This window comes from Pseudomonas sp. S3E12, from assembly GCF_001702295.1.
Lineage (GTDB): Bacteria > Pseudomonadota > Gammaproteobacteria > Pseudomonadales > Pseudomonadaceae > Aquipseudomonas > Aquipseudomonas marginalis.
In genome coordinates this window covers 111,380-168,889 of sequence record NZ_MBDT01000021.1, presented here as the reverse complement: position 1 = coordinate 168,889, position 57,510 = coordinate 111,380, and the positions used below count along the sequence as shown (strand labels likewise).

The following is a 57,510-nucleotide window of genomic DNA, read 5'->3' as shown; positions in this document are numbered from 1 at the left end:
CACGGCCACGCCGAAGTGCTGTTCGACAATGTCCGCGTGCCGTACGAAAACGTACTGCTGGGTGAAGGCCGAGGCTTCGAGATTGCCCAAGGCCGCCTTGGCCCAGGCCGTATCCACCACTGCATGCGCTCCATCGGCATGGCCGAGCGCGCGCTGGAACTGATGTGCAAACGTTCCGTCAGCCGCACCGCGTTCGGCAAGCCTTTGGCGCGCCTGGGCGGCAATATCGACAAGATCGCCGACTCACGCATGGAAATCGACATGGCGCGCCTGCTGACCTTGAAAGCGGCGTACATGATGGACACCGTGGGCAATAAAGTGGCGAAAAGTGAAATCGCCCAGATCAAGGTGGTGGCGCCGAACGTGGCGTTGAAGGTGATCGACCGCGCGATCCAGATCCACGGCGGCGCCGGCGTTTCCAACGACTTCCCGCTGGCCTACATGTACGCCATGCAACGTACCCTGCGCCTGGCCGACGGCCCGGACGAAGTGCACCGCGCGGCCATCGGCAAGTTCGAGATCGGCAAGTATGTGCCTAAAGAGTTGATGCGCGTCGGTCAATAAAAGTGCGGTGGTTGTTGCGCTAAAGACAAAGCCTACAGTTGCTGGCGGCAGCATTGGATTAGTTTTCGAAGGAGACCATTCTTTAAAGGAAGACTCAATGCTGAGCATATCCCCGACATCCCATGCTGTTGCCCGACCATCGATTGCAGATGCACGCGATGTGAGTGGGCGGACTGCGGATGTCGGGGCCGGCTCAGATGCACTGCAAGGCAGTCGCCAGCAAAAAACAACCGTGGGCAGACAGCTTCATGACCATCTTCTGGAATGCAGGAAAGGTCGTCACGGTCATGTAACCTATCGCGGGCTTGCTAGCATAGAAAAATCCGAACCCTTGATGGCTGACAATCTGCGCCAAGCGTTTCATCGAGCAAGTGAAATCCTTCGCAACGCTCTGCAAGCTCTGGGCGAGCCCTCCTCATATCATGGAACCGTCGCGGGTTACCTGGGATGTAACACCGAGCCCACCCTCAACACGTTGCGCCAGAAATTTCTGCAAATGGAGCGGGGAGTTGAGTTCTACGCCAATAATCCTCAGAAGATAGTAGCTGTTGGTGGCGCGGATAAACCCGATATTTCCTATAACGGATGCGTACTGGAACATAAAGAAAAAACCAACTTATACCTGAATATTCGCTCTGTACTCGATCGGGACATTGAAACAACTGCAAGTTTGATTCTCCATGAAGTTTCCCATGCCTATGCCAAGACTTCAGACCATTACTACATAAAATCCGAAGCTGACTACATGTGGGCATCCATGTCCAAGAATAAACAATTGAATCCAGAGTTGCTGCGCCAGGCCCAAGCCACGGCGGCGACTGAGATTGACAACAAGGCCAGGGCGATTGTCGAGGGCAAGGCGACAGGCAAGGTGTCAACACCTGCAGCCTACTATGGAATGAGTTCGACAGACCTTAATGCCTATGTGCGAATGCGCAGGTTTCAACAAGATCCGACTCGAAGAATAGACGCAGCAATAAATAACGCTGATACGCTGGCTTACTTGGCATGTGCATTGAGCCGCGCTCATTTGAGCCGGAATGTTGCACCAGGTCTCAGTACACCCAAACCTCCACCCGCCGATTCTTGATCCGCCCCTCATCCGCCGTATTCGCCGCCACCGGCATCTGTGCGCCAAACCCACGAATATCGCGCAATACCACGCCGTTCTTGACCAACTCCCGGCGCACCGCCATCGCCCGCAGTTTGGACAGTAGCGCGGCCCGTTGCGGGTCATTCTTGGCATCGCCGAATCCCACCAGCGTTACCTGCTTGTCGAGTTGGTTGTGGCGCTTTATATAGGCCACGACGCGCTGCACGTCCTGGCGCGCCTTGTTGTCCAGGCTGGCGCTGCCTTCCTCGAAGCGAAAATTCACGCTCAAACGCTGGGCGTCGCGGGCAATCGCCTGGTAATCGTCGGGCATCGAAGGGCGTGGCTCCACCTTCATCGCCTGCACCTGCTGCGCAATAAATCCATTGGCCGCCACAATCGCCTGGCCTTTGCTGCTCTGGGCAAAATCCACCAGCGCCTTGGCCCACGGGTTGCTGGAGGAGGGCGGCAGGTAGAAGAACAGCCGGCGTGACAGCGGGTAATCCTCGGTGGCAATCAGGCTGTTCAACGGCAACATCGGTTGCGAGTCGCCATCGACAATCGCCACCGCCTTGGCCTGGCGCACGTAAGGCAAGCCGATAAAACCGATGCCCTGGGGATCCCGGCTCACCGCATCGGACAACGCTTCGCTGGACTCGAAGCGCTTGGCGGACGCGGCCAGGGGCTTGCCGCGCAGGCGCAGCACCAGGTCCTTGAAGGTGTCATAGGTGCCGGATTGATCATCCCGCGCATACAGGTGAATGGTGCCGCCGATCCCGCCCAATGCTTCCCAGGTGTTGATTTCGCCGTTGAAAATCTGCGCCAGTTGCTCGGTGTTCAACGTATTCAACGGGTTGCGCGGGTTGAGGATAATGGCCAGGCCGTCGATGGCGATCACCTGTTCGGCCTCGGGGCTTTTCAGGTCGCCGAGCGGTTCGAGGTCCACCAGTTCGCTGTCTTTTATCGGCCGGGACGAGGCGGCCAGGTCGGCGCTGGCGTTTTTCAGCGCGGCAAACCCCGTGCTGGAACCATGGGCCGCCACCTCGACGGTCACCGTCCTGCCCTGGCGCGTCTTGCCGATCACGCGCTGTTCATTGGCGCCCTCGGCCGGTTCGCTGTGCACCACCCGCAGGCCCTGATGCTCCATCAACCCCTTGACCAACGCCGGCCCCAGCGCCGCGCCAATGGTGTTGGAACCCTGGATGCGCAAAGCCGGGCCTTGATCGGGAACGGGCAGGGGCGCAGCCACGACGCAGAGGGACAACGCGCTACACAACAGGAACAGAACGCGCAGCATCATGCCGGCACCTTCTCAAGCCAAAGGGAGTGCGGCGAGATTAAGTCAGTTGGATTTCAATAATGTGACTGATAGTCAGCTTATCTGTTACTGATACACCGCGATCGGGGGCAAGCCCCCTCCCACATTTGGCCCGAGTACAGTCAGCGTGATCAGCTCAGTTCAAGCCAGATCGGCGCATGGTCAGACGGTTTCTCCAAGCCCCGCAGGTCGTAATCCACCCCGGCATCCTTGACCCGTGGCAACAAGCCATTGGAGGCCATGATCACGTCAATGCGCAGCCCACGCTTGGGCTCATCCTCGAACCCACGGCTGCGGTAGTCGAACCAACTGAAACGGTCGGCCACCTCGGGGTTGAGGTGGCGGAAACTGTCCACCAGGCCCCAGTTCTTCAGGCGTGCCATCCACTCGCGCTCTTCGGGCAGGAAGCTGCACTTGCCGGTTTTCAGCCAGCGCTTGGCGTTGTCGGCGCCGATGCCAATGTCGCAGTCCTCCGGGGAAATGTTCACATCGCCCATCACCACCAGGGCCTGGTCGTTGCTGAACTGGCTTTCCAGCAGGTGCTGCAAGTCTGCGTAGAAACGCTGCTTGGCCGGGAACTTCGTCGGATGGTCGCGGCTTTCACCTTGTGGGAAATAGCCGTTCATGATGGTCACCGGCTGGCCGTTTTCATCGGCGAAGGTGCCCCAGATAAAGCGGCGCTGGGCGTCTTCTTCATCGCTGGCAAAGCCCTTGTGCACGCTCAATGCTTCTTTGCGCGAGAGCAGCGCCACACCGTAGTGGCCTTTTTGGCCGTGGTAGTACACGTGATAGCCCAGGGCCTGCACTTCGGCCAGGGGGAACTGGTCGTCGTGGACCTTGGTTTCCTGCAGGCCGATGACGTCGGGTTGGTGTTTTTCAATCAGTGCCGCCAGCTGATGAGGGCGGGCGCGCAGCCCGTTGATATTGAAGGAGACGATTTTCATGGTCGGCGGTCCAGTCTGGCAAAAGGGCGATGCTAGCGGACAAGTCGGACGGGGGCCAGCGTGGCGGTAGGACAGATGCACTGCTAATGTCTGGGAACGACTGGTGCTGCGTAGGTTCGTACCCATAGAACGCCATCTATTGAGTGGCGCCCAGGGAGATTGACTGTATGACTGACACTGCCATTGGCGAAGTTCGCCTGCTCAACAGCGGCTATTCCCGCGAAGCGCGCTCGCTGCTGTACCAGGCCTATCGGCATGAGCCGACGTTTGCCTACATCTTTGAAGCTGAACGCGCAGGCTATGAACAACGAGTACGTGCCACGGTGCGCGAACTGGTCAAGCAGCATTTCTTCCAGAAACTTCCCTCCATCGGCCTGTTCGTCAACGACCGCCTGATCGGTATCGCGCTGATCGCGCCACCGCAGCGGCGCCTGGGGATTACCGAAAGCTGGGCCTGGCAATTGCGCATGTGGCTGAGCACCGGCGTGCGCGGCACCCGGCGCTACCTGGACTACCACTATGCGGTGATGGCCTGCCTGCCCAACGAGTCGGTGCATGTGTTGCCGCTGCTGGGTATTCATCCGCAATTCCAGGGCAAGCACTACGGTGAACAGCTGCTGGAGGCGGTACACAATTGGTGCGCGGAAGACCCGCACTCGTCCGGTGTGGTGTTGGACACGGGGAATTCGCGCTATCTGGAGTTCTACAAACGCCAGGGCTATGAGGAGATCGGCGAAGTGGCGGTAGGACCGATTCTGGAACACGTATTTTTCCACCCCAATCCGCAGGTGTTACATGCTGCAACGGCTTAGCGCAGAATTTTTCAGAATCCTCTGAGTTCTAAGTTTCTCCCCAGCTCGTGTAGCATCCGCGCCTATGAAGTTTCCAGGAAGATTTACCAGCGGCTTGGTTCTGCTGTTCACAAGCTGCGGCGCATTCGCGCAAAGCGAATTGGACGTGCGGATCAAGCCAAAAAACGACGCGTTGAAAGCCAACATCGAAGGCTATATCGGCGGGGTGGGCGAGCGTGACGAAGACGCCTTGCTGCGGTTCAGCCGTGGGGCCGAAGAGCAGGCGCGCAAAGCCGCCCAGGCTTTAGGTTTCTATCAGCCCCGGATCGAAAGCGATGTGAAGGGCGGCAAGAATCCGCGCCTGATCCTCACCATCGACCCCGGCGAACCGGTGCATCTGCGCAACGTGACCATTCGGGTCGACGGCCCGGCCGCGGACCTCAAGGCCTTTCGCGTGCCCGCCAGCGACGACCTGAAATCCGGCGCCGTGCTCAACCACGGCCACTACGAAGACGCCAAGCGTCTGATCCAGAACCAGGCCTCGCGCTACGGCTTTTTCAGCGGGCGCTTCACTCACCAGAAACTCTCGGTAGACCCCCAGGCCGGTGTCGCCGATATCGAACTTATCTATGACAGCGGCCCGCGCTACACCTTGGGCAAGGTCAGCTTTGCCGGCGATACGCCGTTTGACGAAGAGCTGCTGCAACGCATGGTGCCGTTTAAAAGTGGCGCCCCCTACGATTCCGAACTGATCGCCGAACTCAACCAGAACCTGCAAGCCAGCGGCTTTTTCGAAGGCGTGCGCGTCGACGCGGCACCGGCGGCTTCGGCCAATGACGTGATCCCGGTGGCCGTCAACCTGGAGACCCGCAAGCCACGCACCATGGGCCTGGGCCTGGGTTTCTCCACCGACGTCGGCCCGCGCGGCAAGGCCAACTGGACGCGCCACTGGGTCAATCCCCAGGGCCACAGCTATGGCTGGGAAGCTGAACTGTCGGCGCCTCGGCAGAACGTCGGGCTGTGGTACGACATCCCGCTGGACCCGCCGCTCACCGACAAACTGCGTTTCGCCGGCGGTTACCAGAATGAAGAAATCGCCAACACCGACACCTTGAGTAAATTGCTCACCCTCGGGCCCGAATGGCACAGCAAGTTGCCCAGTGGCTGGACCCGGGTGATCTCGCTCAAATACCAGCGCGAAGAATATCGCCTGGGCAATGACTCGGGCCTCAGTAACCTGGTGATGCCGGGTGTGAGTTATTCCTACCTGCGCAGTGATAACCGCATCGACCCCCACAACGGCTACCGCCTGCAATTCGACAGCAAGGTGGCCAAGGAAGGGTTGGGCTCCGACACCAACCTGCTGTACGGCACGGCCATGGTCAAGGGCCTGACCACCCTGTGGGACAACCACCGCTTCCTGGCGCGGGCCCAGGTCGGCGGCAGTGCCACCAACGGCTACAAGTCGGTGCCACCATCGCTGCGGTTCTTCGCCGGTGGTGATCAGAGTGTGCGCGGCTACGAGTACCAGACCCTGTCGCCGGAGAATGACCGGGGCGACCGTATTGGCGGCCGCTACATGGTGGCCCTGAGTGCCGAGTATCAATATTCCATCGCCGAAAAATGGCGGATTGCGACCTTTATCGACCAGGGCAACTCGTTCAACTCCCTGGAGTTGCCCAGCTTGAAGACCGGTGTGGGTGTCGGCATCCGCTGGGTCTCGCCGGTCGGCCCGATCCGCCTGGACCTGGCCCATGCCCTGGACGACCCGGGCGGCGTTCGATTGCACTTTTCCATGGGGCCTGAGCTGTGATGCGTGGTGTGAAAATAGCGGGGCTGGCCGTGCTGGCCATCCTTGCCGTGTTGTTGCTGGCCCTGTGGGCGGTCCTCGGCACCCAGGCGGGCAGTCGCTGGGCGCTGGGGCGTGTACCGGGTTTGAGCGTAGAGAATTTCCACGGCCGTCTGGGCGGCCAGTGGCGCGCCGATCATCTGCTGTGGGCGCAGGACGGCAGTCGCGTCGAACTCGATGCGCCGACGTTTGACTGGTCGCCGGCGTGCCTGTTGCGCATGACCCTGTGCATCAATCGCCTGGACGTGGAGCAAGTCCGCCTGGACGTTGCGCCGAGCACCGAAGAAAGCAGCGGGCCGCTTCAATTGCCCGACCTGAAGCTGCCCGTTTCCATTCAGTTGGGCGACGTTCGTGTCGGCAGCCTGCTGCTTAACGGCAGCGAGCAACTCAAGGGCCTGCAACTGGCCGCGCACTGGACCGCCGCCGGCATGCAGATTGACGCGGTGCACCTGCAACGGGACGGCCTGGTGCTGGACCTGAACGGCCTGTTGCAACCCAGCGGCGACTGGCCGCTGACCGCCAGCGGCAACCTGAGCCTGCCCTACGCCCCCGGCGGCGCGCCGTGGACGGTGGCGCTCAAGGTCGAGGGCGACCTGCTCAAGACCCTCAGGCTCGACGCCGACAGCAGCGGCTACCTGCCGGCCAAACTCAAGGGCGAGCTGCAACCCCTGGCGGACAACCTCCCGGCCCAGGTGCATATCACCGCCGATGGCTTCAAACCCAGCGCCGATCTGCCCGACACCCTGCAACTCAATCAACTGGACCTCACCGCCAAGGGCGACCTGGGCAGCGGCTATCAACTGCTGGGCAAGGCCGTACTGCCGGCGGAAAAAGGCCCGGTGGACCTGCTGCTGCAAGGCAAGGTCGACGCCAACGGCGCGCAGATCGCCGGCCTGGACCTGAATGCCGGCGACAAACAAAGCCTCAAGCTCACGGCGCAGTTGGACTGGCAACAAGGCTTCAGCGCCGAGGCCAAGATCGACTGGCTGGACTTTCCCTGGCATCGCCTCTACCCGCTGATCGACGAGCCACAGGTGGTGTTGCGCACCTTCAACGGTGAGGTTTCCTACAAAGACGGCAACTACCTCGGCAACCTCAAGGCCGACCTCGACGGCCCGGCCGGCAAATTCAATCTGGTCACGCCGTTCAGTGGCGACCTTACGCAAGTCTTCCTGCCGGAGCTGAAACTGACCGCCGGCCAAGGCAAGGCCGAAGGGCACCTGAACCTGCAATTTGCCGATGGGATTGCCTGGGACACCGCGTTGGACCTGTCGGCGCTGAACCCGGCGTACTGGGTGGCGGAATTGCCGGGCACGCTGGCTGGCCCCTTGCGCAGCCAAGGTGAATTCAGAAACGAGCAGCTCAAGCTCAACGCCGACCTCGACCTCAAGGGCCGCCTGCGTGGGCAAACCGCCGTGCTGGCGGCCCAGGCCGAAGGCGCGGGCGAGCAATGGACCCTGGCCAACCTGGATATCCGCCTGGGCGACAACCGCATCAACGGCAGCGGCAGCCTGCAGCAACGCCTGGCCGGGCAGATCGACATCAAGCTGGCGCGTCTGGCCCAGCTGTGGCCGCAGTTGCGTGGGCAGGTCAATGGCCGACTCGACGTGGCTGGCAGCCTCAAGGCGCCCCAAGGCCAACTCGACCTCAAGGGCCAGCAACTGGCGTTCGCCGATAATCGCCTGCAAAGCCTGAGCCTGGGCGCGACCCTGGACAGTGCCCAGCGCGCAAAAATCGACCTCAAGGGCAGCGGCATTCAAAGCGGTGACACCCAGGTGGGCACGCTCACCGCCAGCGCCCAGGGCGATATCAGGAACCAGAAGGTCCAACTCGACCTGGCCGGCCCCTTGGTCAAGCTGGCTCTGGCCCTGGATGGCAACCTCGACCAAGGCAACTGGCGCGGTCGCCTGGCCAGTGGCGATGTGCAGGCGGGAGGCCAGGACTGGAAGCTGCAAGCGCCGGCAACAATCGAGCGCATGGCCGACGGCAAGTTGACCTTCGCGGCCCACTGCTGGGTCTCCGGTGCGGCCAGCCTGTGCGGTGAAGACCAGCGCCTGATGCCCGAACCCAAATTGCGCTACCACCTCAAGCAATTCCCCATCGACAGCCTGGCGGCGTTTTTGCCCAAGGACTTTGCCTGGCAGGGCAGGCTTAACGCCGATATCCAACTCGACTTGCCCGACAGCGGCCCCAAAGGCGTGGTCGCGGTGGATGCCAGCGGCGGCACCCTGCGGGTCAAGGACAAGGACCATTGGCTGGATTTCCCCTACGACACCCTCAAGCTGGAAACCACCCTTAACCCCAAGCGTATCGACACCCAGCTGAACTTCCGAGGCGGCAAGCTCGGCGAGTTGCTGTTGCAGGCGCAGATCAACCCATTGCCGAAAAACAAGCCGATCAGCGGCAATTTCAGCCTGACCGGTCTGGATCTCGCCGTGGCGCGGCCGTTTGTGCCGATGGTCGAGAAACTCAGCGGCAAGCTCAACGGCAGCGGTCGGATCGCCGGTGGCCTGCTGGCGCCGCAGGTCAACGGCAACGTCAACCTGGTGGGCGGTGAAGTCTCCGGGCCAGAGCTGCCCATCAGCCTTGAAGGCCTGAACGTGCAGGCGCTGATCGCCGGTGAAAGCGTGCAATTGAATGGCGCATGGCGCAGTGGCAAGGCCGGGCAAGGCACTCTCAAGGGCCAGGTCGACTGGGGCCAGGCCCTGGTGGTGGACCTCAGCCTGCAAGGCTCGCAACTGCCGGTCACGGTGGAGCCCTATGCGGTGCTGGAAGTGGCCCCGGACCTGAAGATCAGCCTGAAGAACGACAAACTGGCGATTGCCGGCAAGGTGCGGATCCCCCGCGGCGACATCACCGTGCGCGAGCTGCCGCCGTCCACCGTCAAGGTCTCTGATGACACCGTGATCGTCGGCAGCCAGACCGAAGAGGGCAAGCCGCCGATGGCCATGGCCATGGATATCGACGTGGCGGTGGGCGAAGACCAGCTCAACTTCTCGGGCTTCGGCCTCACCGCCAAGGTGCAGGGCCATGTGCACATCGGCGACAACATGGATACCCGTGGCGAGTTGTGGCTCAACGATGGTCGCTACCGCGCCTATGGCCAGCGCCTGGATGTGCGCCGCGCACGCCTGCTGTTCGCCGGGCCGCTTGACCAGCCGTACCTGGATATCGAAGCGATCCGCAAGACCGACGATGTAGTCGCCGGTATCCGCCTCAGCGGCAGCGCCGAGCAGCCCACCACGCAGATCTTCTCGGAACCGGCCATGAGCCAGGAACAGGCGCTGTCCTACCTGGTGCTGGGCCGTCCGCTGAGCTCCACCGGCGAAGACAACAACATGCTCGCCCAGGCCGCCCTCGGCCTGGGCCTGATGGGCAGCGCCGGGGTCACCTCGGATCTTGCCAACAAACTGGGGATTCGCGACTTCGACCTCGACACCCAGGGCAGCGGCAACAATACGGCCGTGGTGGCCAGCGGCAAGATCACCGAGAAACTCAGCCTGCGTTACGGGGTAGGGGTGTTCGAACCGGCCAGCACCATTGCCTTGCGCTACCTGCTGAGCAAGAAGGTATACCTGGAAGTGGCGAGTGGCGTGGCCAGTTCCCTCGACATCTTCTACAAGCGCGATTTCTAGATCCTTTCGCGGTACAAAATGTGGGAGGGGGCTTGCCCCCGATAGCAGTCGTTCAGTCAACACATCAGTGACTGACCCAACGCTATCGGGGGCAAGCCCCCTCCCACATTAGCAAGCAAGCTAATTATTCCATTTGACTTTCGCTGCCTAGGCAGTAACATCTCGTCATACATTCACTGCCTAGGCAGTAATAAGGTGACTTCCGATGCCCCACTTCACCCCTGAAAACTTCCACAACTGCCACCTCGGGCTGTTGCTGGGCCGTGCGGCGCTCCTCAAGGACCGCATCATCGACACCCACATGGAACCCCACGGCATCACGGCCGCGCAGTTCAAGGTGCTGATCATCATGGCCCAGTTCGGCGTCGACACCCCGGCCGAGCTGTGCCGCAACCTGTCCCTGGACAGCGGTTCGATGACCCGCATGCTCGACCGCCTCGAGCAGAAAGGCCTGCTGGACCGCAAACGCTCCGAGCAGGACCGCCGCCAGGTGCAGTTGGTGCTGACTGCCGACGGTCAGCGCCTGGCAGACATGCTGCCGCACATAGGCGCCCAGGCGTTGAACCAGTTGGCGGGCGTGCTTGAACCCGGCGAGCTGGAAACCCTGGAACGGATCCTCAAGAAAATTCTGATAGCTGCCGGTGATCCCATCACCCTGCAGCGGGTAGGTAAAGCATGAACACACGTGCCCTATGCCTGGTGCTCGTGGCCATGAGCATGGCCGGTTGCGCCAACTACAGCGGCCTCGACACCCAGGGCCGGCGGCTCGACGCCAACACCTTGCAGACCGGTAAATCCCTGAGCGGGGTGACCCTGTCGAGTGCCGCCTGGCCCAGCGCCGACTGGTGGAAAAACCTCGGCGACCCGCAGCTCGACGGCCTGATCCAGGAAGCCCTGCAACACAGCCCCGACATGCAAGTCGCCAGCGCCCGCGCCCATCAGGCCGAAGCCGCCGCTTATGCCGCGAATGCCGCACGCATGCCGACCCTGGATGCCAGCGCCGGTGTGAGCCGTTCACGCCTGGCCAAGGACCAGGACCCGCGCGGCGAAGGCGATGCCTACTCGACCGTGCGTAATATCGGCGCCAGCTTCAATTACAACTTCGACCTCTGGGGGGGCCAACGCGCCGCCTGGGAAGCCGCGCTGGGCCAGGCCCGTGCCGCCGAAGTCGACCAACAGGCCGCGCGCCTGACCCTCGCTGCCGATGTGGCCAAGGCCTACAGCGACCTGGGCCAGGCGCACATCGTGCGCGACCTGGCCGGCGATGACCTCAAGCGCACCCGGCAAATGCTCGACCTGAGCAAGCGCCGCCTGGCTGCGGGCATCGACAGCCAGTACCAGTACCAGCAGACCGAAAGCCTGGAAGCCAGCTCCCAGTCGCAATTGATCGATGCCGACAAACAACTGCAGAGCGCCAAAATTGCACTCGCCGTATTGCTCGGCAAAGGCCCGGACCGAGGCGGCGAACTGGCCCGTCCGAATGTGCTCAAGCCCGCCGCTGTCGCCGTGCCTTCGGTGTTGCCCGCCGAGCTGCTGGGCCGCCGCCCGGACCTGATCGCCGCGCGCTGGCGAGTCGAGGCCGCGAGCAAGGACATCGCCGCCAGCAAGACGCGCTTCTACCCCAACCTCAACCTCAGCGCGAGCGCCGGGGCCGAGTCGTTGCTGGGGGATGCGATGTTCGGCTCGGCCAGCCGCTTCTTCAACATTGCGCCGACGATCTCGTTGCCGATCTTCGATGGCGGCCGCCTGCGCGCCGACCTCGATGCGCGCGATGCCGACTACGACCTGGCCGTGGCCCAGTACAACAAGACCCTGGTGCAGGCCTTGGGCGATATCGGCAACACCCTTTCGCAACTGCGCGAAACCGGTCGGCAGATCCAGGCCCAGCAACACGCCACGGACATTGCCCAGCAGTCCTACGACACCGTGGTCCAGCGCTACGGCTCAGGGGTCGGTAACTACCTGGACGTGCTCAGCATCGAGCAGCAATTGCTGCAAGCCCAGCGTCAGCTGGCGACCCTGAATGCCGGGCAAATCGATCTGTCGATTCAATTGATGCAGGCCCTGGGTGGCGGATACAGCGCCGACAACGTGGCGTCGACCACCCCAGCCACCCGCACGGAATAATTTGAGGTATTTGTCATGGCCACTGCCGAAAACACCAACGCTACAGAACAACCCAAAGACAACAACCCACGCAAACGCAAGGTCATGCTGATCGGCCTCGCGCTGATCGTCATCCTCGGCGTCGTGGGCGTATGGGGCTGGTATGAATTCTACGGGCGCTTCAACGAGAGCACCGATGACGCCTATGTGAACGGCAACGTGGTGGAAATCACCCCGCTGGTCACCGGCACCGTGGTCAGCATCGGCGCCGACGATGGCGACCTGGTCCACGAAGGCCAGGTGCTGATCAACTTCGACCCCAACGACGCCGCTGTCGGCCTGCAAAGTGCCCAGGCCAACCTGGCCCGCACCGTGCGCCAGGTGCGGGGCTTGTACAGCAACGTCGATGGCATGAAAGCCCAGGTCAACGCACAGAAAGCCGATGTGCAAACTGCCCAGGACAACTTCAACCGTCGCAAGACCCTGGCCCAGGGCGGCGCGATTTCCCAGGAAGAACTGTCCCACGCCCGTGACAGCCTGACCGCCGCGAAAAACGCGCTGACCAACCTTGAGCAGCAACTCAAGACCAGCAACGCGCTGGTGGATGACACCGTGATCTCGTCCCACCCGGACGTGCAGGCCGCCGCCGCGCAACTGCGCCAGGCCTACCTGGCCAATGCGCGCAGCACCTTGATCGCGCCGGTCACCGGCTACGTGGCCAAGCGCACCGTGCAACTGGGCCAGCGCGTGCAGCCGGGTACGGCGTTGATGGCGGTGATCCCGCTGAACCAGCTGTGGATCGACGCCAACTTCAAGGAAACCCAATTGCGCGACATGCGCATTGGCCAGCCGGTGGACATCGAGTCGGACATCTACGGCAGCGACGTGAAATTCAGCGGCACCGTGGATAGCCTTGGCGCCGGCACCGGCAGTGCGTTTGCCCTGCTGCCGGCGCAGAACGCCACCGGTAACTGGATCAAGATCGTGCAACGGGTGCCGGTACGCATCCACATCAATGCCGAAGAACTGGCCAAGCACCCGCTGCGGGTCGGCCTGAGCACCGTCGTCAATGTCGACCTGCATGACCAGAGCGGCCCGGTGCTGGCGCAACAGGCGCCGCAGAAGGCGACCTTCACCACCAACGTGTACGACCGCCAATTGGCCGAGGCTGACGCGATGATCACCGAGTTGATCCATGCCAACAGCATCGCCGCGCCCAAGGCTGTGCAACGCTGATGAGCAATAACGCCTCCTTCACGCCGCCCAGCCTGTTGATGGCCACCATTGGCCTGTCGCTGGCGACCTTTATGCAGGTGCTCGACACCACCATCGCCAACGTGGCCTTGCCGACCATTTCCGGCAACCTCGGCGTGAGTTCGGAGCAGGGCACCTGGGTGATCACCTCGTTTGCGGTGAGCAACGCCATCGCCTTGCCGCTCACCGGTTGGTTGAGCCGGCGGTTTGGCGAAGTGAAGCTGTTCCTGTGGGCGACCATGCTGTTTGTGCTGGCCTCGTTCCTCTGTGGTATTTCCACTTCGATGCCCGAATTGATCGGCTTCCGGGTGCTGCAAGGCCTGGTGGCCGGGCCGTTGTACCCGATGACCCAGACGCTGCTGATCGCGGTCTACCCGCCGGCGAGGCGTGGCATGGCCCTGGCGTTGCTGGCGATGGTCACGGTGGTGGCGCCGATTGCGGGGCCGATCCTCGGTGGCTGGATCACTGACAGCTACAGCTGGCCGTGGATCTTCTTTATCAACGTCCCCATCGGCATCTTTGCGGTGATGGTGGTGCGTGCGCAATTGAAGAAGCGCCCGGTGACCACCAGCTACCAGCCGATGGATTATGTCGGGCTGTTGAGCCTGATCGTGGGCGTCGGCGCGCTGCAGATCATCCTCGACAAGGGCAACGACCTGGACTGGTTCGAATCCAACTTCATCATTGTGGGCGCGGCGATTTCGGTGATTGCCCTGGCGGTGTTCATCATCTGGGAAATGACCGACAAGCACCCGGTGGTCAACCTGCGGCTGTTTGCCTACCGTAACTTTCGCATCGGCACGATTGTGTTGATCCTCGGCTACGCGGGCTTCTTCGGCATCAACCTGATCCTGCCGCAGTGGCTGCAAACCCAGATGGGCTACACCGCCACCTGGGCCGGCCTGGCGGTGGCGCCGATCGGTATCCTGCCGGTGCTGATGTCACCGTTCGTGGGCAAGTACGCGCACAAGTTCGACCTGCGCCTGCTGGCAGGCCTGGCGTTCCTGGCGATCGGCCTGAGCTGCTTTATGCGCGCGGGTTTCACCAATGAGGTGGACTTCACCCACATTGCCCTGGTGCAGTTGTTCATGGGCATCGGCGTGGCGCTGTTCTTCATGCCGACCTTGAGCATCCTGATGTCCGACCTGCCACCGCACCAGATCGCCGACGGCGCCGGTCTTGCGACCTTTCTGCGGACCCTGGGCGGCAGCTTTGCGGCCTCGCTGACCACCTGGATCTGGATCCGCCGGGCGGACCAGCACCATGCGTACATGAGCGAGAACATGACCACCTATGACTCGGCCACCCGCGACGCGCTGCAGGCGCTCGGTGGGGCAGGGCACAAGGCCTACGCGCAACTGGACCAGATCCTCACCAGCCAGGCGTACATGATGTCCACCGTGGATTACTTTACGTTGCTGGGGTGGATGTTCATGGGGTTGATGCTGCTGGTGTGGCTGGCGAAGCCGCCGTTTGGTGCCAAGGCAGGGCCGGAAGCGTCCGGCCACTGATTGGCAAAGACTGAAATGCAATCAATTGTGGGAGGGGGCTTGCCCTAATGCCGTTCAGTTAAGCGAAAGTGATTCACTGTAGGAGCGAGCTTGCTCGCGAAGAACTCAGGGCCACCGCGCTTATCGAGAATGAACGCGTTGCCTGGGCGTTTTTCGCGAGCAAGCTCGCTCCTGCAAAAAGCCTTAACTGACTGGCATTAGGGCAAGCCCCCTTCCACACTTTGATCTCTGTTCACATTGGATCAGTGGTGTTTGAGGATCAGGCGCCAGGCAACGCCAGTTGCGGATTGACGAAGTCAAACGCCGCCAACTGAAAGCCTTGCTCATCCGCCTGCAACGCCCAGCCCTGCTTGTCCCAATCCCCCAGCACAATGCGCTTGGCCGCCTGGTCGCCAATCTGCAGCTTATGGATCGCCGGGCGGTGCGTGTGGCCGTGGACCAGGGTGCGCACGCCGAACTGCTGCATCACCCGCGGTACTTCCTCGGGCGTCACATCGACAATGTTATTGGCCTTCATGCGCGTTTGCGCGCGGCTTTCACTGCGCAGCTTGCGCGCCAGCCGATGGCGGGTGCGCAATGGCAGGTGACGCAGGATAAACAGCACGATGGGATTACGCAGGATGCGCCGCAGCTTCATGTAGCCAAGGTCGCGGGTGCAGAGGCTGTCGCCGTGCATCAACAGCACGGGTTCGCCTGCGAGCTGCACGACACTCGGGTCCTTGAGCAAGGTGGCGCCTGCCGCTTTGCAGAACGCCTTGCCGATCAGGAAGTCGCGGTTGCCATGCATGATAAAAATCGGGGTGCCGCTGTCGCTCAGCTCGCGCAGAGCCTCGCAGATCGAACGCTGGAAGGGCGTCATCCCATCGTCGCCAATCCAGGCTTCAAAGAAGTCCCCCAGAATGTACAACGCCTGGGCGCCACGGGCGCGGTTGTGAAGCAGATCCAGAAACGCCCGGGTAATGTCCGGGCGCTCCTCTTCCAGATGCAAGTCTGAAATCAGCAATATCACTCAACGATCTCGGCTTTCTCGACGATCACGTCTTCGACCGGTACGTCCTGGTGACCGGCCTTGGAGGTGGTCGACACGCCTTTGATCTTGTCGACAACGTCCTGGCCTTCGGTGACTTTACCGAACACGGCGTAGCCCCAGCCCTGTACGTTCTTGCCGCTGTGGTTCAGGAAGGCGTTGTCGGCCACGTTGATGAAGAACTGCGCGGAGGCCGAATGCGGCTCCATGGTACGGGCCATGGCGACGGTGTACTTGTCGTTGGAAAGGCCGTTGTCCGCTTCGTTCTGGATGCTTGGGCGCTTGTCTTTCTTTTCTTTCATGCCAGGCTCGAAACCGCCGCCCTGGACCATGAAGTTACCGATGACACGGTGGAAAACCGTGTTTTCGTAGTGGCCGGCCTTAACGTACTCGATGAAGTTGGCGACGGTGATCGGCGCTTTCTCGGCGTTCAGCTCGATGACGATGTCACCGTGGTTGGTGGTCAGTTTGACTTGAGTCATGTTCACTACTCTTTTCAGGGAATTCGTGGGTTTGGACGCCTGGGGCGCCTTACCTGTCTGGCTAAACGGCGGCCAAGGCGCGCAGTTTAGCGTGCCCGGCAGGAATTTCGAGGTGGTTTTTTACCGCCCGGTTAATTAAAGCAGCAGTTTTTGGTCGTGACCTGTCAGTGTCTTGACAGCATCAGCTATGATATCGCCTTTGTTTTATCTGGCCCCAACCGGCCACGAACCTGTCTGTTCAAGGATCCTATGAGCAAGCCCACTGTCGACCCTACCTCGAATTCCAAGGCCGGACCTGCCGTCCCGGTCAATTTCCTGCGCCCGATCATCCAGGCGGACCTGGATTCGGGCAAGCACACGCAGATCGTCACCCGCTTCCCGCCAGAGCCCAACGGCTACCTGCACATCGGTCACGCCAAGTCGATCTGTGTGAACTTCGGCCTGGCCCAGGAGTTCGGTGGCGTCACGCACCTGCGTTTCGACGACACCAACCCGGCCAAGGAAGACCAGGAATACATCGACGCCATCGAAAGCGACATCAAGTGGCTGGGCTTCGAATGGTCCGGTGAAGTGCGCTATGCCTCCAAATACTTCGACCAGCTGTTCGACTGGGCCGTCGAGCTGATCAAGGCCGGCAAGGCCTACGTCGACGACCTGACCCCCGAGCAGGCCAAGGAATACCGTGGCACCCTGACCGAACCGGGCAAGAACAGCCCGTTCCGCGACCGCTCCGTAGAAGAGAACCTCGACTGGTTCGCCCGCATGCGCGCCGGTGAGTTCCCGGACGGCGCCCGCGTACTGCGCGCCAAGATCGACATGGCCTCGCCGAACATGAACCTGCGCGACCCGATCATGTACCGCATCCGCCACGCCCATCACCACCAGACCGGCGACAAGTGGTGCATCTACCCGAACTACGACTTCACCCACGGCCAGTCGGACGCCATCGAAGGCATCACCCACTCCATCTGCACCCTGGAGTTCGAGAGCCATCGCCCGCTGTACGAATGGTTCCTCGACAGCCTGCCGGTCCCGGCGCACCCGCGTCAGTACGAATTCAGCCGCCTGAACCTCAACTACACCATCACCAGCAAGCGCAAGCTCAAGCAACTGGTGGATGAAAAGCACGTCAATGGCTGGGACGACCCACGCATGTCGACCCTGTCGGGCTTCCGCCGCCGTGGCTACACCCCGGCGTCGATCCGCAACTTCTGCGAGATGGTCGGCACCAACCGCTCCGACGGTGTGGTCGACTACGGCATGCTCGAGTTCAGCATCCGCCAGGACCTCGACGCGAACGCGCCACGGGCCATGTGCGTGCTGCGTCCGTTGAAAGTCGTGATCACCAACTACCCGGAAGACAAGGTCGACCATCTCGAACTGCCGCGTCATCCGCAGAACGAAGCACTCGGCGTGCGCAAGCTGCCGTTCGCCCGTGAAATCTACATCGACCGCGATGACTTCATGGAAGAGCCGCCAAAAGGCTACAAGCGCCTGGAGCCCAACGGCGAAGTGCGCCTGCGCGGCAGCTACGTGATCCGCGCCGACGAAGCGATCAAGGACGCCGAGGGCAACATCGTCGAACTGCGTTGCTCCTACGACCCGGAAACCCTGGGCAAGAACCCTGAAGGCCGCAAGGTCAAGGGCGTGATCCACTGGGTGCCGGCCGCTGCCAGCATCGAGTGCGAAGTGCGCCTGTACGATCGCCTGTTCCGTTCGCCGAATCCTGAAAAGGCCGAAGACAGCGCCAGTTTCCTCGACAACATCAACCCTGACTCCCTGCAAGTGCTCACCGGTTGTCGTGCCGAACCCTCTTTGGGCGACGCACAGCCGGAAGACCGTTTCCAGTTCGAGCGCGAAGGCTACTTCTGCGCGGATATCAAGGACTCGAAACCTGGTCAGCCGGTGTTCAACCGTACCGTGACCTTGCGTGATTCGTGGGGCCAGTGATTCTGTTTAAGGAACTGTCGTGCTAACGATCTACAACACACTCAGCAAGACCAAAGAAGTCTTCAAGCCGCTGGATGGCAACAAGGTGCGCATGTACGTGTGCGGCATGACCGTGTACGACTACTGCCACATCGGCCACGGCCGCAGCATGGTTGCCTTCGACCTGGTGACCCGCTGGTTGCGTTTCAGCGGCTATGACTTGACCTATGTGCGCAACATCACCGACATCGACGACAAGATCATCAACCGCGCCAACGAGAACGGCGAGTCGTTCGATGCGCTGACCGAGCGCATGATCGCCGCCATGCACGAGGACGAGGCGCGCCTCAATATCCTCAAGCCGGACATGGAACCGCGTGCCACGGACCACATCCCTGGCATGCACGCCATGATCCAGACCCTGATCGACAAGGGTTACGCCTACGCTCCTGGCAACGGTGACGTGTACTACCGCGTCGCCAAGTTCATGGGCTACGGCAAGCTGTCGCGCAAGAAAATCGAAGACCTGCGCATCGGCGCGCGCATTGAAGTCGACGAAGCCAAGCAGGATCCGCTCGACTTCGTGCTGTGGAAAGGCACCAAGCCCGGCGAGCCGAGCTGGGAATCGCCATGGGGCGCCGGGCGTCCGGGCTGGCACATCGAATGCTCGGTGATGTCCACCTGCTGCCTGGGTGAGACTTTCGACATTCATGGCGGCGGCAGCGACCTCGAGTTCCCGCACCACGAAAACGAAATCGCCCAGAGCGAAGCCGCCACCGGCAAGACCTACGCCAACGCCTGGATGCACTGCGGCATGATCCGCATCAATGGCGAGAAGATGTCCAAGTCCTTGAACAACTTCTTCACCATCCGCGACGTGCTGGAAAAGTACCACCCGGAAGTGGTGCGTTACCTGCTGGTGTCCAGCCACTACCGCAGCGCCATCAACTATTCGGAAGACAACCTCAAGGACGCCAAGGGCGCCCTGGAGCGGTTCTACCACGCGTTGAAAGGCCTGCCATCCGTGGCGCCGGCCGGCGGCGAAGCCTTCGTGGCACGCTTCACCGAAGTCATGAACGACGACTTCGGCACCCCCGAAGCCTGCGCCGTGCTGTTCGAAATGGTGCGCGAGATCAACCGTTTGCGTGAGAGTGATCTCGACGCAGCGGCGGGCCTGGCGGCGCGCTTGAAAGAGCTGGCCAGTGTGCTGGGCGTGCTGCAGATGGAGGCCGATGACTTCCTGCAGGCCGGCGCCGAAGGGCGTGTGGATGCGGCTGAAGTGGATGCGTTGATCCAGGCGCGCTTGACCGCCCGTACCAATAAGGACTGGTCGGAATCCGACCGTATCCGTGACCAACTGACCGCGATGGGTGTGGTATTGGAAGACGGCAAGGGCGGGACGACGTGGCGGTTGGCTGATCAGGCTTGATCGGTCAACGCTGAACAAAAAACGCCCCGACTGGTTCGGGGCGTTTTTTTGCATGCCGGTTTAACGGCTCACTCGATCCATTGTGGGAGCGAGCAAGCCCGCTCCCACATTTTTTACCGTGTCCACTTTGCGAATTCTTCGGTTTCAGATTTATCTGTGAAAAGCCAAATGGCTTGCCAGCGCTTGAGCTGACGCCAGGTCCTCCGCTGCGTTGACCAGCAGGTCTCGGTACGATAAACACACCATAGCCTTCAACGGACGGCTATGGTTTTTCAGAAGGGTTTAGTTAAGGGTTTGTTGTGCAGACACGCGGCCGATCCGCAGATGTCCCCCATCCAAATGTGGGAGCTGGCTTGCCTGCGATGGCGGTGTATCAGCCACCGAACATGCTGGCTGATACACCGCCATCGCCGGCAAGCCAGCTCCTACAGTTTTTAGCGCGGCCGTTTCATTGCGTCGTTATCTACGCCTGATGTAGTCCACCCATTCGTACTCAAGGCCCTCGTGCTGTCGGACGCCATGGCGGCAGACCTCAACGAACTCATCCTTAAAACTCGGAAACCTGGCTTCACCCTCGTGATCATCGTTGAACAGGGGGCAGGTACAGCCTGTCCACAAAGTGTATCGCTTGGTCATAAAGCTCTGGCCCGCCACCGATATGAATTTCCTCGGGGGTGTAGAGGGCTGCGCGTTCTAGTGCCGCTGCCAGGGATTGGTAGGCGATAGCGTGCTCGTGCACATAGTCAGGGTTTCTGGACAGCACGATGTTGGGCCGATCGGCCAATGGCCTACCGCTGAGTGCAATGACCGACTCGAAGGTTTTTCGGCCCATGATGACCGGTTTGCCAATCGTCTTGGCAGCGAATCTGCGCAGATCATCCGGCACCATTCGCAACAGCCCGCCGGCTTTGCCGATGGAGCGATTACGGCTGCCTATGCCTGCGACCAATGCGAGGGGGTGGGTTCATGGTCTGTTCCTTCAGAGAAATCCATTATTGCGCGGCGTGAGCGCCTGACATTACTTGATACCGACTTTGCACAAAACCATTGTCCGACACATAGGTGCCAATATGCTGCAGCTCCCGCTCACTGCCAACCTGGCTGAACAGTGGAATGCCTTGCCCCAGCAAAACCGGGATACGCGTAATGATCAGCTCATTGACCAGGCCCGCGTCAAGAAACGCCTGGATCGTCTGGCCACCGTCGATATAGAGGTGCTTCATACCGCGTTCGGCTAACGTTGCCACGAGTGAGGTGACGTCTGCTGCCATGACCTCGACCTTGCCCTCCAGATGCGCAGGGATCTGCAGAGGCTGATGGGAGAGTGCAATGACGGGAGTGCCCTCGTAGGGCCAATCCGGGAAGGACAAGACTTTCTCCAGGGTTTTGCGACCCATTACCAGTGCATCGACCGTGGCGATGAAGCGTTCATAGGTTACGCCGCTCAGCTCGGCGGTTTCGTATTCCGGTCGGTGCAACCATTCGATATCACCGTCTGGACGGGCAATAAAGCCGTCGACGCTGGTTGCGATAAAAACGGAACAGTGGATATCCATGGCGAAAACTCCTTTTAGTGCGCTTTGACGCTAATATTCATTTAATCCTCGGGTGCCACAACCGGGCGTCTGAGAAACAGTCTGATGCCCCTTTCTGCCGTGCGAGGATGTATGCGAAGTTGGTTGATCCGTTACCGTTACGCAATCATTTTCTGGATATGCTTCGGTGTTTTCCGTACCTCCCTGGCCGACTGGAATCCGATTCCCTCCGGCTCCATGCGCCCAACCCTGCTGGAAGGCGATGTGGTGCTGGTCAATCGCGTAGCGTATGACCTCAAGGTCCCGCTCACGGATATTTCCCTGGCCCACCTCGATAACCCCCAGCGCGGCGATGTGGTGACGTTTTCGTCACCCAAGGATGGCATGCGCCTGATCAAGCGGATTGTCGGCGTTCCCGGCGACACCCTGGAAATGCGCGATGAAGTGCTGTGGGTCAACGGTACGCCAGCCACCTACAGTGATGCGCAGGACATCAGCGAGCCAATTGTCCCAGGTCATACGGTACCGGGGATCAAGCTGAACGAATTGGCCGCCAACCGCCAGCGTACTGTGCAGTTCATGCCGACGGTGCGGGCGATGCGCAATTTCGCACCAGTGGTGGTGCCGGCCGACAGCTATTTCATGCTGGGGGATAACCGCGATAACAGCGATGACTCGCGATACATCGGCTTTGTGCCACGTCGGCTGTTGATCGGGCGGGCGCATCATGTGCTGGCATCGGCGCAGATCCTGGAGCATTGGATGCCACGCCTGAACAGATTTGGCGCGCCGATCCTGTAGGCGCTGGTTTGCCAGCGATTGCTGTATGTCAGTTGCATCCACAGCGACCGACACGCCGCCATTGCCGGCAAGCCGGTTCCTACCGTTCGACGTGTGACGCGGCCCCCTGAATCCAGGCACTTACTTTTTGGTGAGCCCATCACCTTTTTGTGCGTTCTTGTGGGCTGTCCATCTCGTTCTTATCCTGCGGTCTTCGTTTACCCAGGAGTAGGTTTCATGAGTTTTGATCTCGGACTAAAAGGCCTTCGTGCACTGGTCACCGGTGGCACCAAAGGTATTGGCGCGGCCGTGGTGACGGTGTTGCATGAACAAGGCGCGCAGGTGATTTCGGTCGCGCGTTCGGCGGCGGATTCGACGCTTGAAGGCGTGCATTTCATCGCTGCCGACCTGGGCACTGCCGCGGGTTGTGCGAGCGTGACCGAGGCGGTGAAGGATCGGTTTGGTGGGGTGGATATCATCGTCAATGTGCTCGGCGGTTCCAGCGCGCCGGGTGGTGGTTTTGCGGTACTGGACGATGAGCAGTGGGCGAGTGCGCTGGGCCAGAACCTGATGGCGGCGGTGCGGTTGGATCGGGCGTTATTGCCGGGGATGATCGAGCGTCGGGCAGGGGTGATTATTCATGTCACGTCGATCCAGCGAGAGTTGCCGTTGCCGGAGTCGACCACAGCGTATGCCGCTGCAAAGGCGGCGTTGGCGACGTATAGCAAGAGCCTGTCGAAAGAAGTGACGCCCAAGGGCATTCGGGTGGTACGGGTTTCTCCAGGCTGGGTGGAGACTGACGCGGCGGTGGCGCTGGCGGAGCGTCTGGCGGAGCAGGCGGGGACGGATTACGAGGGCGGCAAGCAGATCATCATGCAGGCGCTCGGCGGCATTCCGCTTGGACGGCCGGCCAAGCCCCAGGAGGTGGCTGACTTGATCGCCTTCCTGGTCTCGCCCCGCGCCGCGTCGATCAGCGGGACCGAGTACGTGATCGATGGCGGTACCGTTCCCACGGTTTAAGTCGTCGGCTTGGCAGCCTGCCATTTGAGCAGGCCATCCAGCACCGGGCACAGGCTCTGGCCCCACTCGGTCATGCGGTATTCCACTTTGGGTGGCACCACCGGATAGACCGTGCGCTGTACCAGCCCATCGGCTTCGAGCTGGCGCAATTGTTGGGCCAGCATCTTCTGCGAGATATCCGGGATCAGCCGCTCAAGGTCCGAGTAACGTTGCACCTGGCCGCCGAACAGATGGAACAGGATGATCAGCTTCCACCGCCCGCCAAGCCAGGCGAGGGTGGTTTCGACGTCGGCGGCAGCGGTGGCAGGGGTGTAGGTTTTACTCATCGCATACGTCCTTGGACATTTCGGTCATTTGCCATTTGTTTTGACGCCGCCCGAATCCTGGCTTTAGATAGTCGCCACGACCAAACCCACGATGAAACTGGCGGTGATTCAAATGGATTGTATTTTCTGCAGCATTGTTCAAAAGACCTCCCCAGCGCACATTCTGTGGGAAGACGACCAGCATATGGCGTTTCTTTCGATCTTTCCCAACACACCGGGTTTCAGCGTGGTAATCCCCAAGCAGCACTACGGCAGCTATGCGTTTGCGCAGTCGGATGAGGTGTTGGCCGGGCTCGCGGTCGCGGCGAAGAAAACCGCGCTGCAGATTGATCGGGCGTTTCCGGATGTGGCGCGCACCGGGATGATGCTGGAAGGCTACGGCGTGGATCACCTGCATGCGAAGTTGTTTCCCATGCATGGGACGGGGTCGGACAGTGCGTTCAAACCGATCAGTTCAAAGGTGGACAAGTTTTTTGAAACGTATGAGGGCTACATTTCGTCCCACGATTTTGTGCGGGCGGATGATGGGGAACTGGCGCAATTGGCCGCGCATATCCGATCGCTCGCCTGATGTCCAAACTGTAGGAGTCGGCAAGCCGGCTCCTACAAAGGGTTGCGTCCGCCTCAAGCGTCAGCGGCGGCTGCTGACTTCGGCGGGTACATCATCGCCCGCCATGCGCTTGCGAAACAGCGCGGTGCGCGCCAATAGCAGCGTGGTCACCGGCACCGTGATCGAGAGCAAGATCGGGATCAGCCAGCCGTGCAACACCGGGCCCGACTTGAGCACCGAAAAATAGATAATCGACGCGAGCGCCACACACCAGGCACCCAATGTCGAGGCCAGCGCCGGCGGGTGCATGCGCTGGAAGAAGTCTTTCATGCGCAGCAAGCCAAGCGCGCCGATCAACGCAAACACGCTGCTCAACACCAGCAGTACCGCGACGACGATTTCCATCCATAACGGCATCATTCAATCACCTCTCCACGCAGCAGGAATTTGGCCAGGGCAAACGAGCCCACGAAGCCGAACAGCGCAATCAGCAGCGCCGCTTCAAAGTAGGTGTCGCTGGCATATCGAATACCGAGCACCAGCATCATCAGCATCGCCAGGATGTACAGGTAGTCCAGCGCCAGGACCCGGTCCTGGGCCGACGGGCCTTTGAACAGGCGGATCAGGGTCAGCACCATGGCCAGGGAGAACAGGAACAGGCTGAACAGGATCGCATTGGAGAGCAGGGCGCTCATTCGAAGATCTCCATCAGGGGCCGCTCGTAGGTGGTCTTGAAGTGCTCGATAAACGGCGCTTCATCCTCCAGGTCGAATACGTGCAGCAGCAGGATGCTGCGGTCCAGCGCCAGTTCCGACCAGATGGTGCCGGGGACCACGGTGGTAATCATCGACAGGGCGGCGAGGCCGTTGGCGTCGCGCAGGTCCAGGGGAATTTTGACGAAGCGCGAACGCGGTGGGCGTGAGCCGCACACCAGCACGCCCCAGGCCACTTGCAGGTTGGAGACGATCACATCGCGGCCGACCAGGAAAAACAGGCGGATGATCACGCCAGGGCGGCGGATGCGGATCGGCAGAGGGCGCAGCGGCGCCATCAGCAGCGGTGCAAGCAGGCCCAGCAGCGCGCCCAGCAGCAGGTTGCCGGGGCTGACGGACAGGTTCAGCACCAGCCACAGCAACCACAAGGCCAGGGACAACCACGGTGCAGGCAACAGGCGCTTCATGGCTGCACCTCCAGCGCGGCGGTCTTGGCTTCGGGGCTGGGGACCGGACGCGTGGCCATCACCGCCATCACGTAGTGTTCCGGGTTGTTCAGGCTTTGGGCAGTGGCCTGGGTGTAGCGCATCAGCGGCTCGGCCTTGAAGGTCAGCAGGATGCTCAGGCCCAGCAGGAAGAAGATCGGCACGCACTCATAGCGGCGCAGCAAGGGCGACGGGCGCTCTTCCGGGGTCCAGAAGCGCTGGATACCCAGGCGGGCGAAGGCGATCAGCGAGGCCAGGCCCGAGAGGATCAACAGCGCCACCAAACCCCAGGCCGCGGGACGAATGGGTTCATCCACACTGACGCCCAGGCCCAAGGGGTTAACCAGCGCACTCAACAAGCTGAGCTTGCCGATAAACCCGGACAGCGGCGGCATGCCGATAATCAACAGGGCGCAGGCGACAAAGCTCAAGCCGAGGAAGGCCATAGTCCAGGGAATCACCTGGCCGACCACGGCTTTCTGCTCGTCATCCAGGTTCACGCCAGGACGCGGATGCAGGGATTCCATGGCCTTGGGCAGTGCGTCAATCTCTTCATCCAGCGGCAGGTCGTTGGCCGAGCGCGAACGCTCGATCAATTCGGCCAGCAGGAACAGCGCACTCAACGCCAGGGTGGAGCTGACCAGATAGAACAGCGCCCCGGCGGTCAGGCTTGGCTGGGCGAAACCAACGGCCGACAGCAGGATCCCGGCCGAGACCAGGATGCTCAAGCTGGCCATGCGCTCAAGCCGCTGCGCCGCCACCATCGCCAGCGCCGCGCAGATGATCGTGGCCATGCCGCCGTACACCAGCCAGTCGCCGCCAAACAACGCCGACGCGCCGGCCTGGCCGGAGAACAGCAGGGTCCACAGGCGCAGCACGGTGTACACGCCGACCTTGGTCATGATCGCGAACATCGCCGCCACCGGCGCACTGGCCGAGGAATAGGCGGGGGCCAGCCAGAAGTTCAGCGGCCACATGCCGGCCTTGGCCAGGAATGCGGTGGCGAGGATCGCCGCACCGGCATGCAGCAGGCCGCGATCCGCCTCGGGTACCAGCGGGATTTTCAGCGCCAGGTCGGCGAAATTCAGCGTACCGGTCACGCCGTAGATCATCGCCGCGCCAATCAGGAACAGCGACGACGCCAGCAGGTTGATCGCGATGTAATGCAGCCCCGACGACACCCGCGCCCGGCCCGAGCCGTGCAGCATCAAGCCGTAGGACGCCGCCAGCAGCACTTCGAAGAACACGAACAGGTTGAACAGGTCCGCCGTGAGGAACGCGCCGTACAGGCCCATCATCTGGATCTGGAACAGCGCATGGAAACTGGTACCGGCACGGTCCCAACGGGCCATGGCGAACAGCAGCGCGCTCACGCCGATGATCCCGGTGAGCACCAGCATCAGCGCCGAGAGCTGGTCGACCACCAGCACGATGCCGAACGGCACCTGCCAGTTGCCCGGCAGGTACACGCCAATCGAGCCGGGGCCGCCTTTTTGCGTCCAGTACAACAGCAGGATCGCGATGCCCATGCCAATGACGCTGGAGAACAGGTTGATCCTGGCCTTCAGCGGGCGGCGTTTTTCGCCGAGCATCAGCATCAGCGCGGCGGTGAGCAACGGCAGCAGGATCGGGGCGACGATCAGTTGGTTGACCCAATTCATTCCTTGGGCTCCCGGCCGTCCACATGGTCAGTGCCGGTCAGGCCCCGTGACGCCAGCAGCACCACCAGGAACAACGCGGTCATGGCGAAGCTGATCACGATCGCCGTAAGCACCAGGGCCTGGGGCAGGGGATCGGTGTAATTGAGCAGGTCCTGGGGCACGCCGTCCTTGATGATCGGCTCCTTGCCGATAAACAGGCTGCCCATGCTGAAAATGAACAGGTTGACCCCGTAGGACAACAGGCACAGGCCCATCACCACCTGGAACGTCCGTGGCCGCAGGATCAACCAGACGCCGGAGGCCGCCAGGACCCCAATGGCAATTGCGATGACTTCTTCCATCAGGCGGCTCCTTCGGTGGCGGCGACTACTTTGGCCTGGTTGCTTGGTTTATGCGCACGCACCGACTGGTGACCGAGGGCGGTGAGCATCAGCAGTGTCGAGCCGACGACCATGGCGTATACGCCGACGTCGAAGAACAACGCGCTGGCGATATGAATATCGCCCAGCAGCGGCAGGCTGAGATGCCAGGTATGAGTGGTGAGGAACGGGTAGCCGACAAACAACGCGCCGATCCCGGTCAGCGTCGCCGAGAGCAGGCCGAAGCCCATCCAGCGCATCGGCCGCAGGCTCATCTGCGCCTCGACCCACTGGGTACCGGCGACCATGTATTGCAGGATAAACGCCACCGACATCACCAGGCCGGCGACAAACCCGCCGCCCGGTTGGTTGTGGCCGCGCATGAACAGGTAGAACGACACCACCAGCGCAATCGGCAGCAGCAGGCGCACCAGCACCGCCGGCACCATCATGAAGCCGAGGGCGGTGTCGCTGGCCTGGCGCGGGTTGACCAGGTCGGTGGCCACGTCCGGCGCCAGTTGACGCTGCTGTGGCGGCAGCTCCATGCTTTCCTTGGACGGGCGGAAACGACGCAGCAGGGCGTACACCGTCAGCGCCACGGCGCCGAGCACGGTGATTTCGCCGAGGGTATCGAAGCCCCGGAAGTCCACCAGCATCACGTTCACCACATTGCTGCCACCGCCCTCGGGCAGGGCGCGGCTCAAGTAGAACGAAGAAATATCGTTGGGCGTCTGGCGCGTCAGCATCGCATACGACAGCAACGCCATACCGCCGCCTACCACGGTGGAGAGCAGGAAGTCGCGCAGACGACGGATGCGCGCCTTGCGCAGCGAACTGGGCAGCGGCGAGACCTCTTCGATCCGCCGTGGCAGCCAGCGCAGGCCGAGCAGGATCAGTACGGTGGTGACCACTTCCACCACCAACTGGGTCAGCGCCAGGTCCGGCGCCGAGAACCACACGAAGGTGACACAGGTCATCAGGCCGCACACGCTGACCATGGTCAGGGCCGCGAGCCGGTGATACTTGGCTTGCCAGGCGGCGCCCAGGGCGCAGGCAATCGCCAGCAGCCACAGGGTGACGAACACGATGGAGCCCGGGATCTTCGGGCGGTCGCCCCAGCTGAGGCCGCTGTTGAGCATCGGGATCATGGCGCCGATCACTGCGACGATCACCAACAGGAACAATTGGGTCTGCAGGCGCTTGGTGCTGATGCGTTTCTCGATCCTGCGCACGCCGCGCATCATCAGCACCAGGCTGCGCTCGAAGCCGCGCTTGCCGTTGAAGTAGCTGATGATCGGCGGGTATTTGAAGCGGCCGCGTTTCAGTTGTTTGCGTAGCAGCAGGTAGAGCACCACGCCACCGGACATGGCCACCAGGCTCATGATCATCGGTGCATTCCAGCCATGCCAGATCGCCAGGCTGTATTCCGGCAGCACGCCGCCGACCACCGGCAGCGCCGCGGCAGCGAGGATCGAACCGACCACCTGGGCCGGGAAGATGCCCACCAGCAGGCAGGTGAATACCAGCAGCTCAACCGGGGCACGCATCCAGCGCGGGGGTTCGTGAGGCGTGTGGGGCAGGTCGGTGGCGGGCGGGCCGAAGAACACATCCACGGTAAAGCGCAGGGCGTAGGCCACGCTGAACGTGCCGGCAATGGTCGCGATCAGGGGCAGGGCGATTTCCACCCATTGGGTCGATGAGATAAACACGGTTTCAGCGAAGAACATCTCTTTGGACAGGAAACCGTTGAGCAACGGTACGCCGGCCATGGATGCGCTGGCCACCATCGCCAGGGTCGCGGTAAACGGGATCAGGCGTACCAGGCCACTGAGCTTGCGGATGTCCCGCGTGCCGCTTTCGTGGTCGATGATGCCCGCCGCCATGAACAGCGAGGCCTTGAAGGTGGCGTGGTTGAGGATATGGAACACCGCAGCGACGGCGGCCAGCGGGCTGTTGAGGCCCAGCAGCAGGGTGATCAGCCCGAGGTGGCTGATGGTGGAATAGGCTAAAAGGCCTTTGAGATCATTCTGGAACATGGCGCAGTAAGCGCCGAGGAGGAGGGTCAGGGCGCCGGCACCGCCGACGATCCAGAACCACTCTTCGCTGCCGGACAGCGACGGCCACAGGCGGGCCAGCAGGAACACGCCGGCCTTCACCATCGTCGCCGAGTGCAGATAGGCAGACACCGGGGTCGGTGCAGCCATGGCGTGGGGCAGCCAGAAGTGGAACGGGAACTGCGCGCTTTTGCTCAGGGCGCCGATCAGCACCAGCGCGAGCATCACCGGGTACAGCGAATGCGCGCGGATCTGCTCGCCGGCGGCCAGCACTTGGTCCAGGTCATAGCTGCCGACGATATGCCCCAGCAGCATCACGCCCGCCAGCAGGCACAAGCCGCCCGCGCCGGTGACCATCAAGGCCATGTACGCACCACGACGCGCATCGGCGCGATGGTGCCAGTAGCCGATCAACAGGAACGAGAACAGGCTGGTCAGTTCCCAGAAGAACACGATCTGGATCAGGTTGCCGGAAATCACCAGGCCGAGCATGGCGCCCATGAAGGCCAGGAAAAACGCGAAGAAACGCGGCACCGGATCGTCCGGCGACATGTAGTAGCGCGCATACAGCGACACCAGCGCGCCGATGCCGAGCACCAGCATCGAGAACAACCAGGCGAACCCATCCATGCGCAGCACGAAGTTCAGCCCAAGGCTGGGCAACCACATGAACTCTTCGCGGATCACGCCACCGTGGGCGATCTGGGGGGAGAGCAGGGCGACTTGAACGGTTCCGACCAGGGCCACAAGGCCAGCCAGCAGGGATTCGGTGTTACGTGCATTGTGCGGCAGCAAGGCCGCCAGACAGCTGCCGATAAAAGGCAGAAGCAGTAGAACTATCAGGGACATAGGCTTCTAATCTGCGGGAGTTTGGGATGCATCATACGTGCCGCTTTGTCGATCACCAAACGGCAACATGTGGCAGGATCCTACAAAGTAGGTCGAAAACTCCCGTTTGGCATTGTTTCGGACCCTAGCCCTGTTGCTCCTGTTCCCGCTCATCCTGCAACTCGATGGCCTTTTGCCCTTTTGTCTTGATCTCACTCACAATCACCGCCACCACAATCAACGCTGCCCCCAGCATGGCAATCGGCGGGAACCGCTCGCCGGCGATCCGCCCGACAACCCCGGCCCACACCGGCTCACCGGCGTAGATCAACGTGGCCCGTGTCGGCGAAACGCTTTGCTGCGCCCAATTCATGGCGACCTGGATCACCGCACTGGTCAGGCCCAGGCCCACGGCGCTGAACAGCAGCAGCCAGGAGAACCCCGGCAGCGCCTCGCCCATCGGCACCACCATCAAAAACGACAGCAGCGACGCCGTCGCCAGTTGCACCACCGTCACCCGGCGTACGTCCACTTGCCCGGCGAACGCACTGATCAAAATGATTTCCGCCGCTATCGCCACGGCACCGATCAGGGTGGCGATTTCCCCTGGGCTGAAATTCAACGAAGCCCCGGCGGGGCCGGTCAACAACATCAACCCGGCAAACGCCAGCATGATGCCGATGCTTGGCATCAACCCCGGGCGCCGGCCCAGCACCAGCCATTGCAGCAGTGGCACGAACGGCACATACAGCGCGGTAATGAACGCCGACTGGCTGCTCAGGATCGTCTGCAGGCCAATGGTCTGCAGGCCGTAGCCGAACATGATCGCTACGCCGATGAACACGCCCGCCTTCAATTCGAACAACGTCAGGTCGCGCAAGGTACGCAAGGAAAAGAACCCGACCACAATCGCCGCCGCCGCAAAGCGCAGGCCCACGAAAAACATCGGCCCGCTGACAGTCATGGCATGCTGCACCAGCAAAAACGTGCCGCCCCAGATCATGGTGATAAACACCAGGATGCACTCGGCTTTGCTGAAACGGTGGAAACGCGAGGGGGAGTTCGGCGTGGTCATGGCGGCTCGGTCTTGCAAGGGAAAGGCACGGACCGCACAATGCGCCGCACGCTGGGCAGTATACTGCGCACACCCACCCATTGAGCAATATAGTGCACAAAGAAAATCCACAACGGGCCTCGGTCCTGCAGCACGTCAGCCAGAACGTTCGTCGCCTGCGCCACGCCGCCGACCTGAGCCAGACTGCGCTCTCGGAAAAGTCCGGGGTCAGCCGGCGCATGCTGGTGGCCATCGAGGCCGGGGAAAAGAACGTCAGCCTGTCCACCCTCGACCGTGTGGCCGAAGCATTGGATGTGGCGTTCAGCGACCTGATCCAGGCGCCGGATGTGCGCGATCACAGCCGCATCAACGAACTGGCCTGGGCCGGTGATATTCCCGGTAGTAAAGCGATATTGCTTGCCAAGGCCACGGCGCGGCGTGAAGTCGAACTTTGGGAGATGCGCCTGGAGTCAGGTGATCGATATAGCCCAGAACCCGATCCGGAAGGCTGGAACGTGCAGATTTTTGTATTCGACGGCTGTTTGACCCTGCGGCTGGGCGACGCGAAGAAATACATTTCGGCGGGTGAGTTCTTTATGTTTGGCAGCGATCAAAACCATGTCTATTGCAATGATGGCTCGGTGGCTGTTCGGTTTGTTCGCACTGTGGTGATTTGAAGCAACACGGAAAGCTCTGTCGCTATCGTCAGAATAGTCATCGCGACTTACCAAGTATGACGCATTATTTTTCTGTGCTCTCCAAAGGGGATCAATAGAAAAAGGAAATGCCCGTGCCTGTCAATCCACAAAGTATAACTGGCTGGCCTTTGCCATTAGATATTGATGCGCCATCAGTTAATTTGCGCGCCTGCCCGGTAAAACCCAGTAATGAATTCCCGCGACAGTGGAGCAGTTGGGAGGCTGAGCATATTATCGGTGCAGAAGAGAAGAAACGCTCCTCTCCTATCGCCTATGAGCATTCGCCACATCGAAAAAGACGCGAGGATAAACTTTTTAGCCTTCCTCACGTTGATAGAACTATCCTGAATAGGGGTCCATTGTTTTCAAAAAAATCAGCGGCTAAATACAACATGCCTCAAGTAGGGCTAGTCTCCGAGGCTGGCATGGAGACACGCATAGCTCGCTATGCGAACAATCCAGTACTGCCTAATTTTATATACAGTTTTTTAACGGAGCCGAGTGACCCGAAATTCCTTGCTTTTCGGCAGCACCCTGAGCAGTTTCCTGCAACGCCGTTCACTGCGCAGGGGGGGATCGTGCTGATGCCGAATACTCGATACATAGAAAAATATCCCGAGGTTTTTCCAGAGCCAATGGACTTGAGTACTCGCACTCGGCATAGCGGTGGCTATGCGCTGGTGGGGTATTGGGTACCTCCTGATCTCTTTGAAAATCGCCAAGCGTTTCAAGAAGTCTTCAAATATCGCGTGAATACAGGTGTAGGTGTAGATGCGCGGGAAAGTGTAGGTGAATACGAAAAACGTACAGGTCGCACGTTTTTAGTCAACCCTGTTGATGTGCAAAAGGAGCATGTTGAGCTACTTAAGATGTTTAAGGAAATGAGCATGCGCTCCATTGAGAAAGTTTATGGTTATCAACCTGGAAAAGATACCGCGCAGATCTATTTACATAGCCCGATCTACGGAGACTCAACCGCCGGTCTGCATATTCATGTGCGCGTGAATCAGAGGCTGCCGGGCGGTGAGGCCGATGCTGGCAGTATCACATTGGATAAAATGATTGACGTGCTTGAGGGTAAGAAGTTTGGAAGCGGCAATATTAAGAGTGAGTTGTTCGGGTTGATGCCTAAAACTCACTCGGGGCTGATGGTATCCTTCAACTCGGCCTCGAACAAAAAACAATTTGAAGGCATTCCTGTTGTGTATGTTCCCAATCCATGGAAACAGCCTTAGGGAGGCGGTGTCGAGCACGTTTTGACTCAATAATTAAGTGTTGCGCTGCTTTTTGGGTTTGTCCTTCGCCACTCTTGAGTGGGCGAAGCGATATTTGAAATCTTTCAATTTTATACAGAGGTCATGGGTATGTTGGTTTCTCCTGTTTCACCGGCTTTGGTTCCGTATGCCTTGACGCCCGCGCCTTCAAACACACCAACAATAAACGTAGGCATAGAGCACTCTCGCGGATCGGTGCCGAAGGAACCCGTTAATCTGTCGCGTGGAGTACCTGTAGAACGCAGCAGTAATGGGGTTTTATTTACACGTGACGCCCAATTCATTGAGCATAATAACGAGTTGTATCGCGTCAAAAATCCTTACTATACGAACTACGTGGCCGCCGAGGAGGTTGCCATGGGTAATCTATTCTCGATGACGGGACTGGGTGCGCCGAAGATGATGTTGTGCAATGGTTGTGAGGGTTTTTTTGATTTTAATAAAACAACTAGGGGGGATTTTTCTGCGAATGCCGATTTATCAAAGTTTGCGTGTGTTGCGTCCAAGGTCGAGCCGAGCTTCAAGGACCTCGGTACATTCTTGTTAGATACCAGTCTGATGCCTGAACTCATTAGAGGGGCGGGTGAGAAGTCGCTCGTCAGCGACTCTGGAATTAAAAAAAACATCGATTCTTATCATGCTCTCGTTCAGCGCTATAAGCAGGCAGATAGCCATCTTGAAAATATTTATCAACGTTTTCCTGATGGCGAGCATCGGCGAGCGCCGGGAGTGCTTGATGAAGTAAAATCACAAAACCTGATTAAGTTTTCGGCGCTGGAGAAACTGAATGATTTACTGCCGTCGGAGCTAAAGTTTGACCAGCAGCAACACTACTTTGCGTCTCGGCTGATTAATAATTGGGATTATTTGAATTTTTCCTTTTGCAATTTTGGTTACTTCCAACCCGATAATGCCAAGGGTCAATACAGAGGCATGACTGTTGATTTTGGCGGAAGCGGTACCTTGGGTTTTGGTGGGCTTTCCAAGGCAGAGAGTTTTGAGCGGGCAACCCAGGGGGCACGACCGGAGAACCCATTGAAGTCCACCAGCCTGTTTGAGCGAAAGGATTCAACATTCTCCAGCGATTTTCCCCCCTCGCTAACGGGTATCAGCACTATCCCGCGGAGCAGGCCGCTACTTTCTACCATCAAAGATCTAGTCAAGACTGAAAACGATGTTTATGAAGCCAAAAATGTCCAGACTCACGAAAAGGCGCTCGGGCCGGCTTTGGAAGTCGCCTACAGATTGTCGATATTACCTGATCAAGCAATTCAGCAGTTTTTTGCCGAAAACTGGGTGGCAGGCAGTCAGGATTTTCCATATCGCGATAAGAGCCCGGAACATAATGTCAGCACACAACAAATTACAACGATTATGGTCGACAGGAAGAACGCATTTATCGACCTGTTCGGGCAGCGAAACATTCAACGCTGGGAGGCCAACAACTCTGGCAGCGCAGCGCAGGCGAGGGCTCAGGTGGAGCGTTCGGTCAATAGCCTGATTGAAGGCCAGTATAAGATCAGGCCACTTGGCGTTGGTAGCCAGACGATCTGACGCTGTCTACAACAAGCCTTCCTGGAACGTAACGCCTTGTTTATCGCGTTGGTTTTCTGGGGAAAAACTGATGCTCGTTTCGACACGAGAGGATTCAGCTGTTGGTAGCGCAACAGCAATTGGACATTTTGCTGTTTGGTGATGGGCAAAAAATAGCTCTTATTCCTGTAACCCGTTGACGCCTATGGTGATTTAAATCCGGCACGACTCCTGCAGTCACTCCGTTATTCCCTCGGAGCCTGGAGTCGGCCCATGTCTGCCCACCCTCAACAACCTGCCCATATCATCCGCTCGGACGCGGAGGCCATCGAGGTCGCCAAGCGCCTGGCCGAACGCTTTGCCGTCGACGCCAGCGCGCGCGACCGTGAGCGGCGCCTGCCGGTTGCCGAACTGGACGAGTTTTCCGCCAGCGGCCTGTGGGGCATCACCGTTCCCAAGGCCTATGGCGGCGCCGGGGTGTCCTATGTGACGGTGGCCGAGGTGATCAAGTTGATCTCCGCCGCCGACCCGTCATTGGGGCAAATCCCGCAGAACCACCTGGGCGTGGTGGACATCCTGCTGCAAACCGCCACCGAGGAACAAAAGCGCCACTACTTTGGCAAAGTCCTGGCGGGTTATCGCTTTGGTAACGCCTTCTCCGAGGCCAAGAGCAAAAACGCCGGCACCTTCGACACGCAGATTCGCTTCCACGGCGACACCGCGCAGATCAATGGCGAGAAGTTCTACTGCACCGGCGCGTTGTTCGCCCATATCGTGCCCACCGTGGGTAATAACGAAAAGGGCCAGGCGTTCATCGGCCTCGTCGAGCGCGATGCGCCAGGCCTGACCGTCATCGACAACTGGGACGGCTTCGGCCAGCGCACCACCGCCAGCGGCGGCGTGACCCTCGACGGCGTGAGCGTGCCCTTGAGCGCGGTGATTCCCGCCCACCTGGCGTTTGACCAGCCCACCGCCGACGGGCCGATTTCGCAAATCATCCAGGCCGCGGTCGACACCGGTATTGCCGTCGGCGCCCTGGAGCAGGCAAAAATCTTCGCGCGCCAGGCCCGTCCGTGGATCGACAGCCAGCAGGATCACGGTTGGCAGGACCCGTTCACCATCGCCGCCATCGGCGATCTGCAATGGCGTGTGCACGGCACCGAAGCGATCCTCGCCAAGGCCGGCCTGGCCGTCGACCGGGCCCTCGCCGAACCGAATGAAGACACCGTCGCCCAGGCCTCGCTGGTGGTTGCCCAGGCCAAGGTGCTGTCGGCCGAAACCGCCTTGCTCGCCAGCAGCAAACTCTTCGAACTGGCCGGTACCCGCTCGGTCACCGCCAAGCACAACCTCGACCGCTTCTGGCGCAACGCGCGGACCCACACCCTGCACGACCCGGCCCGCTGGAAATACCACCTGATCGGCAATTTCGTGCTCAACGGCGTCAAGCCTGCGCGCCACGCCTGGAACTGAGGACCTGACCCATGACCGCCCTGACCCTCGCACGCCAACTGCTGGACAGCACCCGTCGCCACGTCGAAAAAAGCGACGACCCCTACGTGATCAGCCGCTTCGGCGATTGGCAGATTCGCGTGGATGTAGCGGCCGCCTTGCTTGAACGCGCCGAAACCGACCCAAGCCCGGTCGCCGTCACTGAAGCGCAGATCGCCGCCGCCGAAGCCTTGCTCTTTGCCAGCAACACCGAATTCGAACTGACCGGCCAACGCACCGCGCTGCCACCGACCCTGGATGATCCGTTGCGCTGGAAATACCAGGTCGTCGGCAACTACCACCTCAACGGAGTGCTGTGATGTCCCGTGAAATCCGCTTGAACGCCTTCGACATGAACTGTGTCGGCCACCAATCGCCGGGCCTGTGGGCGCATCCGCGCGATCGCTCGTGGCAGTACAAGGACCTTGAATACTGGACCGACCTGGCGAAGATCCTTGAGCGCGGCAAGTTCGACGGCCTGTTTATCGCCGACGTGCTGGGCATCTACGACGTGTACAACGGCAACGGCGACGCGGCGATTCGCCAGGCGACCCAGGTGCCGGTCAACGATCCGTTGTCGCTGATCGCACCCATGGCGCTGGTCACCGAGCACCTGGGGTTTGGCCTCACCGCGTCGCTGTCGTTCGAACACCCGTATCCGTTTGCCCGCAGGCTGTCGACCCTGGACCACCTGACCAAGGGCCGCATCGGCTGGAACATCGTCACCTCCTACCTGGAAAGCGGCGCCAAGAACCTTGGCCAGAAAGCCCAGACCGAACACGACGCCCGCTACGACTATGCCGAGGAATACCTGGAGGTCTGCTACAAACTCTGGGAAGGCAGTTGGGAAGAGGGCGCGGTACTGCGCGACCGCGAACGTCGGATCTTCAGCGACCCGAGCAAGATCCACGAGATCCGCCACGTCGGCAAACACTTCCAGGTGCCCGGCATCCACCTGTGCGAACCGTCGCCGCAGCGCACGCCGGTGCTGTACCAGGCCGGTGCCTCCAGCCGTGGCAAGCAGTTTGCCGCCGAGCAGGCCGAATGCGTGTTCGTTGCCGCGCCGTCCAAGGTGCTGCTGAAAAAGACCGTCGCCGACATCCGCCGCCGTGCGGCCGAAGCCGGGCGCGACCCGAAGAAAATCCTGATTTTCAACTTGCAGACCGTGATCGTCGACGAGACCGACGCCAAGGCCAAGGCCAAATTCGACGAATACAAATCCTACGTCAGTTATGAAGGCGCGATGGCGCTTATCTCCGGCTGGACCGGGATCGATTTCAGCCAGTTCAAGCCGGATGAACCGCTCAAGCACGTGCACACCAATGCGATTCAATCGGCGGTGGAAGCTTTCTCCACGGCGGATCCGAACAAGGTCTGGACCCCCAGCGAACTGGCCGATTGGGTCGGTATCGGCGGTTTTGGCCCGCTGTTCGTCGGCGGCCCGGAGACCGTGGCGGACCTGTTGCAGGAGTGGGTCGAAGAGACCGACGTCGACGGCTTCAACCTCGCCTATGCGCTGACCCACGAAACCTTTGTCGACGCCGTCGAATGGCTGGTGCCGGAGTTGCAGAAGCGCGGCGTGTACAAGACCGAATACGCCCAGGGCACGTTGCGCGAGAAGTTGTTCGGCGACGGTGCAAGGTTGGGCGCGAACCACCCTGGCGCGGGCTACCGCAATTTATCTGGGATACAAAAAACCAATGTGGGAGGGGGCTTGCCCCCGATAGCGGTGGCTCAGTCAAAGGTGTTCTAACTGATCCACCACCATCGGGAGCAAGTCGAATCGTCGCACCGCCCCTCCCACAGTTGTCCTGTGTCGATCCAAATAATCAAGCCAGCGGACCACCGCACGCACACCCCCCAATAGGAGCAACCCCCTATGAGCGTGCACGAACCAACGGCCCTGCTGGAACACCTGCGCCACTGGGCGCAACTCACACCGTTGCACATCGCCCTGCGCCACAAGCGCCAGGGCCAGTGGTACGCCTGGCGCTGGATCGACACCTTGCGCGATGTCGAACGCCTGGCCGATGGTTTGCGCCAGCAAGGTTTCAATCAACAGTCACGCTTGGTGCTCAGCGGCGCCTTTGAGCCGAACCTGCTGTTGCTGGCGTTGGCGGCCCAGTCCGTCGGCGCACAGGTGCTGACGCTGGCCGATAACCTCGAGCCGCAGGCCTTGGAGCAACAACTGTGGCGTATTCATCCCAGCCACGCCTACGTTCAAGGTCGCCAGCGCGATTGGACCTTCACCCAGCGGTTGGATTTCGCCCAACTGTTCGGCCCCGTGGACCCGGCGCAACACCTGCAGCGCTGGTGGCAGCCAGCCGGTGAAACCGCATTGTGGAGCGAGGAGGGCACCCACTGGCAAGGCGGCCTGGCGGTGGTGCTGGAGCAGTGGCTGAGCAGCGGCCACGGCCTGGCCTTCCCGGAAAGCCTGGCCTCGGCGCGACGTGATCGCAGCGAAGTCGCGCCCACCGGCCTGCTGCTGTCGCCCGCCCGTTTGCTGCACCTGGCCGACGAGATCGAAAGCCGCCTGCCACCCCACGGCACCTGGCGTCGACGCCTGTGCGACTGGGCCATTGCCCACCCGCACAGCGGCCTGCGCCGCCTGCTGAAAAACCGCGTGCGCACACTGTTGGGCTTCCAGCGCCTGGCCTATATCTGGCAGCCCCTCAAATCCAATGCCGAGCCGACGTGGCTTGCCGAATTCAAACGGGAACGTGCATGAGCCAAGCCATTCTCCAGGTGCGGGACATCTCGCTGTCGTTCAAGGGCGTCAAGGCGATCAATGGGCTGTCGTTCGAGGTGGCGCGCGGGGAAATCTGCGCGTTGATCGGGCCCAACGGCGCCGGCAAGAGTTCATTGCTCAACGTGCTCAACGGCGTGTATCGCTTCGATGCCGGCGAGATCGTGTTCGAGGCGCAGCATTTCCAGCGTATCGACCCGCTGGGCGCCGCGCGCCGAGGCATTGGCCGTACCTTTCAGAACAACGCCCTGTTCAAGAAAATGAGCGTGCTCGACAACATCCTCACCGGCCTGTCGCGGCATATGCGCACCAGCTTTATCGAACAGGCCCTCGGCTTGCCCCGCGCACGCCGTGAAGCCGAAGCCTTCCGCCTGCGCGCCCAGGGCATCCTTGAATTCCTGGAGCTGCAAGCCTACCGCGATGTGCTGGTGGGCAACCTGTCCTATGGCCTGCAAAAGCGTGTGGAGCTGGGCCGTGCATTGATCGCCGGGCCGAGCCTGTTGCTGCTGGACGAACCCATGGCCGGCATGAACGCCGAGGAAAAACAGGAAATGGCGCGCTTTGTCGCCGACGTGAACCGCGACCTCGGCACCACCGTGGTGTTGATCGAACACGACATGGGCGTGGTCATGGGGCTGTCCGACCATGTGGTGGTGCTCGACTACGGGCGCAAGGTCGGTGACGGCACACCCGCCGAAGTGCAGGCCAACCCCGAGGTGATCGCGGCCTACCTGGGAGTGACGCACTGATGACGTTTTTCTTCGAAACCCTGCTCGGCGGCCTGCTCGCCGGCACCATGTACTCCCTGGTCGCGATTGGCTTCGTGCTGATCTACAAGGCCAGCGGCGTGTTCAATTTTGCCCAGGGCTCGATGCTGCTGTTTGCCGCGCTGACCTTCGTCAGCCTGCACGACCAGGGTGTGCCGTTTGCCCTGGCGTTGTTGTTGACGGTGATCGTGATGATCGTCGGCGCCTTGCTCATCGAGCGCCTGGTGCTGCGGCCGCTGGTGAACCGCTCGCAGATCACGCTGTTCATGGCGACGCTGGGCCTGTCGTTCATTATCGAAGGCCTGGCCCAGGGCGTGATGGGCTCGCAGGTGCGCGCCCTGGACCTGGGCATCGACGATGTACCGCTGTTCGTCGGGCCGCTGATGCTCAGCCAGTTCGACCTGATCGCCGCGGCCGTGGCCGTGGTGCTGGTGACGGTGCTAGCGCTGCTGTTCAACAAGACCCGCATTGGCGTGTCGCTGCGCGCGGTGGCGGATGACACCACGGCCGCGCTGTCCATCGGCATCAACCTCAACCGCATCTGGCAGATCGTCTGGGCAGTGGCCGGCATTGTCGGGCTGGTGGCGGGGTTGTTGTGGGGCGCGCGCCAGGGCGTGCAGTTTTCGCTGTCGCTGGTGGTGCTCAAGGCCTTGCCGGTGTTGATCATCGGCGGCTTCACCTCGATTGGCGGGGCAATTGTCGGCGGGCTGATTGTCGGCGCGGCGGAGAACCTCGCCGAGGTGTATATCGGCCCGCTGATCGGTGGCGGCATCACACCGTGGTTCGCCTATGTCCTGGCGTTGTCCTTCCTGTATATCCGTCCCGCCGGCCTGTTCGGCGAGCGCGCCATCGAGCGAGTCTGAAAGCATGTCGATCCCTGTTGCTGAACACACCGCCCCCTTGCTGCTGGTCCAGCGGCGCCTGCCCTGGAGTCTGCTCGGCCTGCTGGCACTGGCGTTTATCGTGGTGCCGCTGTGGGGCAATGACTATTGGCTCAATGCGATCCTGATCCCGTTCCTGGTGCTGTCCCTGGCCGGGCTGGGCCTGAATTTACTCACCGGCTATACCGGGCAAACCTCGGTGGGTGCCGCCGGGTTCATGGCCGTCGGTGCCTTCGCCACCTATGGGTTTTTACTGCGCCTGCCGGAGTTGGGCCTGCCGGTGGCGCTGCTCGGCGGCGGGATCATCAGCGCCGTGGTCGGATTGCTGTTTGGCTTGCCCAGCTCGCGGATCAAAGGCTTCTACCTGATGGTTACCACCTTGGCCGCGCAGTTTTTCCTCGAGTGGCTGTTCGTCAAGTTCCCCTGGTTCTACAACTATGGCTCGTCCGGGACCATTTCGGCGCCGAAGCTGGCGTTGTTCGGCCATGACCTCAACACGCCGCTGGGCCGCTATTGGCTGACCCTGGTCACGGTGCTGTTGTTGACCTGGGCTGCCGTCAACCTGGTGCGCAGCCAGGTGGGCCGCAACTGGATGGCGATCCGCGACATGGACACCGCCGCCGCCGTGGTCGGTATCCCGGTGGTGCGCTACAAGCGCCTGGCGTTTGCGGTCAGTTCGTTCTACCTCGGCATCGCCGGCGCGTTGTGGGCGTTTGCCTACCTGGGCACGGCCAGCGCCAGCAGCTTCGACATCAACCGCTCATTCCAGATCCTGTTCATCATCATTATCGGCGGCATGGGCAGCATTGCCGGCAACTTCGTCGGCGCGGCATTCATCAGTTTGCTGCCGATCTTCCTCAGCCATGTCGGGCAGGCGTTGTTCGGTGGCTCGGTGGACGCGGGGCAGTTGCAGAACCTGCAGAAAATCATTTTTGGCGTGTTGATCATCGTGTTCCTGATCAAGGAGCCCGAGGGCTTGATTCGCCTGTTGTACAACCTCCGTGACCGGCTGCGTCAGTGGCCCCTACGTTTCTGACTGAATAAGAGAATCCCTATGCGTGCATCCTTGAAACGCTCCCTGGCCGGCGCCGCCTTCGCGCTGGCTGCCCTGGCCGGTGCCGTGCCCCAGGCGGTAGCCTCGGCCGACCAGCAGTTCTTTCCCCTGGCCACCTACCGCGTCGGCGCCTACGCCTCCAGCGGCGTGCAGGTGTGGGCCGGGATGATCGACTACCTGCGCTATATCAACGAGGTCGAAGGCGGCATCAATGGCGTGAAGCTGGTGTGGCAGGAATGCGAGACCGAGTGGACGGCGGAGAAAGGCATCGAGTGCTACGAGCGCTTCAAGAACGGCCTGGATGGCGCGCCGGTCGCGGTGTACCAGCCCAACGGCGCGCCGGCGGCCTATGCCCTCAGCGAAAGGGCAGAGGTGGACAAGATCCCGCTGATCACCCTCGGCTACGGTCGCACCGAAGCCACCGACGGCACGGTGTTCCCGTACAACTTCCCGGTGATGCTGACGTTCTACAGCGAGGCGTCGACCCTGGTGAACTACATCGCCCAGCGCGAAGGCGGCTTCGACAAACTCAAGGGCAAGAAGATCGCCACGGTCTACCACGACTCGGCCTACGGTCGCGAAACCCTCGGCCCGCTGAAATTGCTGGCGGAAAAATACGGCTTTGAAAATATCCAGATTCCGGTGGCCGACCCGGGCAATGAGCAGTCCGCGCAATGGCGCCAGGTACGCCAGGCCAACCCGGATTGGGTGTTCCTGCGCACCTGGGGCGTGTCCACCCCGGTGGCGGTGAAAACCGCCGCACGCTTCGGCTTCCCGGTGGACCATATCATCGGCGACATCTGGGCCAGCTCCAGCGAAGACGTATTGCCCGCAGGCGCCGCCGCCAAGGGCTACCTGGCGCTCACGCCTTACCCGGCAGGTGCGGATTTCGAGATCCACAAGCGCCTCAAGCAATACATCCTCGACAAGGGCCACAGCGACCTCAAGGACCTGAAGAATTTCGGCAGCGTCTACTACAACTCCGGCCTGGTGAACGCCGCCGTAGCCGTGGAAGCGATCCGCACCGGCCAGGCCAGGTTCGGCAAGCGTCCGCTCAATGGCGAAGAAGGCCGCTGGGGCCTGGAACACCTGAATATCGATGACGCGCGCTTGAAGGACATGGGCTACCTGGGCCTGATGCAGAACCTCAAGCTGTCGTGCCGCGACCACGAAGGCGGCGGCTCGGCGCGCGTGCAGCAATGGGACGGCGCCCACTGGACGCTGATCAGCGACTGGATCGCCGCCGACCGCGCCCTGTTGCGCCCGCTGATCGATGAAAAATCCGCGGCGTTCGCCAAGGAAAAAGGCCTGACGCCACGCACCTGCACCGGGGATGAATAGATCATGAGCCAGCTCGCCAGCGAAGCTACGCGCCCGTCGTTGTTGACGGTCAACGATATTGAAGTGATCTATGACGGCGCGATCCTCGCCGTGGCCGGGGTGTCGCTGAGCGTGCCCAAGGGCGCCATCGTCGCCCTGCTCGGGGCCAATGGCGCCGGCAAGAGCACCACCCTCAAGGCGATCTCCGGGCTGGTGCGGGCCGAGCGCGCCGAAGTCAGCCGGGGCGTGATCGAATACGCGGGCGTCGACCTGGCCGGCGTCGACCCCAGCCAGCGCGTGCGCCAGGGCATGGTGCATGTGCTGGAAGGCCGCCATGTCTTCGGCCAGCTCAGCGTCGAAGACAACCTGCGCAGCGGCGGCTTTGTGCGGCGCCTGAGCCGCAAGGCCATGGAGCAGGACCTGGAGCGTATCTATGCGTGGTTCCCGCGGCTCAAGACCAAACGTCACACCCGCGCGGGCCTGACGTCCGGCGGCGAGCAACAGATGGTCGCCATCGGCCGCGCGTTGATGACCCGTCCTACTTTGGTACTGCTAGACGAGCCGTCCATGGGTTTGGCGCCTATGATCGTGCAGGAGATCTTCGAGATCATCGCGCAGCTCAACCGCGAGCAGCAGGTGAGCTTCCTGATCGCCGAGCAGAACATCAACGTCGCGCTCAACTATGCGTCCCAGGGCTACGTGCTGGATACTGGGCGCGTGGCCTTGAGTGGCAGCGCCGCCGAGCTGTTGGCGCGGGGCGATTTGCACGATATTTATCTGGGTAAACAGTAAAGGCGAATGTGCATGACTGAATCCCTCCGCAACGCTGATGTGCTGATCATCGGCGGCGGCCTGAGCGGCACGATGCTGGCGGTGCAACTGCTGCGCCGGCCTGGGCAGCGCCGGATCCTGGTGATCGAACCGCGCGCCGAACTCGGCCGTGGCGAGGCCTACAGCGCCGTCGAACTGGGCCACACCTTGAACGGCAACGCGGCGCGCATGAGCGTCGACCCGGACAACGCCGACGACCTGACCCAATGGCTCACCGCCTACATCGGTGCCGGCGGTTGGCCCGAGTCGGACCAGCAGCACGTGCCCATCAGCGAACTGTTCCCGCCACGCGGGATTTTTGGCCTGTATGCGCAGCAACGGCTGGCTGAGGCCAAGGCGTTGTCGGCGTCTACCGTCGAGCATATCCGCGCCGAAGTCGTCGACCTGCAGGTCGGCGACGATTCAGTGTTGCTGACCCTCGACAACGGCCAGCAATTGCACGGCGCCCAGGCGGTGTTGGCCACCGGCATGTTCCCGGCGGCGCGCACACCGCAGACCCAGTCCAGCGGCTTGAACGCCGCCGCCGTGGACCCCTGGGACGTGCAGGCCATGGCCCGGATCGACCCGCAGGCGCCCGTGCTGATCATCGGCTCCGGGTTGACCATGGTCGACGCCGTGGTGTCCCTGGAGCAGGCCGGGCACCGTGGGCCCATCGAGGTGTTTTCACGCCACGGCTTGTTGCCCCATGTGCGCCGGCAGCCGCCGGGCTGGGACGATTTCCTCGCCGCCGACCACGCCTTGCGCAGCCCTCGGCAACTGCTGCGCGAAGTGCGTCGTCAATGCCGCCTCGCACTGGCGCAGGGTATCGATTGGCAGGCGCCACTGGACACCGTGCGCGCCCATATCGGCCGGCTGTGGAGCCAGGCCAGCGCGGGCGAGAAACGTCAGTTCGTGCGGCATGTGCGGCCTTGGTGGGAAAGCCATCACCACCGCTCGCCGCCGTTGAGTGCCCAGTTGGTGGCCCGGCTGCATGAGCAAGGGCGGTTGCGCATTCGCGCGGCGTCGTTCAAGGGGCTGGAGCCTTCGGGCGAGGGCGTGACCATTCGCTTGCGTTACCGTGGCGAACAGGTGGTCAGCCTGGTATCGGGAGCGGCGCTGATCAATTCCAGCGGCATCGAATACGACTGGCGCCGCGTGGCCCGGCCGTTGCCGCAACAGTTGCTCAAGCGCGGGCTGATCAGGCCGGGGCCGCTGGCGTTGGGGATTGCTGCGGATACGTGCGGCGCCGTGCTGGATGCCCAGGGCCGGGTCAGCACGCGATTGTTCGCCATGGGCCCGCCGTTGCGCGGGATGTGGTGGGAGAGCACTGCGGTGACGGATGTGGCGCTTCAGGCCAAGGCCTTGGCATTGAAGTTGGCGCATTTCTAAATGTGGGAGGGGGCTTGCCCCCGATAGCGGTGTGTCAGACACAGGTTTTTAACTGATCCACCGCCATCGGGAGCAAGCCCCCTCCCACAGGGGATCTCCATTTATTTTGAGGTCTTTACGAAGCCGGGTTTTAGGCCGAACACCTCAACCCCCTGCGGCGTCGATTGCCCGGTAGTCACCTTCACCCGCTCCACCGGCTTGTCCATCGCTTCTCGATACTCCACCGTCCTGTCCGCCTGGATCGCCTCGCTCGGAATCACTATCGCCTGCGCATTGTTGTAAGTGACGATGGTCAACCGCGCACTCATCCCCAGGCGCACCCGCTGCAACTGTTGCGGGGTCAGCCTGGGGATCGACAACGTCACCGGAAACTGCGCGCTGCCCTGGCTGTCGCTGGCAATCGCCAGGCCGCTGACCACGCTCACCGAGCCGCTCAGCCGCTCCCCGTCAAAACCATCGCCCAGCACTTCCACCGCCTGGCCCTGGTGCAGCTGGTTGATGTCCAGCTCAGACACCTTGGCGACGATTTTCAGCCGCTCGATATTGGCCAGGCCGAACAGCACCTGGCCCTGGCTGACCTTGCTGCCGGCCTGAATCGGCGCGTTGGTGTTGCCGCCTTGGGGCGTACTGTTGCCGGGGGCGGGCACCACGATGCCGGAGAACGGCGCCTTCACCTCCTTGCCTGCGAGCAGGGTGCGCAAGGCCTCGTATTTCACCGTGGCGTTGGTCAGTTCCATGTCGGCGATCTGGCGGTATTCGCCCTTGCCCTGGTCGAGGGCCTGTTGCAGTTCGCTGCGGGCGGAGGCGAGGTCCAGTTGCTGTTGCTGGGCCTGTTGCTTGAGGTCGTCCAGCTCATTGCGCGGGATGATGCCGCGCTTGAACAGGTTTTCGCTTTCGGTGAGTTTGCGTTGGGTATTGCCGGCGGTCATTTCGGCAGTGCGCAGGCTGCGGCGCGCACGGCTGACGGTGGGGCCGCTGTCCCAGTCCTGCAGCTCCTGCACGGCGCGGCGGGCCTTGAGCTGGGCGGAGAGGGCGTCGCGCAACTGCACTTCAAGGGTGGCCGGGTCCATGCGCAGCAGGACCTGGCCAGCCTCGACCCGCTGCCCTTGCTCCACCAGATTGGCCTGCACGTTGCCGTCGAACGGCGCCGTGAGGGTGAGGGTGGTGTCGGGTTCGATCTTGCCCACCAGGCCGATCTGGTGCACCAGCGGGTCGGGCTTGACGGCCAGCCATTGTTCGGTGGCGCCGGCCGGGCCTTCTGCGGGGCTGCGCAGGGCCAGCCCCGCGCCGGCCAGCAGCAGGATCAACGCGACGCCCAGCAGGCGTTTTCGATTAGTAGTCATTGAGGGCGATTTCCCAACTTTCCAGCGTCATGCCCAGGGTCAGGTCGAGCTGGGTCTGGGCGTTCAAATAAGCGATCAGGGCGTTGAGCTGCGCGTTTTCGGCATTGCGCAGGTCGGTCTCGAAGCTCAGCACCTGGAAGTTGGTGGAGCGTCCGGCGCTGAGTTTCTCGCGTTCGATCTCGATCTTGCGCCGCGACAACTCCACCGCGCGCTGGGATATTTCATACTGGCGCCAGCGGGTGCCGAGGTCGCGTACCACGTCGTTGACGTTGCGTTCCAGTTCCTGGCGGGCGTCGGTGATGCGGATCTCCTGGTCCTCCACATTGACCCGCGCGCGCACTTCGGCCTGGCGCGTGCTGATGTCGCCGATGGGGATCTGCACCTGCACCCCGGCGTAGCTGTCCCAGGTGCGGTTGTTGGTGCTGCCGGCATCGTTATTGTAGGCGTCGCGTATCTGGTTTGCGCCGGCCACCAGGTCCACCTGCCAGCGCCCGGAGTCCTTGGCGATCACCAGGTTGAGGTCGGCCTGCTGGCTGCCGAGCAGGGCGGCGAGGTATTCCGGTTGCTGGGTCTGCGCCAGGTTGAAGGCCTGGCGTTTGTCGATCTGCATGGGCTTGGCCTCCAGGGCTTCGGTGGCGCGAATCGGCGTGGACAGGTCCAGGGCCAGCAGGCGCAGCAAGGCCAGGCGGTTGGTGTCGAGCTGGTTCTGCGCTTCTTCGACGCCCAGTTGCTGGGTGGCGATATCGGCTTCGGTCTGCACGATCTCGAATTCGGCCATGCGCCCGGCGCTGATCAATGCTTTGTTCACCTCCAGCAAGGTGCCGGAGCGCTTGAGGGCGTCCTGCACGATGCTCAGTTGCTCCTGGGCCCGCAGCAGTTCGCGGTAGGTGGCGATGATCTGGCTGATGGTCTGCGCCACGGTCGCCTTGAGGTTGAGGCGGTTGGCCTGTTCCGACAGGCGCGACAGGCGCAACGGTGCGGTGGTGGCGTCCCAGCCGGCGCCGCGCATCAACGGCTGGATGATCGCCAGGTCGAGGCCGTCGCTGCGGTAGCGGCCGGCGCGGTCGGCGTTGTTCAGCTGCTGGGTCCAGGCCATGCTCAGGCGGGTGCCGTATTCACTGAGCAAGCTGGTGGCCGGCGCCACGTTGGCATTGCGCGCACTGTCCTGGGAGCCACGGGTGCTGCGGTAATAGCTGTTAAGGGTGAGCTTGGGGTTGAACACGTCTTCGGCGACGCGCAGGTCGAACTTCTGCGCCACCCGTTGCAGGTAGGCGCTGCGGATCGCCGGGTTGTTGCGCAGGCCCAGGTACACGGCGTCACCCAGGGTCATGGTGGTGACCTGGGCATTCAAGGACACGCCCCGGTCGTAACCACTGCGGGTGCTGCTGGGGGCCGACGGTTTGATGGCCACCTCGGCGGCCATGCCGTGCAGGCTGATCAACACGAGCAACCCGAGCCATTTACTCATCGCGCAAGGCCTCCACCGGCTGCAACCGCGAGGCCGACACCGCCGGGTAGATGCCAAAGAACAAGCCCACCAGCAACGTACTGCCCACCCCCAGGGGCAGGGCGGCGACGGCCAGGTCGAATAGCCAGCCCGACAGCCAGGCATAGAGCCATGCGGCGGTCATGCCAAGCACCGCACCGCACAGCGCACCGACGGCGGTGAGGGTGACGGCTTCGAGCAGGAACAGGTTGCGGATGTCGCGCTGGCGAGCGCCCAGGGCCATGCGAATGCCGATCTCACGACGGCGCTCCGACACGTTCATCAGCATCACATTCATCACGCCTACGCCGCCGCCGACCAGGGAAATGGCGCCGAGGGCCAGCAGCAGGTAGGCGAAGGTGCGGCTTTGCCGGGTCATGCCGTCGATCATTTGCTGGGGCACCTGGATGTCGACAGTGTGGTCGGTGAGCTGGGCCTGCAAGGCGCTGGCGGCTTCCGTGGCAATGTGTTCCATGTCCTGGCCGGGCGCGGCGCGGATAATCACATTGCCGATCTGCGGCATGGCATGGATGCGGCGCATGCCTTCGGCGGGAATGAACAACGACTCGTTGGCCTGTACCGGCATCAGCATTGCCCTGGGCTGGTTCTGCAGAATGCCCACCACCAGGAACAGGTAGTCGTTGATGCGCACGCGGTCGCCCAGTTGCAGCGGATCGCCCGGCGCTCCGAGGGCCTGGGCCAGCTGGTCACCGATCACGCCATAGGTTTCGTTGGCGTCGAAGCTCGACAGGAAGCGCCCCTGCCGTACCACCAGGCGCATCGCCGCCTGGATGTCCGGTGTGCTGCCGACGAGGTTGGCATTAGTGGTACGGCCATGGAACACGATGGGCCCGCTGAACAAGGTCAGCGCGCCGATATGGGCAATGCCCGGCACGGCCTGGCGCACTGCATCCAGGTCGAGCCTCGCGGGCGCGGGGACCGTGCTGCTGCCCTTGGGCGGGAACTGGGCGACCAGGGTGTCGGTGCCCATGTCCTTGAAAATCATCGCGGCATCCACTGCCGCGTTATGGCCGATATTGATCAGCGCCACCACCGACGAACTGCCGATGACGATGCCCAGCAGGGCCAGCACCGAGCGCTTGCCCAGGGTGCGCAGGCTGACGAAGGCTTCATGCAGCAGTTGGCTGAAGCTCTGTTCGACCCGCAGGCTCATAGGCGCCCGGCCTCGTGCACTACGCCGTTGCGCACCAGGATCTTGCGCTCCAGGCGTTCGGCGATATGCGGGTCGTGGGTGACGATGATCAGCGTGACCTGTTGCTCGCGGTTCAAGGCCAGCAGCAGGTCCATGATGTCCTGGGCGGTGGTGCTGTCGAGGTTGCCGGTGGGTTCGTCGGCCAGGATCACCGACGGCTTGCCCACCAATGCACGGGCAATCGCCACACGTTGGCGCTGGCCGCCGGAGAGGTCGGCGGGGCGATGATGGGCGCGCTCGGCCAGCCCGACCTGTTCGAGCATGCGCAGGGCCTGCGCCACCGATTCATGCCGCGATACACCGCGATAGCTCAGGGGCAGGGCGACGTTGTCCAGGGCGCTGAGGCGCGGCAGCAGGTTGAAGCTCTGGAACACAAAGCCGATCTGCTGGTTGCGGATCGCCGCCAGTTCGTCCGGGGATGCACTGAAAATATCGTGGCCGGCAAAGTGGTACTGGCCGCAATTGGGCAGGTCCAGCAGGCCGAGGATATTGAGCAGGGTGCTTTTGCCGGAGCCCGAGGCGCCGAGGATGCCGCAGCTATCACCGCGCTCGATGGACAGGCACACCTCATTGAGAATGGTCAGTTCCTGCCCGGCGAGCTGATAACGCTTGCCGATGCCTTGCAGGGAAATCAAGCCTGGGTGCGCGGGGGTATCTGTCATCGTGACTACGCCTGCAGTCTCGACGCTGCCGTCATGCGCCCTTTGTAAATCTTTGTAACAAGTTCGGGAGCTATCTGGTTCGCGTCACGGACTGGTTTTATTTCTTGTTTTTAAAATATTGTTTGAATACTAACCGTGTTCCCGGTGCTCCGCCAGCCGTGGATGTAGAGCGGTTTTACGCTTTGAAAAGATTTCCCTCACCGGTACGGGAGTCTACCGAAAGGCGCCTGACCCGTCTGAAAATCCCCGTGGGCAAAGGCTTTGGATAGTATGGCGGTGTGTCACTACTTGCTTTCGACCGGCCGCACCGGTATAAAAAATCAAATTATTTTTTAAAACAATATTTCCGCCGTGGAACCCTTATGGTCGCGAAGAAACTCAGCGCTCCAAACGTTACCAAGACTCGATTGCTGGATGCGACAGAGGCTCTCTTCATCAAATACGGCTATGACGCCGTGCTGCTGCGGCAGATTACCGAGCGCGCCCAGGTGAACCTGGCTGCGGTGAACTACCACTTCGGGGACAAGGACTCCCTGATGAAGACCCTGCTGATGCAACGCCTGGAGCCGCTCAACGAGCAGCGCCTGGAATTGCTGGCGCGCTGTGAGGCCGAATCCGACGGTCCCCTCGACTGCGACACCTTGCTCGGCGTGCTCTTCGCCCCGGCCATGGGCCTGGAACGCAGCGACCCGGGGAGTGGGGAAGGGCGTTCGTTCATCCGTTTCCTCGGACGGGTGTACAGCGACACCTCGCCGTTTATCCAGGAATACCTCAAAGTGCATTACCAGCCGGTGTTCCAGCGCTTCTTCGAAGCCTTTGCCCTGGCCTTGCCGGATTTGCCGCGCAATGAACTGGGGGTACGCCTGCAATTTGCCCTCAAGGCGATTTCCGGGGTCATGGCCGGTACCGAACTGCGCCTGCTGATGAACTCCATGAGCCTGGGCCGCCCGGCGACGGATGCCGAGGTGATGGCCAAGCTGATCACCCTGGTCTCGGCGGCGATTCGTGTGCCGCAGCAAAGCCCGGAAGCCGAACACGCGCTGGCCAAGGTGCTGGATACCCAGCGTGCCATTCGTGAACAGGCGACAACGCCGGCCGCCAAGGCCTCGCGCTGAGAATCCCAGGCAAAAAAAAGCCCGCTGGGGCGGCGGGCTTGATGTGCAACGTTTGTAACGGATGAGGCTTCACCCTACGTCTCGGGATGTAAATAAAACGTGAAAAATATGTAAGAGAAAGTGTGAAAGTGTCGATGCGAGTAAACCGGTCAACGGGCCACCTTTCTAGATCCTCCAGCGCCCGGCGCTTTTAGCCAGGCGTTGGCGCATCGCATCCACATTCGCCGCCAGTTGCACGGTCAACAATCGATACCCATCCAGCGCGCTGTAAACCGGCGCGTCCAGGCTGGGCTCGCCGCCGCTGACAGGGCTGGGGCGCTCCAGCCGCTCCGTGACCCCTGACTTCAATGCCCGCGCCATGCCCACCAACTGCACGCGAATCTGCCGATGCTCGGCTTTCAGCATTACTTGCATGCGTGCCATCGCCTGTTCATCGCGCGGGTCCGGGCGGGTGTTGCCGAGAATCTCCAGGGTGCTGATGCACATGCGCAGGTGACGTTGGATCGTGTCCAGCTCGGTCATGGAGATGCGCACTTCCTTGGACACCGACGGCATCAGCGAGCGCAATTGCAGCATCGCCGCATTCAGGCGGTTGAGCAGTTTCAGGTGTTCGTCGTCGGTGACCGACTGGCCATTGATGATCCGGCTGTAGATCTGGGCGCAATCACGCAGGGCGCTGGCCAGGTTGTAGCGCCAGGAATACACGGCATACAGCGGCAGGGCGAAGGAAAACGCCAACGCCAAGGCAATGCCGATCAGGATATCCACGGTGCGCCACAGCCCGTCCGACAACGGGTTGTCACCGTGCCCCGCGACGATAAACACCGTGATCGCGGACAACAGCGCCGTGTACCCGCCCTTGCCGATGGCGTGATAGGAAAAGAACCCGCACACCACCGACATCAGCAGGTAGGTGAGCAACGGCTGGCCGACATACGCCTCCTGCACCACCAGCAGCAGACCGACGCTGGCACCGATCAGCGTGCCATAGGCGCGCTCAACGGCCTTCTTGCCGATATTGCCGTGGTGTTGCAAACCGCCGATCACCACCAGCATGGTCACCGATGCCCATTCACCATGGGGCAGGTTGATGCCGGTGGTCAGCAGGATCGTCGCCAGCAAGCCGATGGACACGCGCACGGCGTGGATCAGCTTGGCGTGGCGATAGCGGCGGTAGGGGTCGAGCAATGGGCGCAGCAGGCGCCGGGCGAAGAGTGGCAGGTTCATCGGTAATTAAAGTGGCCTCGGTTTTGGATATGTACACAATCCAAATGTGGGAGGGGGCAGGTCCCCTCCCACCTTGAGATCGGCATTGTGCTTAGAAGATATAGTCGGTGGTCAGGAAGCTTGAGTCACGGTTGCGCAGGATGTCGCTGACCAGCGCCTTGTTGCTCTCCTGGAACTTGGTCGCCACCAGGGTGCGGATCGAAAATACGCGCAGCGCGTCATGTACCGACAGCGTGCCCTCGGCCGAGTTCTTGCGCCCGTTGAACGGGAAGGTGTCCGGCCCGCGCTGGCACTGGGCGTTGATATTGATGCGGCCGACCTGGTTGGCGAAGGTGTCCACCAGGCGTCCGACTGCCACGGCGTTGGTGCCGAAAATACTCAATTGCTGGCCGAAGTCCGAGTCGAGTACGTACTCGATCACCGTCTCCAGATCACGGTAGGGCACGATGGGCACCACCGGGCCGAATTGTTCCTCGTGGTACACGCGCATCTGCGGGGTCACCGGGTACAGCACCGCCGGGTAGAAGAACGAACCACGGCTGACGCCGCCATTGGCATTCACCACCTGGGCGCCGTGTTGTTGCGCATCGGCCACCAGCTCGTTGAGGTAATCGACTTTGCCGACTTCCGGCAGCGGCGTCAGTGAAACCCCGTCTTCCCAGGGCATGCCGGGCTTGAGGGTTTCCAGTTTGCGGTTGAATTTCTCAATGAAGCTGTCGACCACGTCTTCATGCACAAACAGGATTTTCAGCGCGGTGCAACGCTGGCCGTTGAAGGACAGCGAACCGGTGACGGCCTCGCTGACGGCGTTGTCCAGGTCCACCTCGGGCAACACGATGCCGGGGTTTTTCGCATCCAGGCCCAGGGCCGCACGCAGGCGGTGCGGCTTGGGGTGCAGCTTTTTCAAGTCACTGGCGGCCTTGTTGGTGCCGATAAAGGCAAAGATGTCGATCTTGCCGCTGGCCATCAACGCACTGACGGTTTCGCGGCCGCTGCCGTAGATCACGTTGATCACCCCGGCCGGGAAGCTGTCGCGGAAGGCTTCCAGCAATGGACGGATCAGCAGCACACCGAGTTTGGCCGGCTTGAACACCACGGTATTGCCCATGATCAGCGCCGGGATCAGCGTGGTAAACGTCTCGTTGAGCGGGTAGTTGTAGGGGCCCATGCACAGCGCCACGCCCAGGGGCACGCGGCGGATCTGCCCGAGGGTGTCCTGTTCCAGCTCGAAGCGGCTGCTGCGGCGGTCGAGTTCCTTGAGGGCGTTGATGGTGTCGGTGATGTAGTCGCAGGTGCGGTCGAACTCTTTCTGCGAGTCCTTGAGGTTCTTGCCGATCTCCCACATCAGCAGGGTGACCACTGCGTCGCGCTGTTCGCGCATACGTCGCAAAAATGCCTCGACGTGCTGGATACGCTCCACCACCCGCATCGTCGGCCATTCACCCTGGCCGCGGTCATAAGCGCGCACGGCGGCATCGAGGGCGGTGAGGGCGGTGTCGGCGTCCAGCAACGGCGTGCTGCCGATCACCACGCGGCGGTCGCCCAATTGCACCGGGCTCTGCACCTGGGCCAAGGGGCCGTTCCACACCTGCAACTGGCCATCCACCAGGTAGTCACGCTGTTCGATGGGCGCCGCCAGGCGGTATTGCTCGGGAATATCGGCGACGCGGGTGGGAAACAGCTGGGCGAGCAGGTTGCTGGTGGTCATGGCACTACCCCTGAAATAGTTGCAAAACATGACTAGAGAGTCACCCAACACAGGGCTCTATGGCAAGGCTTGTGCGCGTTGCACTGCACACCGGGGCGTGTCGCCTGCTCTTCGAGATAGTAGACTGCGCGCCTTTCTTGAAGGAGTTCACATGAGTCAGTACCAGCCGGGCATTCTTGCCGCACCGGTGCCTTTGCAGGCACGCCATCTGTTTTTTGCCGTGGACACCCTGGCAGCCGTGCCCGCTGCGCTGGACGCGCTGGTGCAGTTGACCGATTCGGCTGCAGTGGTCGGATTTGGCGAGCCGCTGGTCAACGCGCTGGGTGCAACAGTTGATGGCTTGCGCAGCTTTCCTGCCGTGAGCGCGCCGGGCGCGCACAATCCGTCCACCCAGCAGGCACTGTGGGTGTGGCTGCATGGCGTCGATCGCGGTGAGTTGCTGCTGCGCAGTCGCGCTTTCGAGAAGGCCCTGGCCCCGGCGTTTCGCCTGGTGCAGTCGACCGAAGGCTTCCGCTACAAGACCGGCTTCGACCTCACCGACTACGAAGACGGCACCGAAAACCCCCACGATGACGCTGCCGTTGAGGCCGCCCTGACCGACAGCGGCGCCAGCTTCGCCGCGATCCAGCAATGGCAGCACGACCTCGATGGCTTCGCCGCGTTGCCCGCCCAGGAGCGCGACCACATCATCGGCCGCCGCCATGGCGACAACGAAGAGTTGGAAGACGCTCCCGAATCCGCCCACACCAAACGTACCGCCCAGGAAAGCTTCACCCCGGAAGCCTTCGTGGTGCGCCGCTCCATGCCCTGGGCCGAAAATGGCCAGGCCGGGTTGATGTTCCTCGCATTCGGCCATTCCTTCGATGCGTTCGAAGCCCAACTGCGTCGCATGAGCGGGTTGGAGGACGGGATTGTCGATGGCCTGTATCGCATCAGCACGCCGTTGACCGGTGGTTACTACTGGTGTCCGCCGACCCTCGGTGGGCGCCTGGACCTGAGTGCACTGGCAGGCTGATCGCCTTTACCTGTGGCGCGTGGCTGAACATGAAAATTCGGACAGCCACGCAATCCCCCACTGAAAAAATCCCCGGCTGCCCGTAATCTAGACACCTTTGCCACTGTGCGGATTGTTCATGTCTTCTGTTGCCGATGGGCTGCCCCTCAATAAACGCCTGCCGGCCGTGATCGCGATCTCCCTGGGGATCGGCATGGCGACCCTCGATACGGCCATCGTCAACACGGCCTTGCCGACCCTGGCCGAAGGGATTGGCACCGATTCCGCCTCGGTGATCTGGGTGGTCAATGCCTACCAGTTGGCGATTATCGCCACGGTGCTGCCGTTTGCGTCCCTCAGCGATGTGCTCGGGCACCGCCGCGTGTATCTCGGCGGGTTGCTGCTGTTTATCGTCTCGTCGCTGTTTTGCGGGCTGGCCGGCTCGCTGGTGACCCTGACCGCCGCCCGTGTGGTGCAGGGGCTGGGGGCAGCGGCGATCATGAGCGTCAACACGGCGTTGCTGCGGCATATCTACCCGTCAAAAATGCTCGGGCGTGGCCTGGGCTATAACTCACTGGTGGTGGGGCTGGCGTTTACCTTGGGGCCCACGGCGGCGTCGGCGATTCTGTCGGTGGCGACCTGGCACTGGCTGTACCTGATCAATGTGCCGTTGGGGCTGTTGGCCCTGGGATTGGGCCTGCGTTCATTGCCGACCCTGCCGATGACCGGGCATGCCTTCGACCGCCTCGCGGCTGCACTGTGTGCCGGGTTGTTCGCCTTGCTGGTGCTGGGGCTGGGCACGGCGGTGCACGGTGCGCAGGGGGCGTTGACCCTGGGCTTGATTGCGGTGGCGCTGCTGTGTGGCGCCTTGCTGCTGCGCCGGCAGGCCGGTCACCCGGCGCCGATGTTGGCGTTGGATCTGTTCAAGCGGCCGGTGTTTGCCTTGTCTTCCCTGACGGCGATCTGCGCCTTCAGCGCCCAGGGCCTGGCCTTTGTGTCGCTGCCCTTTCTGTTGCAGGCGGTGCTGGGGCATAGCCAGGTGGAAACCGGGTTCCTGATGACGCCGTGGCCGGCGGTCGTGGCGGTGATGGCCCTGGTCGCCGGGCGCCTGGCTGACCGTGTGTCCCTGGGCCTGCTGTGCGGTATCGGGCTGTTGATATTGAGTGTGGGGATGGCAGCGTTGGCGACCTTGGGCCACGGCGCGTCGGCCTTCGATATTGGCTGGCGCATGGCGTTGTGCGGTGCCGGTTTCGGCTTCTTCCAGTCGCCCAACCTCAAGGCCTTGATGACCAGTGCGCCGTTGGCGCGCAGTGGTGGGGCCAGCGGCATCGTGGCGATTTCGCGGTTGCTGGGGCAGACGCTGGGGGCGTCGTTGGTGGCGCTGTGTTTCCACCTGTCCCTGGGCAATGGCCCGCTGTATGCGCTGTGGCTGGGTTGCGTGTTTGCGCTGGTGGGCGCCGTGGCCAGTGGCCTGCGTTTGCTGCCCTACGGGAAAAAGCCGTTGTAAAACGAGCGGCGGGAGGGCTACCGTGGCGACCTGAATATTTCGGGATGTTTCAGATTTATGTCCAGCCTGGCCCTCCGCACTGCCGATACCCATTCCCGCCGCGCTGCGTTGACCCTGGCCTTATGCCTGCCCAGTGATGTGTTGCTCTATCTGCTGCTGCCCATGGAGTCCCAGGCCTTTGGCATCACGCTCGCCCAGGCCGGTGTATTGCTGGCGGCCAACCGGCTGGTGCGGATTTTCGGTTACCGCCATGTGCTGAATTTCTACGCGCGCAACGGTGATCGCCTGACCTGCATGATCGCCGCCGGGGCCGCAACGCTGTGCGCCCTGGGTAATTCGGTGCTGTCGGGCTTTGCCGCGTTGTTGGGGCTGCGGCTGGTGTGGGGCCTGTGTTTCGCTGCGTTGAACCTGTCGACCCAGGTATTGGCCACCTCCGAGCCGGAGGGCGCCGCGCGCCGGGCCGGGCGTTCGCGGGCCCTGATCGCCTGGGGGCCGATGCTGGCGTTACCGTTCGGTGGCTGGCTGACGCTGTGGGTCGGGCCGCGTCCGATCTTTGTGATCCTCGCCGGCTGTTGCCTGGTGGGGCTGTGGATGGCGCGCGGCTTGCCCAGCGCCGGGCATGATTTGCACAGCACCCCGGGACGCCGTTTCAAGTGGCCCGACAGCGTGGCGCTGTGGTCGTTTATCGAAGGGGTGGCGCTGGACGGACTGTTTATTTTCGGCCTGTCGATCCAGGCGCAGAAGCTGCTCGGCGGTAATGCGGTGCTGATCGCCGGTGGCTTGATGGCCCTGCGTTATGTCTCGGAAATGCTCCTGAGCCCCCTGGGAGGCCACGCCGCCCAGCGCTTTGGCGCCACCTCGATGTTGTTGCTGTTTTCGTTCCTGAGTGCCTTGGCTCTGACGGCGTTCGGCAGCTATTGGGTGATTGTCGGCGCGGCGGCGGTGTTGGTGCTGCGCGCGTTGCAACTGCCCCTGGTGACCACCCTGGTCGCTGAGCGCAA

Annotated in this window: 51 protein-coding genes (2 of these 51 only partly in view); 31 read left to right on the top strand and 20 right to left on the bottom strand. The window is 61.8% G+C overall.

Translation table 11 applies throughout. The features are described 5' to 3' along the window. Both BB029_RS17425 and BB029_RS32940 read left to right on the top strand, forming a co-directional pair. Positions 1–564, top strand: the 3' portion of a protein-coding gene (locus tag BB029_RS17425) for an acyl-CoA dehydrogenase (RefSeq protein WP_065940115.1). 666 nt of this gene lie to the left of the window's left edge; only the last 564 of its 1,230 coding nucleotides appear in the window; its start codon lies off the left edge, out of view; it ends in the stop codon at positions 562–564. A 97-nt stretch (positions 565–661) separates the two neighbouring features. After that, on the top strand, positions 662–1,654 hold the full coding sequence (locus tag BB029_RS32940) for a hypothetical protein (protein WP_141696562.1): 993 nt from the start codon (positions 662–664) through the stop codon (positions 1,652–1,654). On the opposite strand, the gene BB029_RS17415 is transcribed toward BB029_RS32940, so the two are convergent. After that, complete coding sequence (locus BB029_RS17415) at positions 1,620–2,954, bottom strand: substrate-binding domain-containing protein (protein WP_065940113.1); 1,335 nt, start codon at positions 2,952–2,954, stop codon at positions 1,620–1,622. The two genes, BB029_RS32940 and BB029_RS17415, sit on opposite strands and share 35 nt — an antisense overlap. 149 nt (positions 2,955–3,103) lie before the next feature. After that, a complete protein-coding gene (gene xthA, locus BB029_RS17410) occupies positions 3,104–3,916 on the bottom strand; it encodes an exodeoxyribonuclease III (protein WP_027606278.1) in 813 nt (270 codons plus the stop codon). A gap of 167 nt (positions 3,917–4,083) precedes the next feature. On the opposite strand from xthA, the gene BB029_RS17405 reads away from it, so the two are divergent. From BB029_RS17405 to BB029_RS17375, 7 genes are all read left to right on the top strand, one after another. Continuing rightward, positions 4,084–4,728 carry an N-acetyltransferase gene (locus tag BB029_RS17405; RefSeq protein ID WP_065940112.1) on the top strand — a complete coding sequence of 215 codons (645 nt, stop codon included), beginning with the start codon at positions 4,084–4,086 and terminating at the stop codon, positions 4,726–4,728. A 64-nt stretch (positions 4,729–4,792) separates the two neighbouring features. Continuing rightward, positions 4,793–6,520: an autotransporter assembly complex family protein gene (locus BB029_RS17400; protein WP_065940111.1), complete on the top strand. Its 1,728-nt coding sequence runs from the start codon at positions 4,793–4,795 to the stop codon at positions 6,518–6,520. Then, the gene (locus BB029_RS17395; RefSeq protein ID WP_083236439.1) at positions 6,520–10,191 is read left to right on the top strand and encodes a translocation/assembly module TamB domain-containing protein; all 3,672 of its coding nucleotides are present in this window, start codon (positions 6,520–6,522) and stop codon (positions 10,189–10,191) included. Before BB029_RS17400 ends, BB029_RS17395 begins: the two co-directional genes overlap by 1 nt. Positions 10,192–10,396: 205 nt before the next feature. Then, on the top strand, positions 10,397–10,870 hold the full coding sequence (locus BB029_RS17390) for a MarR family winged helix-turn-helix transcriptional regulator (protein WP_065940109.1): 474 nt from the start codon (positions 10,397–10,399) through the stop codon (positions 10,868–10,870). Continuing rightward, the gene (locus BB029_RS17385; protein WP_065940108.1) at positions 10,867–12,318 is read left to right on the top strand and encodes an efflux transporter outer membrane subunit; all 1,452 of its coding nucleotides are present in this window, start codon (positions 10,867–10,869) and stop codon (positions 12,316–12,318) included. Before BB029_RS17390 ends, BB029_RS17385 begins: the two co-directional genes overlap by 4 nt. A 15-nt stretch (positions 12,319–12,333) precedes the next feature. After that, entirely contained in the window at positions 12,334–13,533 is a 1,200-nt protein-coding gene (locus tag BB029_RS17380) for an efflux RND transporter periplasmic adaptor subunit (RefSeq protein WP_065927031.1), read from the top strand. Beyond that, entirely contained in the window at positions 13,533–15,062 is a 1,530-nt protein-coding gene (locus BB029_RS17375) for a DHA2 family efflux MFS transporter permease subunit (RefSeq protein WP_027606285.1), read from the top strand. Before BB029_RS17380 ends, BB029_RS17375 begins: the two co-directional genes overlap by 1 nt. A 259-nt stretch (positions 15,063–15,321) precedes the next feature. On the opposite strand, the gene lpxH is transcribed toward BB029_RS17375, so the two are convergent. Beyond that, positions 15,322–16,071, bottom strand: a complete 750-nt coding sequence (gene lpxH / locus BB029_RS17370) for a UDP-2,3-diacylglucosamine diphosphatase (RefSeq protein WP_065940107.1) — start codon at positions 16,069–16,071, stop codon at positions 15,322–15,324. Then, on the bottom strand, positions 16,068–16,571 hold the full coding sequence (locus BB029_RS17365; RefSeq protein ID WP_065927032.1) for a peptidylprolyl isomerase: 504 nt from the start codon (positions 16,569–16,571) through the stop codon (positions 16,068–16,070). The genes lpxH and BB029_RS17365 overlap by 4 nt, the downstream gene beginning before the upstream one ends. A gap of 249 nt (positions 16,572–16,820) precedes the next feature. On the opposite strand from BB029_RS17365, the gene BB029_RS17360 reads away from it, so the two are divergent. Next, positions 16,821–18,521: a glutamine--tRNA ligase/YqeY domain fusion protein gene (locus BB029_RS17360; protein WP_065940106.1), complete on the top strand. Its 1,701-nt coding sequence runs from the start codon at positions 16,821–16,823 to the stop codon at positions 18,519–18,521. A gap of 19 nt (positions 18,522–18,540) precedes the next feature. After that, a complete protein-coding gene (cysS, locus tag BB029_RS17355; RefSeq protein WP_065940105.1) occupies positions 18,541–19,929 on the top strand; it encodes a cysteine--tRNA ligase in 1,389 nt (462 codons plus the stop codon). Between the two features lie 580 nt (positions 19,930–20,509). On the opposite strand, the gene BB029_RS17350 is transcribed toward cysS, so the two are convergent. Both BB029_RS17350 and BB029_RS17345 read right to left on the bottom strand, forming a co-directional pair. Then, the gene (locus BB029_RS17350) at positions 20,510–20,878 is read right to left on the bottom strand and encodes a dihydrofolate reductase (protein WP_065940104.1); all 369 of its coding nucleotides are present in this window, start codon (positions 20,876–20,878) and stop codon (positions 20,510–20,512) included. A 43-nt stretch (positions 20,879–20,921) separates the two neighbouring features. Next, complete coding sequence (locus tag BB029_RS17345) at positions 20,922–21,485, bottom strand: dihydrofolate reductase family protein (RefSeq protein ID WP_065940103.1); 564 nt, start codon at positions 21,483–21,485, stop codon at positions 20,922–20,924. 111 nt (positions 21,486–21,596) lie between these two features. Here BB029_RS17345 and lepB point away from each other — a divergent pair, with 111 nt between their 5' ends. Both lepB and BB029_RS17335 read left to right on the top strand, forming a co-directional pair. Then, entirely contained in the window at positions 21,597–22,265 is a 669-nt protein-coding gene (gene lepB, locus BB029_RS17340; RefSeq protein WP_065940102.1) for a signal peptidase I, read from the top strand. 216 nt (positions 22,266–22,481) lie between these two features. Further along, a complete protein-coding gene (locus BB029_RS17335; RefSeq protein ID WP_065940101.1) occupies positions 22,482–23,264 on the top strand; it encodes an SDR family oxidoreductase in 783 nt (260 codons plus the stop codon). Here the strand turns inward: BB029_RS17335 and BB029_RS17330 are convergent. Beyond that, the gene (locus BB029_RS17330; RefSeq protein ID WP_065940100.1) at positions 23,261–23,590 is read right to left on the bottom strand and encodes a helix-turn-helix domain-containing protein; all 330 of its coding nucleotides are present in this window, start codon (positions 23,588–23,590) and stop codon (positions 23,261–23,263) included. The two genes, BB029_RS17335 and BB029_RS17330, sit on opposite strands and share 4 nt — an antisense overlap. Before the next feature lie 112 nt (positions 23,591–23,702). On the opposite strand from BB029_RS17330, the gene BB029_RS17325 reads away from it, so the two are divergent. Continuing rightward, positions 23,703–24,161, top strand: a complete 459-nt coding sequence (locus tag BB029_RS17325; RefSeq protein ID WP_065940422.1) for an HIT family protein — start codon at positions 23,703–23,705, stop codon at positions 24,159–24,161. A gap of 60 nt (positions 24,162–24,221) precedes the next feature. Here BB029_RS17325 and BB029_RS17320 read toward each other — a convergent pair whose 3' ends face one another. The 7 genes from BB029_RS17320 to BB029_RS17290 all read right to left on the bottom strand — a co-directional run bounded on the left by BB029_RS17320 (position 24,222) and on the right by BB029_RS17290 (position 31,315). Continuing rightward, positions 24,222–24,560, bottom strand: coding sequence for a Na+/H+ antiporter subunit G (locus tag BB029_RS17320; RefSeq protein WP_065901007.1), 339 nt, complete (start codon positions 24,558–24,560; stop codon positions 24,222–24,224). Next, complete coding sequence (locus tag BB029_RS17315; protein WP_005789171.1) at positions 24,557–24,835, bottom strand: K+/H+ antiporter subunit F; 279 nt, start codon at positions 24,833–24,835, stop codon at positions 24,557–24,559. The genes BB029_RS17320 and BB029_RS17315 overlap by 4 nt, the downstream gene beginning before the upstream one ends. Further along, positions 24,832–25,320 carry a Na+/H+ antiporter subunit E gene (locus BB029_RS17310; protein ID WP_065940099.1) on the bottom strand — a complete coding sequence of 163 codons (489 nt, stop codon included), beginning with the start codon at positions 25,318–25,320 and terminating at the stop codon, positions 24,832–24,834. The genes BB029_RS17315 and BB029_RS17310 overlap by 4 nt, the downstream gene beginning before the upstream one ends. Then, entirely contained in the window at positions 25,317–26,999 is a 1,683-nt protein-coding gene (locus BB029_RS17305) for a monovalent cation/H+ antiporter subunit D (protein ID WP_065940098.1), read from the bottom strand. The genes BB029_RS17310 and BB029_RS17305 overlap by 4 nt, the downstream gene beginning before the upstream one ends. Next, positions 26,996–27,340 (bottom strand): Na+/H+ antiporter subunit C, encoded by a 345-nt coding sequence (locus tag BB029_RS17300; RefSeq protein ID WP_003192163.1) that lies wholly within the window; start codon positions 27,338–27,340, stop codon positions 26,996–26,998. The genes BB029_RS17305 and BB029_RS17300 overlap by 4 nt, the downstream gene beginning before the upstream one ends. After that, the gene (locus tag BB029_RS17295; protein ID WP_065940097.1) at positions 27,340–30,261 is read right to left on the bottom strand and encodes a monovalent cation/H+ antiporter subunit A; all 2,922 of its coding nucleotides are present in this window, start codon (positions 30,259–30,261) and stop codon (positions 27,340–27,342) included. The genes BB029_RS17300 and BB029_RS17295 overlap by 1 nt, the downstream gene beginning before the upstream one ends. Before the next feature lie 124 nt (positions 30,262–30,385). After that, positions 30,386–31,315 (bottom strand): DMT family transporter, encoded by a 930-nt coding sequence (locus BB029_RS17290; RefSeq protein WP_027606294.1) that lies wholly within the window; start codon positions 31,313–31,315, stop codon positions 30,386–30,388. Between the two features lie 92 nt (positions 31,316–31,407). Between BB029_RS17290 and BB029_RS17285 the strand changes: the two genes are divergently transcribed. The 13 genes from BB029_RS17285 (at position 31,408) to BB029_RS17225 (ending at position 45,254) form a co-directional block, all read left to right on the top strand. Then, positions 31,408–31,971, top strand: a complete 564-nt coding sequence (locus BB029_RS17285) for a helix-turn-helix domain-containing protein (protein ID WP_065940096.1) — start codon at positions 31,408–31,410, stop codon at positions 31,969–31,971. A 113-nt stretch (positions 31,972–32,084) separates the two neighbouring features. Continuing rightward, positions 32,085–33,227: a hypothetical protein gene (locus tag BB029_RS32935; protein ID WP_141696560.1), complete on the top strand. Its 1,143-nt coding sequence runs from the start codon at positions 32,085–32,087 to the stop codon at positions 33,225–33,227. Positions 33,228–33,356: 129 nt separating this feature from the next. After that, positions 33,357–34,820 carry a hypothetical protein gene (locus tag BB029_RS17275; protein ID WP_141696559.1) on the top strand — a complete coding sequence of 488 codons (1,464 nt, stop codon included), beginning with the start codon at positions 33,357–33,359 and terminating at the stop codon, positions 34,818–34,820. Between the two features lie 252 nt (positions 34,821–35,072). After that, positions 35,073–36,269: an SfnB family sulfur acquisition oxidoreductase gene (locus BB029_RS17270; RefSeq protein WP_065940093.1), complete on the top strand. Its 1,197-nt coding sequence runs from the start codon at positions 35,073–35,075 to the stop codon at positions 36,267–36,269. An 11-nt stretch (positions 36,270–36,280) separates the two neighbouring features. Further along, positions 36,281–36,607, top strand: a complete 327-nt coding sequence (locus BB029_RS17265; protein ID WP_065927040.1) for an acyl-CoA dehydrogenase — start codon at positions 36,281–36,283, stop codon at positions 36,605–36,607. After that, positions 36,607–38,040, top strand: a complete 1,434-nt coding sequence (locus BB029_RS17260) for an LLM class flavin-dependent oxidoreductase (protein WP_065940092.1) — start codon at positions 36,607–36,609, stop codon at positions 38,038–38,040. The genes BB029_RS17265 and BB029_RS17260 overlap by 1 nt, the downstream gene beginning before the upstream one ends. A gap of 126 nt (positions 38,041–38,166) precedes the next feature. Next, positions 38,167–39,015, top strand: coding sequence for an AMP-binding protein (locus BB029_RS17255; RefSeq protein ID WP_065940091.1), 849 nt, complete (start codon positions 38,167–38,169; stop codon positions 39,013–39,015). Then, the gene (locus tag BB029_RS17250; RefSeq protein WP_065940090.1) at positions 39,012–39,782 is read left to right on the top strand and encodes an ABC transporter ATP-binding protein; all 771 of its coding nucleotides are present in this window, start codon (positions 39,012–39,014) and stop codon (positions 39,780–39,782) included. The genes BB029_RS17255 and BB029_RS17250 overlap by 4 nt, the downstream gene beginning before the upstream one ends. Beyond that, positions 39,782–40,663: a branched-chain amino acid ABC transporter permease gene (locus tag BB029_RS17245; protein ID WP_027606301.1), complete on the top strand. Its 882-nt coding sequence runs from the start codon at positions 39,782–39,784 to the stop codon at positions 40,661–40,663. The genes BB029_RS17250 and BB029_RS17245 overlap by 1 nt, the downstream gene beginning before the upstream one ends. Before the next feature lie 4 nt (positions 40,664–40,667). Next, complete coding sequence (locus BB029_RS17240; RefSeq protein WP_065940089.1) at positions 40,668–41,717, top strand: branched-chain amino acid ABC transporter permease; 1,050 nt, start codon at positions 40,668–40,670, stop codon at positions 41,715–41,717. Between the two features lie 18 nt (positions 41,718–41,735). Then, positions 41,736–43,076, top strand: coding sequence for an ABC transporter substrate-binding protein (locus BB029_RS17235; protein WP_065940088.1), 1,341 nt, complete (start codon positions 41,736–41,738; stop codon positions 43,074–43,076). Positions 43,077–43,079: 3 nt separating this feature from the next. Next, a complete protein-coding gene (locus BB029_RS17230; RefSeq protein WP_027606304.1) occupies positions 43,080–43,847 on the top strand; it encodes an ABC transporter ATP-binding protein in 768 nt (255 codons plus the stop codon). A 12-nt stretch (positions 43,848–43,859) separates the two neighbouring features. Continuing rightward, the gene (locus tag BB029_RS17225; protein WP_065940087.1) at positions 43,860–45,254 is read left to right on the top strand and encodes an FAD/NAD(P)-binding protein; all 1,395 of its coding nucleotides are present in this window, start codon (positions 43,860–43,862) and stop codon (positions 45,252–45,254) included. Between the two features lie 101 nt (positions 45,255–45,355). Here the strand turns inward: BB029_RS17225 and BB029_RS17220 are convergent, their stop codons facing one another. The 4 genes from BB029_RS17220 to BB029_RS17205 are packed head-to-tail and all read right to left on the bottom strand — an operon-like array spanning position 45,356 to position 49,958. Next, positions 45,356–46,597 carry an efflux RND transporter periplasmic adaptor subunit gene (locus BB029_RS17220; protein WP_065940086.1) on the bottom strand — a complete coding sequence of 414 codons (1,242 nt, stop codon included), beginning with the start codon at positions 46,595–46,597 and terminating at the stop codon, positions 45,356–45,358. Next, entirely contained in the window at positions 46,587–48,065 is a 1,479-nt protein-coding gene (locus BB029_RS17215; RefSeq protein WP_065940085.1) for a TolC family protein, read from the bottom strand. Before BB029_RS17215 ends, BB029_RS17220 begins: the two co-directional genes overlap by 11 nt. Beyond that, a complete protein-coding gene (locus BB029_RS17210) occupies positions 48,058–49,257 on the bottom strand; it encodes an ABC transporter permease (protein WP_065940084.1) in 1,200 nt (399 codons plus the stop codon). Before BB029_RS17210 ends, BB029_RS17215 begins: the two co-directional genes overlap by 8 nt. Beyond that, positions 49,254–49,958, bottom strand: a complete 705-nt coding sequence (locus BB029_RS17205; RefSeq protein ID WP_065940083.1) for an ABC transporter ATP-binding protein — start codon at positions 49,956–49,958, stop codon at positions 49,254–49,256. The genes BB029_RS17210 and BB029_RS17205 overlap by 4 nt, the downstream gene beginning before the upstream one ends. A 362-nt stretch (positions 49,959–50,320) precedes the next feature. Between BB029_RS17205 and BB029_RS17200 the strand changes: the two genes are divergently transcribed. After that, positions 50,321–51,073, top strand: a complete 753-nt coding sequence (locus BB029_RS17200) for a TetR/AcrR family transcriptional regulator (RefSeq protein ID WP_065940082.1) — start codon at positions 50,321–50,323, stop codon at positions 51,071–51,073. A 165-nt stretch (positions 51,074–51,238) separates the two neighbouring features. Here the strand turns inward: BB029_RS17200 and BB029_RS17195 are convergent, their stop codons facing one another. Continuing rightward, positions 51,239–52,300: an FUSC family protein gene (locus BB029_RS17195; protein WP_065940081.1), complete on the bottom strand. Its 1,062-nt coding sequence runs from the start codon at positions 52,298–52,300 to the stop codon at positions 51,239–51,241. A gap of 91 nt (positions 52,301–52,391) precedes the next feature. Beyond that, on the bottom strand, positions 52,392–54,008 hold the full coding sequence (locus BB029_RS17190; RefSeq protein WP_065940080.1) for an NADP-dependent glyceraldehyde-3-phosphate dehydrogenase: 1,617 nt from the start codon (positions 54,006–54,008) through the stop codon (positions 52,392–52,394). Positions 54,009–54,159: 151 nt separating this feature from the next. Between BB029_RS17190 and BB029_RS17185 the strand changes: the two genes are divergently transcribed. The 3 genes from BB029_RS17185 to BB029_RS17175 form a co-directional block, all read left to right on the top strand. Next, positions 54,160–55,023, top strand: coding sequence for a Dyp-type peroxidase (locus BB029_RS17185; protein ID WP_065940079.1), 864 nt, complete (start codon positions 54,160–54,162; stop codon positions 55,021–55,023). Positions 55,024–55,141: 118 nt separating this feature from the next. After that, entirely contained in the window at positions 55,142–56,509 is a 1,368-nt protein-coding gene (locus BB029_RS17180; protein WP_065940078.1) for an MFS transporter, read from the top strand. Between the two features lie 57 nt (positions 56,510–56,566). After that, positions 56,567–57,510: the 5' portion of an MFS transporter gene (locus BB029_RS17175; protein WP_065940077.1), read on the top strand. 190 nt of this gene lie beyond the right edge of the window; the window shows 944 of its 1,134 coding nt (coding positions 1–944); the start codon lies at positions 56,567–56,569; the stop codon falls past the right edge of the window.

Bases quoted from the DNA above. Each gene is read 5' to 3' on its own strand.
- BB029_RS17315 (WP_005789171.1), bottom strand. From the start codon at position 24,835: ATGAGCGCCCTGCTCTCCAATGCGATCCTGTTCAGCCTGTTCCTGTTC.
- BB029_RS17210 (WP_065940084.1), bottom strand. From the start codon at position 49,257: ATGAGCCTGCGGGTCGAACAGAGCTTCAGCCAACTGCTGCATGAAGCC.
- BB029_RS17305 (WP_065940098.1), bottom strand. From the start codon at position 26,999: ATGAATTGGGTCAACCAACTGATCGTCGCCCCGATCCTGCTGCCGTTG.
- BB029_RS17240 (WP_065940089.1), top strand. From the start codon at position 40,668: ATGTCGATCCCTGTTGCTGAACACACCGCCCCCTTGCTGCTGGTCCAG.
- BB029_RS17265 (WP_065927040.1), top strand. From the start codon at position 36,281: ATGACCGCCCTGACCCTCGCACGCCAACTGCTGGACAGCACCCGTCGC.
- BB029_RS17310 (WP_065940099.1), bottom strand. From the start codon at position 25,320: ATGAAGCGCCTGTTGCCTGCACCGTGGTTGTCCCTGGCCTTGTGGTTG.
- BB029_RS17405 (WP_065940112.1), top strand. From the start codon at position 4,084: ATGACTGACACTGCCATTGGCGAAGTTCGCCTGCTCAACAGCGGCTAT.
- BB029_RS17290 (WP_027606294.1), bottom strand. From the start codon at position 31,315: ATGACCACGCCGAACTCCCCCTCGCGTTTCCACCGTTTCAGCAAAGCC.
- BB029_RS17180 (WP_065940078.1), top strand. From the start codon at position 55,142: ATGTCTTCTGTTGCCGATGGGCTGCCCCTCAATAAACGCCTGCCGGCC.
- BB029_RS17270 (WP_065940093.1), top strand. From the start codon at position 35,073: ATGTCTGCCCACCCTCAACAACCTGCCCATATCATCCGCTCGGACGCG.
- BB029_RS17395 (WP_083236439.1), top strand. From the start codon at position 6,520: ATGCGTGGTGTGAAAATAGCGGGGCTGGCCGTGCTGGCCATCCTTGCC.
- BB029_RS17205 (WP_065940083.1), bottom strand. From the start codon at position 49,958: ATGACAGATACCCCCGCGCACCCAGGCTTGATTTCCCTGCAAGGCATC.
- BB029_RS17375 (WP_027606285.1), top strand. From the start codon at position 13,533: ATGAGCAATAACGCCTCCTTCACGCCGCCCAGCCTGTTGATGGCCACC.
- BB029_RS17365 (WP_065927032.1), bottom strand. From the start codon at position 16,571: ATGACTCAAGTCAAACTGACCACCAACCACGGTGACATCGTCATCGAG.
- BB029_RS17330 (WP_065940100.1), bottom strand. From the start codon at position 23,590: ATGAGTAAAACCTACACCCCTGCCACCGCTGCCGCCGACGTCGAAACC.
- BB029_RS17260 (WP_065940092.1), top strand. From the start codon at position 36,607: ATGTCCCGTGAAATCCGCTTGAACGCCTTCGACATGAACTGTGTCGGC.
- BB029_RS17385 (WP_065940108.1), top strand. From the start codon at position 10,867: ATGAACACACGTGCCCTATGCCTGGTGCTCGTGGCCATGAGCATGGCC.
- BB029_RS17185 (WP_065940079.1), top strand. From the start codon at position 54,160: ATGAGTCAGTACCAGCCGGGCATTCTTGCCGCACCGGTGCCTTTGCAG.
- BB029_RS17275 (WP_141696559.1), top strand. From the start codon at position 33,357: ATGTTGGTTTCTCCTGTTTCACCGGCTTTGGTTCCGTATGCCTTGACG.
- BB029_RS17200 (WP_065940082.1), top strand. From the start codon at position 50,321: ATGGTCGCGAAGAAACTCAGCGCTCCAAACGTTACCAAGACTCGATTG.
- BB029_RS17295 (WP_065940097.1), bottom strand. From the start codon at position 30,261: ATGTCCCTGATAGTTCTACTGCTTCTGCCTTTTATCGGCAGCTGTCTG.
- BB029_RS17250 (WP_065940090.1), top strand. From the start codon at position 39,012: ATGAGCCAAGCCATTCTCCAGGTGCGGGACATCTCGCTGTCGTTCAAG.
- BB029_RS17335 (WP_065940101.1), top strand. From the start codon at position 22,482: ATGAGTTTTGATCTCGGACTAAAAGGCCTTCGTGCACTGGTCACCGGT.
- BB029_RS17325 (WP_065940422.1), top strand. From the start codon at position 23,703: ATGGATTGTATTTTCTGCAGCATTGTTCAAAAGACCTCCCCAGCGCAC.
- BB029_RS17190 (WP_065940080.1), bottom strand. From the start codon at position 54,008: ATGACCACCAGCAACCTGCTCGCCCAGCTGTTTCCCACCCGCGTCGCC.
- BB029_RS17320 (WP_065901007.1), bottom strand. From the start codon at position 24,560: ATGATGCCGTTATGGATGGAAATCGTCGTCGCGGTACTGCTGGTGTTG.
- BB029_RS17400 (WP_065940111.1), top strand. From the start codon at position 4,793: ATGAAGTTTCCAGGAAGATTTACCAGCGGCTTGGTTCTGCTGTTCACA.
- BB029_RS17195 (WP_065940081.1), bottom strand. From the start codon at position 52,300: ATGAACCTGCCACTCTTCGCCCGGCGCCTGCTGCGCCCATTGCTCGAC.
- BB029_RS17230 (WP_027606304.1), top strand. From the start codon at position 43,080: ATGAGCCAGCTCGCCAGCGAAGCTACGCGCCCGTCGTTGTTGACGGTC.
- BB029_RS17235 (WP_065940088.1), top strand. From the start codon at position 41,736: ATGCGTGCATCCTTGAAACGCTCCCTGGCCGGCGCCGCCTTCGCGCTG.
- BB029_RS17380 (WP_065927031.1), top strand. From the start codon at position 12,334: ATGGCCACTGCCGAAAACACCAACGCTACAGAACAACCCAAAGACAAC.
- BB029_RS32940 (WP_141696562.1), top strand. From the start codon at position 662: ATGCTGAGCATATCCCCGACATCCCATGCTGTTGCCCGACCATCGATT.
- lepB (WP_065940102.1), top strand. From the start codon at position 21,597: ATGCGAAGTTGGTTGATCCGTTACCGTTACGCAATCATTTTCTGGATA.
- BB029_RS17300 (WP_003192163.1), bottom strand. From the start codon at position 27,340: ATGGAAGAAGTCATCGCAATTGCCATTGGGGTCCTGGCGGCCTCCGGC.
- BB029_RS17345 (WP_065940103.1), bottom strand. From the start codon at position 21,485: ATGGATATCCACTGTTCCGTTTTTATCGCAACCAGCGTCGACGGCTTT.
- BB029_RS17225 (WP_065940087.1), top strand. From the start codon at position 43,860: ATGACTGAATCCCTCCGCAACGCTGATGTGCTGATCATCGGCGGCGGC.
- BB029_RS17390 (WP_065940109.1), top strand. From the start codon at position 10,397: ATGCCCCACTTCACCCCTGAAAACTTCCACAACTGCCACCTCGGGCTG.
- BB029_RS17255 (WP_065940091.1), top strand. From the start codon at position 38,167: ATGAGCGTGCACGAACCAACGGCCCTGCTGGAACACCTGCGCCACTGG.
- BB029_RS17215 (WP_065940085.1), bottom strand. From the start codon at position 48,065: ATGAGTAAATGGCTCGGGTTGCTCGTGTTGATCAGCCTGCACGGCATG.
- BB029_RS17220 (WP_065940086.1), bottom strand. From the start codon at position 46,597: ATGACTACTAATCGAAAACGCCTGCTGGGCGTCGCGTTGATCCTGCTG.
- BB029_RS17415 (WP_065940113.1), bottom strand. From the start codon at position 2,954: ATGATGCTGCGCGTTCTGTTCCTGTTGTGTAGCGCGTTGTCCCTCTGC.
- BB029_RS17360 (WP_065940106.1), top strand. From the start codon at position 16,821: ATGAGCAAGCCCACTGTCGACCCTACCTCGAATTCCAAGGCCGGACCT.
- BB029_RS17245 (WP_027606301.1), top strand. From the start codon at position 39,782: ATGACGTTTTTCTTCGAAACCCTGCTCGGCGGCCTGCTCGCCGGCACC.
- xthA (WP_027606278.1), bottom strand. From the start codon at position 3,916: ATGAAAATCGTCTCCTTCAATATCAACGGGCTGCGCGCCCGCCCTCAT.